The following is a 53923-nucleotide window of genomic DNA, read 5'->3' as shown; positions in this document are numbered from 1 at the left end:
CAACGCGTTTGGCCTGATGCACTAAGCGCGCCTGAATACTGCGCTCGGTTAAGCGGTCGCCGCGCTGACTCAAAAACAACCAGCTCTCGGTACCAACGCGAACAAACTTTGGCCGCGTACCTAACCACGTCAAGATAGCTTCGCGTGCCATTTTCCCCACCGGCAACACGCGCACCTTTCGACCTTTGCCGACTACGGTGACTAGGCCGGCACTTAAATCGATGTCACTAAGTTTGAGTTGCGATAGCTCGGCTAAACGCAGACCGGAGGAATAAAAAAGCTCAAGCATGGCCTTGTCTCGATGCCACAAAATTAAGGCCTTTTCCTCACTAGGAGGCGGGGCATCGAGTAGTTGCTGAATGTGGTCAACATCGAGCACTTGCGGTAGGGCAACGCCGCGTTGCTTCATCTGATAGCCACGCGTTGGATGTTCGCCCACCTCTTGCGTGCGCGAGAGATGATCATAGAAGCGCCGCACCGCCGAGAGCTGGCGAGCAATGCTGCGCGTGCTCAGGTCGCGATCGCGGCATTCGCCTATCCACGCTTCTAGCAGCGGCCGTGTGAAGTCGCGCCAGTTGCTGACACCGTGATTGGCAAAAAACTCAACAAGGGCATTCAGGTCGCGCGCGTAGGCTTTGGTAGTGTGCGGCGAGGCGAGGCGCTGGCTGCTTAAGTAGCTCAAAAAGGCAGCGATATCCTCTGCGAAGCTCATGCTAAGTCGGGACTATTTGGGTGGCGTAAAAAGCGCCCGAGCAGCTCGCCAACGACATCGCCCAAGTGCGAGATAAACATCGTATCCATGCTTGAGCGAAAGTGGCTGGCTTCGGTTGAGCCTAAGTTTAAGACGCCAACGACTTGCTCGCCGGCACAGAGCGGAATGATGGCTGCCGAGCTTAAGTTCAGGCCATCGTCACCAAATAGGAAGCGAAACTCATCTCGACGCCATTTGCCCGCTAAGGCGCGGCGGCCAGCTAAAAGACCAGGCAGGCGTTTATCAAATGCGCTCACGGATACCGCACGCCACGGCATTGGTGCCTGCTCTTGTAGCAGCAACATGGTCACTTGCTGGCAGTGGAAGGGCTCGCGTAATTCGTTAAATAAGCGCGTGCCCATTTGCGCGATGCTGGCGCTGCCGACTACGCGCAAGAGCACATTGCTGAGTTGCTCAAACAGTGCGTCGTTATGGCTGGCCGCCTGAATCATTTCTTCCAGGCGCTCGCTGAGTTCATCGTTATGGCGGCGTAGCTGCGTAACTTGACGCTCGATCAAAGACACTGCGCGGCCTTGGTGCTCATGGCGAATATGCAACGTGGCCAGCAGCTCAGGATGGTGCTCGAAAAACTCAGGATGCTCAGCGAGCCATGCCGCGACCTCAGCATCATTTAAGCGAGTGCTCAATGACGAGCTCACGCCGTGCCCTCACCAATGCGCAGTACGCCATCGAACACGCGCGCCGTGGGCCCAGTCATCATCACCGAGGTCTCGCCACCAGCCCATGAAATAGTCAGCTCGCCACCGGGCAGGCTTACGCGCACGGTGGAGTCGAGTAAGCCCCAGCGAATGCCAGCGACCACGGCAGCGCAAGCTCCAGTGCCACACGCTTGCGTCTCGCCAGTGCCACGCTCATACACACGTAGCCGGATATGGCCGCGATGCACAACCTCCATAAAGCCGGCATTGACGCGCTCTGGGAAGCTTTTGTGGGCTTCAATCAATGGCCCAATCTCGGCCACGGGCGCATTCGCTACCGACTCCACACGTAAGACTGAGTGCGGGTTACCCATGCTCACGGCGGCAATGCGCAGCGTGCGATCAGGCAGCACTAAGTCGTAGTCCAGTGCTTCCGTATCGGCTTTAAAGGGAATGGCAGCAGGCGCGAGTATAGGTGCGCCCATATCAACGGTGACCCAGCCATTGGCGGTAATGTCGAGCTGGATAACGCCGCTGGCAGTTTCCACCGAGAGTTGGTCTTTGCGGGTGAGGCGGCGGTCGCGCACGAAGCGGGCAAAGCAGCGTGCGCCATTGCCGCACTGCGACACTTCAGAGCCATCGGCATTGAAAATACGGTAGCGGAAGTCAACATCGGGGCGTGTTGGCGCCTCAACAATGAGCAGCTGATCGAAGCCGACGCCGGTATTGCGGTCGGCTAAGCGGCGGATAAGCTGCGCATCGAGACGGGCGCGTTGCGATACCAAGTCCAGCATCAGAAAGTCGTTGCCGAGACCGTGCATCTTGGTAAATTCCAGACGCATGTGCGGGCTCCTAAGCTTGGGCGAGTCTAGCGGCCTGCATGGCCTAGCGACTCGCGAACGGCTCTATTGTGTTGTTAGGGCAGCAACGATTCAAGGGCTAAGAGATCGGCGGTGGTCTCGCGGCGGCGAACTTGCCAAGCTTGATCACCATCGACAATGATTTCAGCAGCACGGCCACGGGTGTTGTAGTTCGAGCTCATGACAAAACCATAAGCGCCAGCGCCCGTTACGGCCAACAAATCGCCTGCGGTAATGCTTAAATCGCGGTCTTTGCCCAAGAAGTCGCCTGTCTCACAGACAGCACCAACGACATCGTAGCGCTGGCTGGTGACTTCCGTGCGCGGCGTTACCGGCACAATATCCATCCATGCTTGATACAGCGCCGGGCGAATCAAGTCGTTCATGGCGGCATCGACAATAGCAAAGTGCTTATGCTCAGTGGGCTTCACAAACTCCACTCGCGTTAGCAGCACACCGGCATTGGCAGCAATCGCACGGCCGGGCTCCATATACACCTTCAGGCCGCGAGCTTTTAAGCGCGGCAATAGTGCAGCGGCATATTCGGCCGGTGTCGGCGGTGTCTCATCTTTGTAACGCACGCCCAAACCGCCGCCGATATCGATATGCGATAGCGTGATGCCTTCGTCGGCGAGCTGATCAATCATCGCTAACACGCGATCGAGCGCATCGGAAAATGGCGCTGTGCTGGTGAGCTGCGAACCAATATGGCAATCGATGCCAACGGCGTCTAAATGCCCGAGTGCAATCGCGCGGCGATAGACTTCTGGTGCGCGCTCAATGGCCACACCAAATTTGTTTTCTTTCAAGCCGGTAGAGATGTACGGATGCGTTTGCGCATCGACATCGGGGTTCACGCGCAGGCTAATCGGCGCCTTCACTTTCAAGCGCGCAGCAACCGCATTGATGCGATCAAGCTCAGCTTCGGACTCAACATTAAAGCAGGCAATGCCCAGCTCTAAGGCGCGCTGAATTTCCACTTCGGTTTTACCCAAGCCGGAGAACACGATTTTGCTGGGCTCGCCACCGGCAGCAATAACACGCTCAAGCTCGCCGCCAGAAACAATGTCGAAGCCCGCGCCAAGGCGTGCCAGGACATTGAGCACAGCAATATTGGAGTTGGCTTTAACGGCGAAACAGACCTGATGCTCGACTTCGGCAAACGCCTCATCGAAGGCTTGGTAGTTGGCCGTGAGCGCAGCGCGTGAATAGACATACAGCGGCGTGCCGAAACGCTCCGCTAAGCATTCTAGGGCGATGGCTTCGAGGTGGCGTGTGCCATCGATCAGGGAAAGCGAGGTCATGCAAAATCCTACAATAAAGTCAGTTAAGAGGCCGGCTGGTCGTCGCTACTTGGCGCATCAGTTTGCTCGCTGGACGCTGGCTTTTTTTCAAGCTCAGGAAACTCTGGCGGCGCACTACGCTCAGGCGCTTTATAAGGCTCGGCATTGGCCGGTGGAAAATACAGCGGGCCTTTCTGGCCGCAGGCGCTAAGCAGAGCGGCGCCGAGGCTCACGGCGAGCAACATCACGATGCGAATCATGGCAATCATCTCGTAGCCAATTTAGAGTGCGCTATTATGCGGTAGCACACGCATTTACCCAAGCCCACCTATTGCATCGAGATCGCCATGAATGAGTCAGAATTTAACGCCCTTGCCGAAGCCACTTTACTAAGCATAGAGCAGCAAGTTGAAGACGCCGACACCGAACTCGACTTTGAGATGAGCTCGGGCATTCTCACACTGACGGCGGAAAACGGCAGCAAGATCATCATTAATCGTCAGGTGGCAACGCTCGAGATATGGGTGGCGGCGCGGTCAGGTGGTTTTCATTTGGGTCGGCAGGATGATGTGTGGTTTTGCCAATCTACAGGTGAGACCTTGCAGGAGCTGTTGACGCGGGTGGTGGTGGAGCAGGGTGGCGAGAAGATCTCTTTTACTTAAGATGGCTTGCTACCACTGCTCAAGCACCAGTTTGCCATTCACTGTCTAAAGCAACTGGCTAATGCACCTCTTTAGTGCCTTTAGCAAGCTCCAAGGTTAGGTCAGCTGCCGGGACTTCTTTGCAACCGCTTACATTTTGGCCTGCCCATAACGGCGAAAAATCTCCCGTCCCCAAGCGCTCAGCTTCCGCACGCAGTGGGGCCAATGCAGCCGAGGCCAGTGGAAAAGCGGGAGGCACTGAGCTCATAGGCCCAAGCTCTTTCATCAGGCGATTGACAATGCCACGAGCCGGTCGCCCAGAGAACACATTGGTAAGGGCGGTAAATATCGCCGAGTCGCTCTTGATGGCAGCTCGGTGAACTGCACTTGTAGTGGCTTCTGGGCATAGCATATAAGCCGTGCCTACTTGCACTCCTGCAGCACCTAAGGACATAGCAGCCGCAACGCCGTTTGCGTCGGCGATGCCTCCTGCTGCAATCACTGGAATATTCACTGCCTGAACAATTTGCGGGAGCAACGCGAAGGTTCCAAGCTGTGTGTTCAGATCTTCCGATAGGAAAGTCCCACGGTGGCCACCAGCCTCTAAACCTTGCGCGATAATGGCGTCGACTCCTTGCGCCTCCAACCAGCGGGCTTCATCTACCGTTGTCGCGGTAGATAGTATTTTCGCACCCCACTTCCGCACTTGCTCCAACAAACCTTGCTCGGGCAAGCCGTAGTGGAAACTGACAACGGCAGGCTCAAATTCCGCCAGAACGTCGGCGGCTTCAGCGCTAAAAGGCAAACGTCCGGTTCCCCCAGCGATAGCGCTTAGGTCTATCCCATACTCTTCGTAATAAGGTGACAGCGCCGCCCTCCAAGCCGCCTCCTGCTCACTATTTGGCTCGGGCTGTGTATGGCAAAAGAAATTAACGTTGAAGGGGCGGTTGGTCTGCGCTTTTATAGCCGCCAGCTCCTTGCGCATGGCTTCAAGGCTGAGCATGCCGCAAGGGAGCGAGCCCAGCCCACCAGCACCGGATACGGCGATTGCTAACGCACTGCCTTGCACACCCGCCATAGGCGCTTGAATGATTGGAAGCTCTATACCTAGAAGATTTTGAATTCTCATCTGCCGTCTATCTCAGCGAGTCCACTGCACCAGCGCCTTGCTATGTGCTCACTAATAAGTGTCATTTTCATCGTGCACCGAAACAACAACGTTGCCAGCCGAATCTGAAGTTATGTGGAACGTGATTGGCTTGCAACATACTTGGCAATCCTCAACATATTGTTGACCAATTTCTTGGGGATCTATGAGCACATCGAGAGACTCATCACAGTACGGACATCTAATAATCTTCTCGGCTAAGAACTCCATTCTCTACTCCCTACTCTCAATACTATGGCACATAGCGCCTGAGTTAAGCCGACCGACACCATGAGCCTATTATCATCAGCCGTAATGGCCAGCAGGCTGTTGTAATGATGGCCTTGTTAACTGACTTGTATATTGCTGATAAGAATGTACTACAGCGCTATTTCTTCTTATCCATTTGTTCCTTTAAATCTGCAAAGGGATTATGGGTTGCTGGAGCCCTCTCGCTTTCTTTTCTACTGCCATAACGCACGAGATTTTCGAATTTGGAGTGCTCCTCATCGTGGCAGTAGAGGCACAAGAGTTCCCAATTACTACCGTCAGGCGGATTGTTATCATGGTTGTGATCGACATGATGCACGGTTAACTCTGGTAGATTCTTGCCAGAGAACTCTCGTGCACAGCGACCACAAATATGGGGAAAGAGCTTCAGCGCCTGCTCTCGATAGCCAGAAGCTCGCTTGGCGTTGTATTTCAGCTGTTCGGCCCGAACTTGGTCGAAGGTAAGTTTTTTATTCATAGCGAAAATTGAGTCCTTGTTGTTTTCTCATATCTACTATGTCTATAGAGAATAGCTAAAACTCATAACCCTTCATTTCGGTGCATGAATGGTCATGACCACGAGCTTCCATTCGTCGCCTACTCTTCGCATTAGGTAGGAAATGCCGAACTCAGCGATCTGTTCATTAGCCTGATTAAATCGACGTATGTTTCCAGTGAGTGATGCTAGATCTGGCGCAAGGGCCTCACAGGCGAAACCATTTGGCATCTCGGAGCGCGAGTAACCCTGCTCCTTCGCCTGTGCCACTACCTTGCTCACGATAGCGTCGGTCGCTTCTTCATTGATACCAGTGAAAACACCGACTGGTGTCACAAGCATGAATGGAGAATGGTAGTAGGGAGTGAATTTAGAAGGTTCGAGGGTTTCGAACGCCTTTAAGTACTTAGTGAACGTTTCTTCTGGGGTCATGAACTAGCCTCCAATACTTTTGGTTTGACAGGAATGGCCAATGCTTGACTCGTGCGGCCTTTCGGTTACCGACGCACCGGCGCTTTTCGCCAGCTTTGCCAGCACGCTGGCCTGACTTGAGGGCATCGGCCTTGACGCCCAACGCTTAAGTGAATAGTTAGGTCGCTACTTGCCAATAAGGACCAACAAACTGATGAACGCCCAAGTGCTCAGCATGAGGCCAATTGACCACTTAGGGACGAGGTCCATGCGAACAGCATCGAAATCCTTCCATGCCTTCGGATACAGCGACTCGTCCTAGCAACAGCAGCGCCTTGCCGGTCAAATCGAGAGAGGCTCTATCGATACCGAATGTCACGATTGCTACGATGCCCGATGAGATAAGAATGCTTACTTCTAGGCACAGCTTGTGCCAATACATAATGTAGCCGGCCACCGTGGATCTCACGCTTGAAACAACGGCCTGTCTTTTCTCAAAGTCTTGCGTCATTGGTACGTCCTTGATGGCCTAACATATGAGCTCAGGCCGCGGACCGTTAGGGCCGTTGCGCCTGCAGCTAATGGTTTGAGTGCGGTCGCTCACAACACTAAACAATCTTTTGGACTCCAACAATGCAGTCACGCACCAGATGCGGAATGCGAGCCTTCATATAAAAAACCCGACGATCACCGCTCATACGAGAATCATACGGTAGTGACGTAGTCATGCCTTGGCGTGGATACACGAACAAGCGCAACTCCTCTTCTGCGCAAAATTCTGGACTCTTGAAAAGCGCCAAGCAGTTCGCCAACTTTTCCCTAAGACTGAATATTGAAAGCGCATACTCAATGCTATCCTGATTCATTGAGTAAACTTCTTTCATTGCAGACACGGCGCAGTCTGAAATATATGACTGCTCATCTGCTCTGTACACTACATGGCAACACTCAACATTGAGAGTGTCTATAAAGTGTTGCGCACGGAATCCATCTCCCTGCGGAGTCAGGCAATAGCCACCACCGCGGAGTAACATCCAAGTATCTTCACGAAACTCAATGCGAGTTCCTCCATAATTCTTCGCAAGGTGTCGATTCTCGGCATTGCTCGTAAACGACATCAGATAGTGCCGCCGAAGTATTTCACCAAGCGTGTCGATTGTTGAGATGAACGATCTTCTCATTTCACCGTCAGTTGACCTTTCAATCGCAGAGTAAAGCAATCTCGCTCCATAACGAATTTCATTTTCGTCCAAGAAGGAATCCCCTCTGGTGAGCCAAAGGTCACCAGTCGCCGAAATTGATTCCGCTGCCTGCTCGTCGGTGTAGTGAAACAAGTTTCCCTGAAAAATGGGGAATTTTTCTCCCAACACCCTTAAGGATTGGCACGGCTCGTATTTGACGTGGAACTTCATTCGAAGAGCTCTCTAACGCCGAGACTAAGGGACTGCCACGAAGTGGCAGTCCCGCTTGAGTGCCTTTTTAGGCGGCACTGGGACTACTTTAGCTTTAACCAACAACGCATAACCCTGCTACTAAAATTAATGAACCACCTGCGACAAAAGAAGCTATAGATGCCCACATAAAGCCGGTGCTCCAATGACAGATACAGGGTTCGCGTAACTCTTTGCCAAAAAGCGTGCATTTCTTTCTATTTTCGGATTTCTTCGCGTATTGAAGGGAGCAAAGGCGACGAAAGCGATTGTGGACTACTGCAAACGCTAAACCGAGCTGGAAGATGAACACAGACCAAATGGTAGCGCGGGTGAGTATTTCTAATTCTGGCTTTAGAAGAACACCTGACAAAAATGCCAATAGTGCTACTGCGCCGCCACCGTTAATAAGCAATAGCCCACGAACTGTTTCAGAATCAATTGAGGCTCTTATTTCATGACCTTCTGCCATAGTGATTCTCCTGACGCCTAACGCCTCAATAGCCGGCACGCGTTAGCGTGTCCGGTGCCGTAGGCGCGAAGTTAATTGACTTGTTAGGCATTAAAGCTCACCGACCGCCTGACTTGGCGGGACATCATTACCAGCTGAATCTTGAAGCGGAAATATTTTTTTACACGGCTTGCAGTAATAGCCCGTACCCGTTTGATATTCTGCGTAACCAGCGATAGGAATCTTGCAATTAGGGCAATGAGGATTTTTATTTGCGTCCCAGTAAATACCATACTTGAGTTTAAACTCGGCTTTCTTTCGTGTTGTCCAAAATAAAACGACGAAAACTATATTTAAAGCCAGTGACGCTAAAAAAAGCGATAGCAACAACTGTTTAGAGAGATTGGACTCCAACGCGGGCATTATCGCTGGAGCGATCTTCGAAACTACCCAAATCAGTATCACGCTGACAGATACTGCTAGCCCTTCTGCTGCACGGTTTACGATAGATTCTTTTACTTTCTCTCCAAAACTCATATTCTCGCTTTCCATGAAAGATGCCCAACGCCGTGGTAAACGGCAGAATTTAAGTTGTGGTTTTGTGGAATACTTTTTGCGCAGCAAAACCACAAAGCCGCGACTTAAATTCTGTCCAGTGGAGCGAAGCGGAACGGTGTTTGACCACTTTGTTAGGCCTTTTGTTTTGCATACGCTTCAGCTACTAACAACCAGCAACGTTTTATTTCTTTTATTATGGAAGGTTCTCCATGTATGGCTGTTGGTCGAACCGCAGCCGGTAGATTTTGAAGCAGCCAAGCATCCGACCAGCCTTCCCACACACCCGCAACACTTCGCAGATTACTTTCTAGAACGGGATAAACTTCGTACCAAAGAATATTTTCGACTTCAGATAAAGAAAACTCACTTTCAGAAACAGTACGCGCAATATACTTAAATGTTGAACCTTCTATTTCGGTATCCAAAAATAGATCTGACAAGGCTCGCCATATTTTAAGTCGTTCTTCGGTGTTCATTTTTAAGATGCCTAACTTAGTTTATACCGCAAAGTTGCGGTGTAATAATTCTGAGCTGCTGCATAAGACAGGGGAGCGAGGGGGAAGTTCAAAGACATCAAAGTCCTGGAAACTTGAACACGGCACTCCTTGCCATCAAATACCGCACATCTTGTGCTGCAAAGCATGCCATGCCGTTTTTCGGGTGACAATCTCGCGCAAACCGCTAAAGGTTGGTGCAGGCTGAGGCGGTGAAACCGTCAGGCGCCATGGATGGCGCCTGCGAGCCTACAAGGATGTATTCACGGCGTGTTTCATTGCCTCAGCCTGCACCGGCCTCAGCCATTGCAGCTAAAGCCATTGCAGAGAAGCCTCACTCAGCCACCAACTCCGCAAACAAATCATACTCATCCGCCTCAGTAATACGCACCATCACCAACTGGCCCGGCTTCAGATCCACCGCACCATCGCCCTCAATAAAGACATTGCCATCAATCTCCGGCGCATCAGCCTTCGAGCGCGCAACTGCCACGCCTTCTTCAGTATCAATCTCGTCCACCAGCACTTGCTCAATACGGCCAACACGACGCTGCAAACGCTTCGCCGAAATCTCCGCCGCCAACGTCATAAAGCGCTCATGACGCTCCAGCTTCACTTCTTCGGGCACTGGCTCAGCCACATCATTAGCCAGCGCGCCCTCTACCGGCGAATACGGGAAGCAACCAACGCGATCGAGCTGAGCTTCTTGCAACCAGTCCATCAGCTCTTGAAACTCTTCTTCGGTCTCGCCCGGGAAGCCAACAATAAACGTTGAGCGGATGATCAAATCTGGGCAAATTTCACGCCAGCGCTTGATGCGTGCCAATGTATTTTCGGCATGCGCAGGACGTTTCATGCGTTTCAGCACGCTCGGGCTGCCATGCTGAAAGGGAATGTCCAAATACGGCAGGATCTTGCCCTCGGCCATCAGCGGAATCACGTTGTCGACGTGCGGGTAGGGATAGACATAGTGCAAACGCACCCATACGCCCAGCGTGCCAAGCGCTTCGCAGAGCTCGAGCATGCGAGTTTTCACCGGACGGCCGCCCCAGAAATCCAATTTGTATTTTAGATCAACGCCGTAGGCGCTGGTGTCTTGCGACACCACTAGAATCTCTTTTACACCGGCTTTGGCCAAGTTTTCCGCTTCAGTCAGTACCGAACCCACGGGGCGTGACACGAGGTCGCCGCGTAAAGATGGGATGATGCAGAAGGTGCAGCGATGATTGCAGCCTTCGGAAATCTTCAAGTAGGCATAGTGCTTTGGCGTGAGTTTGATGCCTTGAGGCGGCACCAGATCAATGAAGGGGTCATGCTTCGGTGGCAAAAATTGGTGCACCGCGCCCATCACTTCTTCGTAGGCTTGCGGGCCAGTAACGCTGAGCACGCTAGGATGTGCAGCACGAATGACATCGGCCTTTTTGCCCAAGCAGCCGGTGACAATAACTTTGCCATTTTCCGCTAAGGCCTCGCCGATAGCATCGAGCGACTCCTGCACGGCGGAGTCAATAAAGCCGCAAGTGTTGACCACGACCAAGTCGGCGCCGTCATAGCTGGCGGATATTTCATAACCTTCAGTGCGAAGCTGGGTAAGGATGCGCTCAGAGTCGACCAAAGCTTTTGGGCAGCCGAGCGAAACGAAACCAACGCGGGGATTAGCGAGCGACATGTGGGGTGGCCGATTGATCAGAAGACGCGAATTGTAGCGTAATTCCCTTAATTGGCGCGCGTATTTACAGCGAGTTGTGTGGCACTAAATTGGTGCATACTAATGTCGTGAATGGGCATGATGCAGCACCGTGATGGTGCGTTTTGTATTCAGGAATAAGCCGTAAGCCTGCAAAATGGCACTATTGCAGGGTTTTCCCCGACTGGTGCGATTTTTGCAGCTATCGTCTGTATGACCACAATAGAGCAGCGCATGAGTGAAGAGCGAACCCCGAAACGCTTGCTAGAAAGCCTGAGCACGGCAGTTTTGCTATGCGATACCGAGCTGCGTTTGGTCTATGTAAATCCTGCCGCTGAAAGCCTTTTGGCGATCAGTCATAGCCGCGCGCTCGGCCTGCCATTACATCAAGTGCTCATTGAGTTTGAAAATAATGCTGGCGCGGCGCTTGCTGAAACACTGCGCAGCGGGCATCAGTTCACTAAGCGTGAAGCTAAGCTGCGAGTCGGTCTGCATGACATTACTGTGGATTACACGGCATCGCTGCTTACTGCACCGAGCGCCCGCAATGAGCTATTAATCGAGATTCAGCCGCGCGACCGGCTGCTGAAAATTGCCCGTGAAGAGGCCATGCTTGCCAGCCATCAAGCGATGCGGCAATTGGTGCGCGGCGTTGCGCATGAGATTAAAAATCCATTAGGCGGCATTCGTGGTGCGGCGCAATTGCTGGCGCGTGAACTGCCGGATGCCGAGCTCAGGGAATACACCAGCGTGATTATTGAGGAAGCTGATCGTCTGCGAGTTTTGGCCGACCGCATGCTTGGGCCGAGGCGTTTGCCGACTTTGCGCACGGTCAATCCGCACGAGTGCGTGGAGCGCGTGGTAACGCTGCTCGAGGCCGAGGCAGACGGCCGTATTCGTATCGAGCGTGATTATGACCCTTCGTTGCCAGACATCGAAGCCGATCCGGATCAGCTGATTCAGGCGTTGCTCAATATTGCTGGCAATGGTCTGCAAGCACTACTGGAGAACCCCAGTGATCGCGAGCCTACCTTGCACTTTAAAACGCGGCCGATGCGTCAGTTCACCATTGGTGCTAAGCGACATCGACTCGTGTTACGCATTGATATTTCTGATAACGGGCCGGGCATACCGACCGACATTAAGCAGTCTATTTTCTATCCCATGATTAGTGGCCGCGCTGCAGGGAATGGCCTTGGGCTATCGATTGCACAAGACATTATTCATCAATACCACGGCTTGATTGAGTGCGACTCATACCCAGGCCGAACACTTTTTAGTATTTACCTACCTTTGGAAAAACCCCATGACTAAACACACTGTATGGGTCATCGATGACGATCGCGCCATTCGCTGGGTGCTTGAGCGCGCGCTGACACAGGCTGGCTTGTTGGTAAGCAGCTTCGAGGATGCGACTAGCGCATTGACGCGTTTGAAGCATGAACAGCCAATGACATTAGTGAGCGATATTCGTATGCCCGGTATCGATGGCTTAAGCTTTTTGGCTCAAGTGCGCGAGCTGCATCCGCATGTGCCAGTAATCATCATGACGGCGCATTCCGATTTAAGTTCGGCGGTGGCATCGTATCAGGGCGGGGCATTTGAGTACTTGCCGAAGCCGTTCGATGTCGATGAGGCTGTGGCCTTGGTGCAGCGCGCCATAGTGCATCATTTAGAGCAGATTACGCCGGTAATAGAGGCAGTGGCCGAGACTGCGCGCTCGACTAGCATCATTGGCGAGTCACCAGCGATGCAGGAAGTATTTCGTGCTATTGGCCGGCTCAGTAACTCGAATATCACTGTGCTGATTAACGGTGAGTCTGGTACTGGTAAAGAGTTGGTTGCTGGCGCTTTACATCAGCATTCGCCACGAGCCCGCAAGCCATTTATTGCACTCAATATGGCTGCAATTCCAAAAGATCTAATGGAGTCGGAATTATTTGGTCATGAAAAGGGTGCATTCACTGGTGCCAGCACGCAGCGCGCTGGGCGCTTTGAGCAGGCCGATGGCGGCACCTTATTTCTCGATGAAATTGGCGATATGCCCATCGACACACAGACGCGCTTACTGCGTGTTCTAGCCGACGGCGAATTTTATCGTGTCGGTGGCCACACCCCTGTGCGGGTAGATGTGCGCATCATCGCCGCCACGCATCAGAATCTTGAAAAATTAGTCGCTGAAGGTAAGTTTCGCGAAGATTTATTTCACCGCATCAATGTCATTCGCATACATATTCCGCGCTTGCGTGATCGAAGTATTGATATTCCGCGCCTGGCGCAGTTTTTTATGGGGCGTGCAGCTAAAGAGCTACAGGTTGAGCCTAAAACGTTGACGTTAGCTGCATCGGCATATCTGCAAAAGCTGCCTTGGCCGGGCAATGTTCGTCAGCTTGAAAACACCTGTCGCTGGATCACTGTGATGGCCACGGGGCGCGAAGTATTAGTCAGCGATTTGCCGCCTGAGCTGCAGGCAGAAGGTGAGATGGAGCCTGATGTGGCATTGCCGAATTGGGAGCAAGCATTAGCGCAATGGGCGCGGCAAGCGCTGCAAAATAAGTCAGCTGGAGCTTTGCTAGATCAGGCGGTGCCAGCGTTTGAACGCGTGATGATCACCGAGGCCTTGCAGTTTACTGGGGGGAGGCGGCGTGATGCCGCAGTGGTGCTAGGCTGGGGGCGCAATACGCTCACCCGCAAACTCAAGGAACTGGGTTTGAGCACGGGTGGCGACGATGATGACTAGTTGGAAATAGAGGCCGGCATGGTGCCATCGCTTGTGTGCGGTGCACCAAGAGCCTGACGGCGCTCATCCGGCGACATCGAATTCCAACGCTGGCGCAGTGCATCGCGAGCTTCTGGCGACAATGACTTGATCTCATTCCAGCGCGTCAAGATGGCTTGGCGACGCTCATCTGGCAAGTTGCTCCAGCGCTGCGCGCGTTCAACTAACTGGCTGCGACGAGCATCGCTAATCTCATCCCAGCGAGGCTGGAAGTCGGCTAGCGTTGCTTGTTGCTCTTGGCTCAATGATGCCCAAGGCAGAGTCTCGGCCCATGCCAATGTTGGTACCGAGAGCACGCCAATCAGCATTAGCCGAGTGGCCGCTCGTCGCATTCGTGGCGCGCTCAGTTTAGCGTTGACCACGAGATGTGTCCTCCATCGACATCAGCCAGTCGATCTCTTCCAGCATTTGACCATCTACCGAGCTGCTTGCTGGGCGTGCTTGCGTGGTTTCGGTGCCGCTGGTTTTGAGCAGCCAGTCGCCAGGCAGCACGACCATAAAGGCCACGCTAGCGGCTAAAGCTAAACCGCCTGACCATTGCCAGCGATGCGTGCGCTTTTGCTGGCGCTGTGCTTGCGCCACAATTTGCGCCACGCGTGCATCCCACAAAGGGTCTGGCTCGCTAATGGAGCGATCGAGTGTGTCGGCCAAGCGTTTGGCGAAGCGGGCATCCTCAAAGGAAAGCTCTGGTGTCTTGTTCATGTCATGTCCTCCGCTGTCGTGCCAATGCCGTCTAGCTTGGCGCGAATTTTGTTTAAAGCCCTGAAGTAATGCGTTTTCACGCTACCCTCAGCACAGCCCATTGCCTCGGCTGTCTGAGCGGTGTCATAGCCTTCCCAGGCTCGCAGCAAGAAGGCTTGCTGCTGTCTAAGGGGCAATTCGCCCACTGCCGCTAAAACGGCATCCATATTATCGGCCTGCTGCAATAGCGTGACCGGATTATTATCGACGCGGTCAGGAATGTTCTGCCACGGATCTTCTTCGCCAGCGTCGTCTAATGGCTCAAGCCAAGTGAACCATTTGCGCTTACGAGTTTCGCGGCGAAAGTGATCCATCATGCGGCTGTGCAAAATGCGGTGAAACAATGGTCCCCAGCTACTGGGGTCATGGTTGCCGTATTTCGCCACGAGAGTGAGCATGGCTTCTTGTACAATATCTTGTGCAGCGTCGGGATCGCGGGTGGCGAGCTCGGCGGTTAATCTTGCCCGTCGGCTGATGCTATGCAAAAACGCATCGATCGATTGTGGGACTGGACGTGCTGGCATGACTAATTTTACCGGTGGCGCTTTGGGCACACGATAGGCGAGACCGGCGTCGGCGACAAGATGCATAATCGGCTCTTCACTCCTGCGTGGTGGCATTTTCGCCATCTGAGATACAGAAACGCCGTTAGCTCGTTGCGGTTGACGACTTAGTGCTCAATCTAGCAATAGACTTTTTGGATATGTTCATGATCGACATCGTGCTCTATGAGCCTGAAATCCCCGGCAACACCGGCAATATCATTCGTTTGTGTGCCAATACTGGCGCCCGACTGCACCTTATTGAGCCTTTAGGCTTTGAGCTCAATGACAGCAAGCTGAAGCGAGCTGGTTTGGATTATCACGAATGGGCGAAGCTTAAAGTGCACGCGAACTGGCAGGCGGCCCGAGATTATTTGGCTGATAAACGCTGGCGCGCGGTAACCACAAAGGGTTCGCAGTCAGCCTTTTCTGCCGTGCTCAGTGAGGGTGATGTTTTAGTGTTCGGCCCAGAAACTCGCGGCTTGCCCGCTGAGCTGTTAGCTACTTTTGCGCCGGAAAACAAACTGCGGCTGCCCATGTTGGCAGACAGTCGCAGTTTGAATCTATCCAATAGCGTGGCGGTAATGGTCTATGAGGCCTGGCGCCAGCAAGGATTTACTGCGGGCGAGTAGTGTCTGCGGCTTCAGCGCCGGCTTCGTTTTTGCGGCGCAGGCTATCGGCGTAGAGAGCGTCGAAGTTAACTGGCTGCAAGAGTAGTTGTGGGAAGCTGCCTTTGCCGACTAGGTCAGAAATGGCTTCACGAGCAAATGGGAACAATAGGTTCGGGCAGTAAGCGCCAAGCAATGGGCCTAGTTCCGCTTCATCCACACCTTCGATTTGGAAGATGCCAGCCTGCTTCACTTCCACTAAAAATGCCGTGCTGCCTTCGTTTTTTGCCGTCACGGTGATGGCCAATTGCACTTCGTAGTGCTTGCCGTCTTCGAGAGGCTGATGCGCCGTGGCCAAGTCGATATTGACTTCAGGGTTCCAGGTTTGCAGGAAAACTTTTGGTGCGCCGGGAACTTCAAACGAAGTATCTTTCAGGTAGATGCGTTGCAGGGCAAATTGCGGTTGGGTGTCGGCCATTTTGACTCTCTTATTATGGTGTGGGCTGATTAAAGCGGAATGGGTTAAGCCTGTAAAAGGCGATCAAGCTCGCCGCTACGTTCTAGCGCAAACAGCTCATCGCAGCCGCCAATAAAGGCGTCGTTGATGAATATTTGTGGCACGGTGCGGCTGCCGGTGCGAGCTGTCAGCTCTGCGCGCTGTTCAGGTGCATTGCCGACATCGATATCTTCAAAAGCTACGGATTTATTGCCCAGCAGCTGTTTGGCGCGCACGCAGAAAGGGCAGGTGCGGGTGGTGTAAAGGATTACTTTGGCCATGAGGCTCTCCTGCTATTCGTGGAAATAAGTGGCGACTCAGCGTACCAGCGGTAGGCCTTGTTGGCGCCAAGTGGAAATGCCACCGCTTAAAATATGCACTTCTTTCATGCCGGCTTGTTTCACGCTGCGAGCGGCGTTGCCAGCAGTTTGGCCCATGGCGCAAACAAAAATAATCGGTTTGCCAGCGGCTGCCAGTGCGGCTGCTTTTTCAGCAACTTGGCTAAACGGCATATTTTCGCTGCCGGTAATATGGCCTTCGCGAAACTCTGGTGTATTACGCAAATCAATGACGCGCGCTTCCTGAGTGTTGACCAAGCGAGTTAGGTCGGCGGGCGAAATGCGGCGGCCACCGCGCTGGATTTCCGTGAAAACAAACGCCGCTAGCAGGGCGATAAACGTAGCCACCAGCATGTGGTGGTTGGTTACAAATTCAATAGCGCGATCCATGATGTGACTCAGTGTGGCGAGAAAGTCAGGCAGTATACGCATGCAGCCGCTTAGGCTCTAGCGCAAGCTGATTATCTCGCGGCCATATCGCGCTTAGTACGTCGTTATCGTGTGCCGATGTCGTTGACCAGCTTCTGAAAGCTAGCGAAGCGGCGGGGTTGAATATGGCCATCTAGAACCGCTTGATGGAACGAGCAGCCAGGCTCGCTGGCGTGAGCGCAATTGCGGAATCGGCATTGGCCAGCAAAAGGTTGAAACTCGATAAAGCCGGCGAGCAGCTCTTCTTTATTCATATGCCAAACGCCAAATTCACGAATGCCCGGCGAGTCGATGAGTGCGCCACCGGTGGGAATATCAAACCAACAAGCTGTTGTCGTGGTGTGCTGGCCGAGCTTGGAGCCGGTAGACACCTCTTTCACTTTTTGCGCGACATCGGGCAGTAAGGTGTTAATGAGCGATGACTTGCCGACGCCGGATTGGCCGACAAACACCACAGTGTGTTGCGCCACCAAAGCTTCTAGGTCGCCGGTGTCACCATGTGCTGAAAGCGTGCGGGTTTCATAGCCGAGTGCGGCAAAGCTGGCGAGCAACTCAGTTAACTCATCATGATTTTTTTCAGTCAGTAAGTCGGCCTTATTGAGCACGAGTATTGGCCGAATGTCGGTGGCTTCGCAGGCGATTAAATAGCGGTCGATGAGTTCAGCTGATGGCGTTGGCTCGGGCGCAATGATCAGTAAAATCAGATCGATATTTGCCGCAACAGGCTTGAGCTTATTGTATGGGTCAGGGCGTACCAGCACAGATCGGCGCGGCAGTATCGCCGTAATAACGCCAGTAGCGACCTCAGTAGCGGGCTGCCAAATGACTTCATCGCCGGTAACTAAGGCTTCTAGATTGGCGCGCCGATGGCAGCGAAAGCGCTGTCCAATGAGCTCGCCATCGAGCGCTTCAACGGCAAGCTGCACACCATAATGCGCGATGATGCGGCCGCGTTGCTCGACGCCGAGGGCGCCACCATCGAGCAATGCTTCGGCTTTGGCTTCACGTTTGGCGGCGCGCGCAATGCGTTCAGCCTGAATGCGATCGATACGAAAACTTTGTTGGCGACTAATGCGGCGTTGGCTCATGGCCTATCTCGTTGTTGGGTGACTGCAATGGTGTTGCGCTCTGCTATGCTGCGGGCATTGTGCCACTGACGGCAACTAGGAGTGTTCATGAATCATAATAAGGTCGGAAATTTAGTTTGGATCGATCTCGAAATGACGGGCCTAAACCCCGATACCGATCGCATTATCGAAATGGCCACGATCGTGACCGATGCACATTTGAACGTGTTGGCGGAAGGCCCTGTGTTGGCCATCCACCAAAAAGACATCGTGCTTAACGCCATGGATGAGTGGAATACACGTCAGCATGGCCAATCTGGTTTAATCGAGCGCGTGCGCCGCAGCACATTGACCGAGGCCGATGCCGAAGCGCAAACGCTGGAGTTTTTGAGTCGCTTCGTTGATCCGAAAAAATCGCCAATTTGCGGCAACTCAATTTGCCAAGATCGCCGCTTCTTATACCGCACTATGCCCAAACTCGAAGCCTTTTTTCATTACCGCAACCTCGATGTGAGCACGGTAAAGGAGCTAGCACGTCGTTGGTATCCCGATTTATTGCAGCGCTTCACTAAGCAAAGTTCGCATTTGGCCTTGGATGACGTGAAGGACTCAATCGAAGAGTTGCGCTATTACCGCCAGTACTTCTTTAAGTTGCCAGGCTTTAGCGATAACTAAGTTGCTACTGCGCTGCGTGAAGCTTTAGCGTCTGCTCGTTAATGGCCCAGTCGATATGTTCAGTGAGCACATCATTGAGCATGCCGCTGGCGCTCAGCTCATCGCGGCGCATCGCCAGTGCCTGCACGATGTCGGCGCTGGCGGGCGCATTGCCTAATGCCATCGATAGATTGCGCAGCCAGCTCGCGTAGCTCATGCGGCGTAATGGCATTCCTTCAGTTTTGCTCAGCCAAGTAATTTCATCCCAAGCCCATAGGTCCAGCAGCGGCGGGCCATCGAAGTCATGGCGCGGCGTAAAAGCTGGCTCTTGGCTGGCCTGCGCGTAGCGATTCCATGGGCACACGAGCTGGCAGTCATCACAGCCGAAAATACGATTGCCGATGGCTCGGCGCAGTGGCTCAGCAATCACGCCGCGATACTCAATGGTCAAATAGCTAATGCATTTGCCGGCATCGAGCACATAAGGCGCAATAATCGCCTGCGTCGGGCAAATATCAATGCAGGCCGAGCAGGTGCCGCAATGGCTGCTTACTGGTTCGTCAACGGGCAGCGGTAAGTCGGTAAAGAGTTCGGCCAAGAAAAAATATGAGCCCGCTTGGCGATTGATGATCACCGTGTGCTTGCCGGCCCAGCCGAGGCCAGCTTGCGCGGCAATGGCTTTTTCTAGCACGGGTGCGGAGTCGACAAAGGCGCGATAGCCAAATGGCCCAATCGCCTCAGCCATGCGGTCGGCTAGCTTTTGCACGCGTTTGCGGATGAGCTTGTGATAGTCGCGGCCCAGCGCATAGCGTGCAATATAGGCACGGTCGGCATCGCCCAAAATTTCGTGAATGCGTGGTTCGGCAGGCAGGTAGTCCATGCGCAGGCTGATGATGCGCTGCGTGTTCGGCACCAAATCTGCTGGCGCCACACGTTTTGGCTCGTGCATCCATGCCATCCCGGCCTCGTAGCCTTGCTCTAGCCAATCCGCCAAATGCTGCGGATGCTCACCTAAATCAATGTCGCTGACGCCCATTTGCTGAAAGCCAAGCTCGCGCGCCCAGAGCGCAATATCGGCTTTTAGGGTCAGCAGCTCATTGCGCGATAAACTCGCGTTTTCATGTAAAGGGATTCGCGTCATGGCGCACATTCTGACATCCTTAGCAGTTAGTCACCATCTGTAAGCCATTGCTATGACCAGCCGTTTAGCCCCTACAGTAGCTACATTAACTCGCTATCAGCGGGCGCTGCCCGATGCATCAGCTACCGAGCAGCTGGGCGGAGACATTGCGCGCGCGTGTTTTGCGACCGATGTCTGCGGCGCGACGGTGTATTTGCAAGGCGACTTAGGTGCTGGCAAAACCACATTGGTGCGAGGCTTATTGCAGACATTGGGGCATCAGGGCGCAGTTAAAAGTCCAACCTACACCTTGGTTGAGCCCTACGTTTTAAACGGCAATACGGTGAATCATTTCGATTTATATCGGTTGATCGATCCGGAAGAGTTAGAGCTGATTGGCTTTCGTGACTATTTTTCATCTGATCAGCTGAGCTTGGTGGAGTGGCCGTCGCAAGGCGAGCCCTTGCTGCCAACGCCAGATTGGGACATTTCTTTAGCGCCGGTGAGCCACGAGTTGGCTGACGGGCGCGTAGCCACCATCACGGCGCATACGCTGCGTGGCGAGCAACTATTAGCGAGACTGGTATGAATAAATGGATACAGCAACTGTTGTTGCTGATGTGTTGTGTCATGGCGCTAGGAGCGCAGGCGGCAGAGCTAGTCGGTGCACGCACTGGCAACTATGAGGGCAAAACGCGTTTGGTGGTTGAGTTTTCCAGCAATACCGAATTTCGCGTTAGCGAAGAAACTTCGCCTGGGCGTTTAGTCGTTACTGTGCCAAATACGACAACGCGACTTTCGGCACGGGACTTTCCTTCGCAGGTTGGCCCGGTGCAACGCATGTCGCTCGATGGTAGTGGCAGTCGTAGTAAGCTCATTGTTGAGTTGAACGAAGAGGCTGAGGCCGCCATTTTCATGCTGCCAGTGAATGCCCAAGGTATGTATCGCCTAGTCATAGATTTAGGCGTGGTGGCTTCGGGGAAAATAGCCACAGCAGCGGCATCGCCAGCGCCTATCGTCAAGCCTGAGCCAACCTCCGTGTTTGGTGGTTTGTTTGCGGGCAAGAAAAATGGCCGAGACATTATTGTCAGCATCGACGCTGGACATGGGGGTCAGGATCCCGGCGCTATTGGTCGTCGTGGCACCTATGAAAAGCACGTAACTTTAGCCATTGCCCGGTCATTGGCCGATTATTTGGGCAAGCAAAAAGGCATTACGGCTCGACTAACTCGCGACAGCGACTTCTTTATTCCGCTACAGCAGCGGCGGAAAATTGCGCGATATGAACATAAGGCCGATATTTTTATTTCGGTGCATGCCGACTCCGCAGCTAACCGCTCTGCAAATGGCGCCTCGGTTTTTGCCCTGTCATTGCAGGGTGCCAAAGGTGCGACCTCGCGCTTTGCGCAACAGCTCGCTGAACAAGAAAACAAGTCTGATTTGATCGGTGGTGTGGTTGCTGAGAATGATGATTTAACCGATATGCTCGCCGGCATGATGGTGGAAGGAACGCTTAAGCACAGCCTAGAAATGGGTAAGCTGATTTTGCAGTCGCTGCCTAATGTTGTGAATCGACTGCATAGCAAGCGTGTCGAGCAAGCTGGCTTTGCGGTATTAAAAGAGCCCGGCATGGTCTCGCTTTTGGTTGAGACTGGGTTTATTTCTAATGCTGATGAAGAAGATCGCCTAATTAGTGCGAGCTATCAGCGTGATGTGGCGCAGGCGATTGGTGCGGCTGTTGTGCGTTTTTGCCAACAATTCCCAGTGCCCGGCACTTGGTTTGACCGAGATTAATTCGTGGCCCGCATAGCGCTTTTAGATGCTCGCCTAGCTAACCAAATTGCCGCCGGTGAAGTGGTTGAGCGGCCGGCATCGGTGGTTAAAGAGCTGATTGAAAATGCGCTTGATGCCGGTGCCCGCGCTATCGATGTGCATATTGAGCAGGGTGGTTTGGCCTGCCTGCGTGTGCGTGATGATGGCGACGGTATCGCCCAAGATGATCTGCCTTTGGCGTTAGCGCGCCACGCCACCAGTAAAATCCATCATGTCGATGATCTCGAGGCCGTGGCCACACTAGGCTTTCGCGGCGAAGCGCTGGCATCCATTGCGTCGGTGTCTCGCTTAACGCTGACCTCAAGCACCGACACGACAGGCTTGGGCTGGTCGGTGCGAACTGAGGGCCGTGATATGTCGGCGGTGATTGAGCCGGCGCGACATCCACGCGGCACCTCGGTCGAGGTGCGCGATTTATTCTTTAATACACCGGCTCGGCGCAAATTTATGCGTACCGAGGCCACCGAGTTTCGGCATTTAGAAGAGGTGGTGCGGCGCTTGGCGCTGGTCTCGCCGCAAGTATCATTCAGTCTTACGCACAATGCGCGCGTGTTATGGCAGCTGAAGCCTGCGACTAGCGAGGCAGAGATGCTGCGGCGTTTAAGCCATATTTGTGGGCCGCAGTTTGTTGCCGCAGCGCATCCACTAGATCAAGAGGCTGCCGGCGCGCGCCTGCATGGTTGGTTGGGCCTGCCGACGTTTTCGCGGGCTCAAGCCGATCTGCAATACTTCTTCGTTAATGGCCGCATGGTGCGCGATAAAGTGGTTTCGCACGCAGTGCGTCAAGCCTATGCCGATGTGCTGTATCACGGCCGTCATCCGGCGTTTGTGCTGTTTTTGGACATCGACCCCGGCACTGTCGATGTCAACGTGCATCCAACCAAGCATGAAGTGCGTTTTCGCGAGCATCGCTTGGTGCATGACCTGATTTATCGTGGCTTGCATCGCGCTTTAGCAGAAGTGCGTCCCGATGATGCGCAGCCTACGGGATCTTTGGCTCCAGCTGCTGAGCAGGCTTTTGCTTCGATGGGTGCTGCAAACTTTGCGAACGTTGCATCACAGTCTGAGCCACAAGCCTGGCAGCCCAACTACTCCCCTCAACAAGGCGGGCTAGATTGGCGCTCCAGTGCTCCTGCGCGCGATGGTTTTGCCAGCTATTTAGCGGGCGGAACTGAAGCGCCTAGCATGCCTGCTGAGCAAGCCACCAATACGCCAGTTTTGGGCTACGCCATCGCCCAGCTTCATGGCGTTTATGTCTTGGCGCAAAACACTGAAGGCTTAGTCTTGGTCGATATGCACGCCGCCCATGAGCGCATTGTTTATGAGCGCCTAAAGCAGCAGCAAGCTGATGCTGGCGTGGTTTGTCAGCCGCTACTAGTCCCGTTGAGTGTGGCGCTGAGTCAGCGCGAAGCCGATATTGCTGAATCTGAAATGCAGGCATTGCTAGCTATGGGCATTGAAACGCAGCGCTTAGGCCCAGAGACGGTGCTGATTCGTTCATTGCCGGCAGTGTTGGCTCAAGCCGATGCTGCGGCTTTATTGCGCGATGTGCTGGCGGACTTACTCGTGCATGGCCAAACTCGTCGCGTTGAGGAGCAACAAAATACATTGCTCGGCACCATGGCCTGTCATGGCGCGGTGCGGGCGAATCGCCAATTGAGCATCCCGGAAATGAATGCTTTGCTGCGCGATATGGAGGCCACCGAGCGTAGCGGCCAATGTAATCACGGCCGCCCAACGTGGACGCGCCTGAGCCTAGCTGAGCTAGATCGTTTATTTATGCGAGGTCGCTGATGGCGGCCTCGTCGGAGTCGCAAGCATTGCCGCCCGCGCTCTGCATTATGGGGCCAACCGCTGCCGGTAAAACCGCACTGGCTATCGCCCTAGTCGAAAAAGGCATCGGCGAGATTATTTCGGTCGACTCCAGCATGATTTATCGCGGCATGGACATCGGCACGGCTAAACCCACTGCCGATGAACTAGCACGAGCGCCGCATCGCCTCATCGACATTATTGAGCCAAATCAAAGCTACTCCGCCGCTGAGTTTCGTAGTGATGCTCTCAAAGCCATGGCCGAAATATCTGCCGCTGGCAAAGTGCCAATCTTAGTCGGCGGCACCATGCTTTATTTTAAAGTCTTGCGTGATGGCCTCGCGAATTTGCCCGAGGCTGATGCCGAGCTACGCGCCGAATTATTACGCGATGCCGAGACTCACGGTTGGCCAGCACTGCATCAGCGCTTGCAAGCCGTTGATCCAGTTGCCGCCGCGCGCATCACGCCGCACGACAGTCAGCGCCTGCAGCGTGCCTTAGAGGTTTGGATGCTCACCGGCAAGACCCTCACGCAGTGGCATGCCGAACAACCCGAGCCCGAACCGCTGCCGTATCGTATGCACTGGCTGGCGCTATCGCCGCCAGATCGCGCCTTGCTGCATGAGCGCATCGCCCAGCGCTTCGATCTCATGTTGGCGCAGGGCTTCATTGCGGAAGTCGAAACTTTACGCGCGCGTGGTGACCTGTTGCCGACCATGCCATCGATGCGCTCGGTTGGTTATCGCCAAGCTTGGGAGCATTTAGATGGCGAATACGATCGCGACGAACTGCGCAATCGCGGCATTTTCGCCACTCGTCAGCTTGCCAAGCGTCAGCTGACATGGCTGCGTAGCTTCACTGCGGCGACCTGGCTAGACCCACTGTCGAGCGCTACATTGCCTTTCGTCGAAGACCTTTTATCGTCGTAGACTTGAAAAAGCGCAGCACTCCCCCCACAGTAATCGTAGGCGCACTGCTTTGAGTGCCGTTATTCCTGCTTTGTAGGGAGCCGCCAATAAGCGGTTATACGCTGTTATATGTATGTGGCCTCGTTCGCCACCGGAGATTATCCATGTCAAAAGGTCAAACCCTGCAAGACCCGTTTCTAAATGCCCTGCGCAAAGAGCGCATTCCCGTATCAATTTTTCTGGTGAATGGCATTAAATTGCAGGGCCAAATCGAATCATTTGACCAATACGTGGTGCTGTTGAAAAACACCGTCAGCCAAATGGTTTATAAGCACGCAATCTCCACTGTGGTGCCAGCGCGTAACCCACGCACGGTATTGCCAGGCAGCACAGTTCCTGTCGGCAGCTCTGGTGTTGGCTCTCTCGAGTCATCATTAGAAGACTTGGATGATGACGATACTCAACCTGCATTTCTTTAAGTTGTTTTTGCCTTTTTGCGCCGCCACATCGGCGGCGCAGTCATATCTGAGCTTAAGGGCCTGAATGGAATATTTTGAGCGTCCGAGTGGTGGCGAAGGTGCTGTTTTAGTGCACTTGTCTCTGCGCCAGCATGGCCAAGACGAAGACCTAGATGAGTTTCAGCTACTGGCTAAGTCGGCCGATGTCGCGGTGTTGGCGGTCATCACTGGTTCGCGTCAGCGCCCCGACCCTAAGCTGTATGCTGGTTCTGGCAAAGTCGAAGAAATTGCCGAGGCCGTTAAACAGCTCAATGCCGAGGTCGTGCTGTTTAACCACGCCTTAACTCCGGCGCAAGAGCGCAATCTTGAGCGTATTTTGCAATGCCGTGTGCTCGATCGCACCGGCCTCATTTTGGATATTTTCGCCCAGCGCGCCCGAACTCATGAAGGCAAATTGCAGGTTGAGCTAGCTCAGCTTGACCATCTGTCCTCGCGTTTAGTGCGAGGCTGGACTCACCTTGAGCGACAGAAAGGCGGTATCGGTCTGCGCGGTCCGGGTGAAACTCAGTTAGAGACCGATCGGCGTTTGCTGCGCTTGCGCATCAGCTCATTGAAAGAGCGCTTAGAGAAAGTTCGTCAAACGCGAGCGCAAGGTCGCGCGGCACGACAAAAAGCCGGCGTACCAACCATCTCGCTAGTCGGCTACACCAACGCAGGTAAGTCGACGCTGTTTAATCGCTTGGCCGGTGCCGATGCATACGCCGCCGATCTTCTGTTTGCCACGCTAGATCCAACGCTGCGGCGTATTCAGCTCGATGGCATTGGTCCTACCGTGTTGGCCGACACAGTAGGCTTTGTGCGGCATTTGCCACATCAATTAGTCGATGCCTTTCGCGCGACATTAGAAGAGACAGCGCAGGCCGACTTGCTCTTACATATTGTCGATGCTGCCAGCGTTGATCGTGACCTGCATTTGCGAGCCGTCAACGAAGTGCTTGAAGAGGTTGGCGCAACTGCACCTATTTTGTTGGTTTACAACAAGTTAGACTCGTTGCCAGATCAAGAGCCGCGTATTGATTACGATGAAGAGGGTAGGCCGCAGGCGGTATGGGTTTCTGCGCGCGATGGCGAGGGCTTAGATTTACTCTTGCAGGCCATGCAGTTATGCGTGTCGGCACCATGGGAAACGCTTACCTTGGAAATGACACCAGATTTGGCGCGATTACGGGCGCGATTCTATGGCTTAGGAGTGGTAGAGTCTGAGCTTCCCGATGATAGTGGTGGTAGCCGTTTGTGCGTGCGCATACAGGCTCCGGATTTAGCCCAATGCCTCGCTCGTGAGGGGTTGGTGCGCGCTGACGTGGTCTTAGAGGCCGGCGTTGGTTAAGACAGTTATAGCAAGCTAGGAGTGCCAGATGGCGTGGAATCAACCCGGTTCGGGGCAAGACCCGAGCGGTAATCGCGATCCGTGGGGCGGGCGTAAGCCTTCCGGCGGTGGCAATAAAAGCAATCCTCTATTCGATAAGCTGCAAAGCGTATTCGGTGGCGGCGATCCCAATGGCGAAAAGCAGCTAACACGCTTGCTGCTCGTTGGTGCGGTTGCGCTCTGGGTGATCTTTGGTTTTTATCGTGTCGAGCAAGCCGAGCGCGCTGTAGTATTTCGCTTTGGTGAATACTCCAAGGTAGAAACGGCTGGCTTGCATTGGCGCCCCACGCTGATGGATAGCGTGCGTAAGGTTAACGTTGAGCGCACCGAGCAGATGCCGCTCAACGCCAGCATGATCACTGAAGATGAAAATATTGTTGATATCTCGCTGACCGTGCAGTACCGCATTTCAGATCCGAAAAACTATGTGCTCGCGATTGCTAGCCCAGAATCGACACTGGCGCATGCCACTGAGTCGGCGCTGCGCCACGAAGTTGGTAGCGCAAAAATGACGCAAGTATTGGGCGAGGGCCGCGCCAAGCTCGCGCAAGATATGCTGCCGCGTTTGCAGTCGTATTTGGATCGCTATAGCTCAGGCATTAGCGTGCGTAACGTCAACATTTTGGAAGCATTGCCGCCGAAAGATGTGAAGGCCGCCTTTGACGACGTGATTCGCGCTAAAGAAGACAAAGAACGTCTGAAAAACCAGGCTGAAACCTACGCTAACGGTATTGTGCCAGAGGCTCGAGGTCAGGGCGCTCGACTCATTGCTGATGCTAATGGTTATAAGCAAGAGGTTATCGATCGCGCCACAGGTAATGCCTCGCGCTTTCAAGGCCTATTGGCCGAGTATCGCTTGAACCCACAAGTCATGCGTAGCCGTATGTATTTAGATGCCATGGAAGTGATCATGGCGAGCAATCGTAAGGTTGTGGTTGAGCCCGGTGGCGCTGCGCCACTGCTGTATTTGCCGATGGCTGCCGCGGCAGCTGCTGCCACCGCTGCGCCTGCCGCAGGCGGTACATCACCATACATTCCGCCGGCTAGCACCGGCAATCTGCGAGACGCTGAGCGTTCTGGCCGTACGTTGGAGGGAGCCCGCTAATGCCATCGCGTAGTATGTCGGCGTTATACGCCACCCTCGTTGTGCTGTTTTTGGCCAATGCCATGTTCTATACCGTGCAAGCCACTGAGCGGGCAGTTTTGCTGCGCTTTGGTGAGGTCGTTGAGGCAGATTTGAAGCCTGGCCTGCACTTCAAGATCCCATTGGTGCACGAAGTTCGTCGTTTCGATGGCCGTCTACAGGTTAGCGATTCTGAGCGCACCGAGTTTTTGACCAAAGAAAGCAAGTTCCTGATTATCGATGCCTACGTTATGTGGCGCGTTAATGATGTGAAGCGCTACTTCACTGCTACTGGCGGCTTAGCCTTGGAGGCGGAATCTCGCCTCATGCCACTGGTGCGTGACGGCCTGAAAAACCGTGTTTCCGAGCGTGATGTGCACGAAGTTGTTGCCGGTCAGCGTGAGCAGCTCATGCTGAACTTAACTAAGGCCGTTAACACCGTTGCCATGCGCGAGTTTGGTATTGAGGTGGTGGATGTGCGTGTTAAGCGCGTCGACTTCCCGCAATCCACGGTTGAGTCCATCTATAACCGTATGCGCACAGAGCGTGAGCGTGAAGCTCGCGAGCATCGTGCTCAAGGTACTGAGATGTCTGATCGCATCAAATCAGAGGCCGATCGCCAGCAGCGCGTGATTTTGGCTGATGCCTATCGCCAAGCGGAAACATTGCGCGGTGAAGGTGATGCTCAAGTTGCCCTGATTGCTCGTAAAGCTTTCGGTCAAGACGCCGAGTTCTACAGTTTCTATCGCTCATTGCAGGCCTATCGCAACAGCTTCAATCGTAGCGATGATGTGCTCGTGCTGAAATCAGATAGCGAGTTCCTCAAGTACATGCGCAAGCCCGGCAAATAAACAATTTCGGTGGCTCAGCAAGATACTGAGCCACCGAGTTTGGGCAAGCTGCAATAGCCTGTGATAAACTCCCCCGAACCGAGTGCCGCTCGGTTTTTTTGTGTCTAATTAGTGGCGAAAAGCATGGTCAAACCCGTGGATGCGTGGCTGCTGCCCGATGGCGTTGCCGATGTGCTGCCTGTCGAGGCTGCACGCTTAGAGTCGTTGCGACGACAACTGCTCGATCATTTCGCGCGCTGGGGCTATGCCTTAGTGCTGCCGCCGCTCATGGAGTATCTCGAATCGTTACTTTCGGGATCTGGCCGTGATCTTGCCGATCTCACCTTTAAAATCACCGATCAGCTTAGCGGTCGCATGATGGGCGTGCGCGCTGACACCACGCCGCAAGTTGCTCGTCTCGATGCGCATTGCCTTCGTAGCGAAGGTCCGGCGCGTTATTGCTACGCCGGCACGGTGCTGCACACGCGACCAATGGGTATTGCCGCTTCGCGTTGCCCGGTACAAATAGGCGCTGAGCTTTACGGCCATGCCGGCGTAGAAAGCGATATTGAAATCATTCGCTTAACGCTAGATGCCCTACACATTGCTGGTGCTCGCGAGCTACACCTAGACCTCGGTCATGTCGGCGTTTTCCGCGCCTTAGCCGCCGCTGCCGAACTTGATTGCGTCACTGAGGCTAGTCTGCGCGACATGCTCAGCCGCAAATCATTGCCCGAATGGCATGAGGCGATTCCTGCACGCGTTGGCGCTGCGCATCAGGCGGCTTTATTGCCGCTGCCGAGCTTGGCGGGCGATGTCTCGGTGCTCGCTGAAGCGAAAGTGCTTTGGCCAGATGCCCCAGCCGCCGTGTCGCAAGCCTTGGCCGATGTGCAAGCCGTCGTTACTGCCATCCAGCAGTCACACCCAAATGTCGTGCTCACCCTAGACCTAGGCGATGTCCGCGGCTATCACTACCACACTGGTTTGGTCTTTAGCGTGTATGCGCCTGGCCATGCCCGTGAAGTGGCAAAGGGTGGTCGCTATGATCATGTCGGCGAGGCCTTTGGTCGCGCGCGTGCGGCGACTGGCTTCAGTGCTGACTTGAAGCAATGGCTAGATTTTTCCAATGCTACGGCTGCGACACAAGGCATACTTGCGCCCGCTGGTGATGATGCTGATCTGCGCGCCGCAATGATCCAAGCGCGAGCTCATGGCCAACGTGTTGTGCAGCAGCTTCCTGGCGCTTTATTAAGCGCGGTAGAGGCAGGCTGTGATCGTGAATTTTTTTATGCTGATGCGTGCTGGCAAGTACGTGCAGTTGCGTCCTAACTGATTAAGAGAGTCTAGAACATGGGCAATCATGTGGTGGTGTTGGGTACCCAATGGGGTGATGAAGGCAAAGGCAAAATCGTTGATTTGCTGACCGATAATGCACGTGCTGTGGTGCGTTTTCAGGGCGGCCATAATGCCGGTCACACCTTGGTCGTCGACGGCGAAAAAACCGTACTTCACCTGATTCCCTCGGGCATTTTGCGCGCTGGCGTGCAGTGCCTAATTGGCAATGGCGTGGTGTTGGCTCCCGATGCCCTGCTGAAAGAAATGGCCTACCTAGAAGCTAAGGGCGTACCTGTACGTGAGCGCCTGAAAATCTCGGCAGCTTGTCCATTGATTTTGCCTTACCACGTGGCGCTAGATCAGGCGCGTGAGGCCGCTCGCGGCTCATCGGCTATCGGCACTACAGGTCGTGGCATTGGTCCAGCATATGAAGATAAAGTGGCTCGTCGCGGTCTCCGCCTCGGCGATCTATATCGCAGTGATACGCTGGCGGGCAAGCTTGGTGAAATCATTGATTACCATAACTTCCAACTCACGAATTACTACAAAGTGCCACCGGTTGATTTCCAGAAAACGCTGGATATGGCGCTGGAGTGGGGCGAGCAGCTGCGCGATTTAATCGCTGACGTGCCAGGCATTTTGCATGACCTGCGTCGCGAAGGCGCCCAGATCATGTTTGAAGGCGCGCAAGGTTCATTGCTCGATATCGATCACGGCACTTATCCATTTGTGACCTCGTCAAATACCACCGCTGGCGGCGTTTCCACTGGCTCGGGCTTTGGTCCTTTGTATTTAGATTATATCTTGGGCATCACCAAGGCTTACACCACGCGTGTTGGCGGCGGTCCATTCCCGACTGAGCTTTTTGACGAAACTGGTGCGCGCTTGGCGCAAGTTGGTCATGAGTTCGGTTCAACAACTGGTCGCGCACGTCGTTGCGGTTGGTTCGATGCCGTTGTATTGCGCCGCGCCGTTGAGCTCAACTCCATCTCTGGCCTGTGTCTGACCAAACTAGATGTACTCGATGGCTTGCCCGTCGTTAAAGTTTGCACCGGCTATGAGACTCGCGAATCTGGCTCGATTGAGGCACTGATGACAGATGCTGTTGCGCTGTCTGATGTGGTGCCTATTTATGAGGAGCTGCCAGGCTGGACTGAGTCCACTGTCGGCGTGCAAAAGCTAGAAGACTTACCTGAAAATGCGCGTGCTTATATTCGTCGCATCGAAGAGTTGGTGGGCTGTCCGATCGATATTATTTCGACAGGTCCGGATCGCGATGAAACTATTGTGCTGCGCCATCCGTTCCAATAATAAGAACTTGCGTAAGTGAGTGAGGGCCTGCGATGAAATTTGAAACAACTATGTCATGGCCAGCTCCGCTGGCCCGTGTGCTCGCCATGATCACTAGCGCGGATTATGCAAATGCGCGTTTATCGCGCATGGGCTATGAGCGCTTTGAAGTGCTGTCGAGTGAAGACGACGGACGCCATTTTGCGCTTACCGCGCACGTGGTTGGCAAGCCCAGCGTAAAGTTGCCGGCATTGGCGCAAAAGTTTATCAAAAGTGATCAGCCCATCGAAATTGAACAAACCGACCGCTGGGATCGCGAGTGCGCTAGTGGCACTTTGCAGCTGATTAACAAGTCAGTGTCGGCCGTGAATATCTCGGCGAGTATGCAGCTCAGCGAGAAAGATGGCGTAACGACGAACACTTTAACTTGGGATGTCAGCTGTAGCATTCCCTTAGTTGGCGGAAAGCTGGCGAGTGTTATCGCCGAAGATATTCGTACAAAAGCATCGCAAAATGAAGCAGTGAGCCGAGAGATATTGGCTGAGCGGTACTGATTAGCATATTTACTGCATTGTTATTGTCTTTAAATTTGGCATCATAAAGCCAAGCGCGAGAGCAAATCTCGTCATAATAAAAACCAAGGAAAGACACAATGATTGAGCAGATGATTGCTGACTTTAAAGCCGATATGTGGCTTTACATTTCTATTCCATTCATCAGCGGCTTTATTGGCTACATCACCAAAGTAGTCGCCATTAAAATGATGTTTGCTCCAATGGAGTTCATTGGCATCAAGCCGTTCTTTGGCTGGCAGGGCATTGTTCCGCGTAAAGCTGAAAAGATGGCGATGATTTCAGTCGATTTGATGACAAACCAGCTTATCAAGCCTGCCGAGATTTTTGCTCGACTCGATCCGCACCGTATTGCTAAAGAAATCGAAGTGCCGATGATGGCTGCATCGGAAGATATTGTGCGCGAAGTTGCGCAGCAGTATCAGCCCGGCTTGTGGGAAGGTATGCCTGAGTTTGCGCGTCAAAAAATTATTACCCGCGTGAAGGCAGAAGCTCCTACTATCGTTGCGAATATCATGTCTGAGGTGCAGGGAAATATCGATAAATACTTTGATATTAAGCACATGGTTATTACTAACCTGTTGCGCGATAAGAAGCTTTTAAACGAGATTTTCCAAAAGGTCGGCCGCCAAGAGTTTAAGTTTTTCAGTAATGCCGGCTTTTATTTCGGCTTTGCTATCGGTTGGATCCAGATGCTTTGCTGGTTGGCATTTAAACAACCTTGGATGTTGCCAGCATTTGGTGGTTTCGTCGGCTTCTTCAGCGACTGGATCGCTTTGCAAATGATGTTCCGCCCGCAGATGCCAAAGAAAATCCTCGGCTTCACGGTGCAAGGCTTGTTCCTGAAGCGTCAAAAGGAAGTGGCGGCAGATTACGCAGACCTCATCTCTAAGCAGGTTTTAACGCCGGCAAACATGATGGAAGAGCTGTTTCGTGGCGCCTTTGCTGATCGCATCATGGATCTAATTCATAAAAACGTGAAGGCCATGGTAGACGAGCAAACTGGCGTGGTTCGCCCGCTAGTGGTCTATGCCGTGGGCAGCAAGACTTACATGGAAATGAAGAGTGTAATCGCTGAGCGCATCATGGACCGTATGCCGGAAACCATGAAGTATGTGGAGACCTATGCTGAAGACGCAATGGACGTGCGCAATACCTTGGTTGAGCGTATGCAAGGCCTCACGCCAGATCAGTTTGAAGGCATGCTGCGTCCCGCCTTTAAAGAAGATGAATGGGCATTGATCACCGTTGGTGCAGTGCTCGGCTTCTTAGTGGGTGAGATGCAAATTCACTTCATGCTTTAAGCGGCTTAAGTGAAATGGTTGTGTTGCGCATATGGAAAAAATTTAGGCAATAAAAAAGCCGATCAATGATCGGCTTTTAAATATGGTGCCCAGAAGAGGACTTGAACCTCCACCCCCTTGCGAGGACCAGCACCTGAAGCTGGCGTGTCTACCAATTTCACCATCTGGGCAGATGAAGGCGCGAAATATAGTGAGGCGAGTCGGAGCTGTCAACTGTCTTGGTGTAGAATAGCCAAAATTATTGAGATTGCTTATGCCTGTTCAGCCCCCAAATACCACACCAGCCGATGATCCACACGCCGACCGTGAGGCCGAGCGTTACGATAATCCGGTTGCTAGCCGTGAGCTAATTTTAGCCACGCTCGAGGAATTGGGTAAGCCGCTGACGCATCCGCAACTCGCCAAGCACTTCGGCTTTTTCGACGATGAGCGTGTAGAGGCTTTGCGCCGCCGCCTCATCGCTATGAGTCGCGATGGCCAGCTCCAGTCCGATCGCCGTGGCTCGTACCAGCCGCTGCGCGACGAAGAGCTCATTCGTGGTCGTGTGCAAGGCCATAAGGATGGCTTCGGCTTTCTTATCCCTGACGATGGTGGGGCTGATCTTGTGCTGTCATCGCGTCAAATGCGCTTACTTTTCGATGGTGATATTGCCATGGTACGCATTGCAGGCTATGACCATAAAGGTCGCCGCGAAGCCAATGTTGCGCGCGTGGAAACTCGTCGCTACAAGCATGTTATCGGCCGCTACCGTGAAGAAGACGGCGTCGCCTATGTGCAGCCAGATAATCCACGATTAACTCAGGATATTTTGGTCCAGCCGGGCCCAGTTGGTGCTACGCAAGATCAGTTTGTGAACGTCGAAATCACCGAGTATCCCACTGGCCGTAGCCTCGCCTGCGGCAAAATCGTTGAAGTGTTGGGCGACTTTATGGCGCCGGGCATGGAAATCGATATTGCTTTGCGCAACTACGACATCCCACACGTTTGGCCTGCCAAGGTTGAGACAGAGGTCGCTACATTATCGCCCGAAGTTGATGAAGCCGCTAAGTCCGAGCCCGGCCGCGTCGATATTCGCAACTTGCCGCTAATGACCATTGATGGTGAAGACGCCAAAGATTTCGATGACGCCGTTTACGCCGAAAAGCGTCGCGGCGGCGGCTTCCGTTTGGTCGTAGCAATTGCCGACGTGTCGCATTATGTGCGCCCAGGCACCGAGCTTGATACCGAAGCGAAAGCGCGCGGTAACTCGGTGTATTTTCCTGGTCATGTGGTGCCTATGCTGCCGGAAATTCTCTCCAACGGCCTGTGCTCGCTCAACCCGCACGTCGATCGTCTGTGCATGGTTTGCGACATCACTTTCTCGGCGGCTGGCAAAATGACCAGCAATAAATTTTATCCCGGCGTTATGCATTCGCAGGCCCGCACCACCTACGATCAAGTTAGCGACTTTTTAGTCCATTCCGATGGTAAGGCTGCGAAAGTCTTGGCTGAGCGCTGGCCAGAGGCGGTGAAGGAGTCGTTGCACACGCTTTTTGCATTATTTAATGTGCTGCGAAGCGTGCGCGAAACGCGTGGCGCGCTTGATTTCGATAGCGGTGAAACTCGCATCCTCTTTGGCGGCGATCGCAAAATTGATCGCATCGTGCCGGTCACTCGCAACAAAGCTCACATGCTGATTGAAGAGATGATGCTGGCCGCAAACGTGGCCGCCGCTAACTTTGTCTTGAAAGCGAAAGTGCCGGCCTTGTTCCGTAATCACGACGGCCCTAAAAACGAAAAGCTCAACAAGCTTCGAGTAACGTTACAGGCCTTGGGCCTGCGTTTCACCGCATCAGTAAAGCCGACACCATCAGACTTTTTGGATCTGATTAAGCAAATTGCCGATCGTCCAGACAAAAGCATTATTGAAACCATGTTGCTGCGCTCGTTGTCGCAAGCGGTGTATTCGCCCAACAATATTGGCCACTTCGGCTTGGCTTATGAGGCGTACGCGCACTTCACGTCGCCAATTCGCCGCTACCCCGACCTATTGCTGCACCGCGCTATTCGTTCGGTCATAGCCGGCGAGTCAGAAACCACACTGCGCCAGCGTATGGGACGAGCAGTCAAGGGTGCTTTTGGCGGCAAAGTCGAGCCATTACCAGGCGAAGTTCAAATGGTCTCACTCGGCGAGCATTGCTCAATGACTGAGCGCCGCGCCGACGAAGCCACGCGCGACGTCATGGCGTGGCTGAAGTGCGAATACATGCAAGATCGCGTTGGTGAAGATTTCGACGGCGTGATTGCTGCTGTCACCGCTTTTGGCTTCTTTGTTGAGCTTGAAGATGTCTTCGTTGAAGGCTTGGTGCACATCAGCCAGTTGCGCGATGACTACTATCAGTTCGATAGCACATTCCACCGCTTAGTTGGCGAGCGTACCGGCAAGCGTTTTGCCATTGGCGAGCCTGTACGGATTAAAGTCGCCGCGGTCAATCTCGACGAACGTAAGATGGACTTCCAGCTCATCACCGGTGGTGGCACAGGCAAGCGCTCGATGCGTGAGCGCATGAGCGACGAGTCGGGCTTTGAAGTAAAACGAAGCGCGCCGAAGAAGAAAAGTGGTGGCAGAGCTAAGCCTTTATCAGATGCTCCGGCTCATGACGGTTCGACAAAGCCCGCAAAGCGCGAAGGCACGAAACCGGATGCTGCCAAGTCTGGCGCATCGAAGCCGCGCACTCGCAAGCGTTAATATCCCCGCAAGTTATCTACGTCGCGCGGCAGGCAGCTCATTTGCTTGCCGCGCGAGCTGAATAAGTAAGAGTTCATTATGTCGAAAATGTCTTGGATCTATGGCCTGCACACCGTGCAAGCGCTGTTGGAAAACGAACCCGAGCGTGTGCTTGAGCTGCAAGCGCTAAGCACGCGTGAAGATGCGCGTTTAAACCCTATCGTACAGATGGCCCGCCAACTCGGCCTAACAGTGGCCTTTCGTGATCGCTCGGCTCTAGATCAATTGGCAGAAGGCGGCCGACATCAGGGCGTGGTGGCACGTGTGCGCGAGCGCCAGCCTGGCGATGACAATGACCTTGCCGAATTGCTCGATGGCCTGACTGAGCCTGCGTTGTTGCTGATACTTGACGCCGTGACCGACCCGCATAATCTCGGCGCTTGCTTACGTACCGCCGAAGCTGCTGGCGTGCATGCTGTTGTTGCTCCGCGCGATAAAGCTGCTGGTCTAACGCCGGTGGTGCGCAAAGTGGCCTGCGGCGCAGCTGAGCTGGTGCCATTTATGCAGGTGACCAACTTGGCACGTACGCTGAAGCAGTTAAAAGAGCGGGGCGTATGGGTTGTGGGTACTAGCTTGGAAGACGGCGCTAAGCCATTTTTCGATACTGATTTGAAAGCACCTGTGGCGATTGTGATGGGCGCTGAGGGCAGTGGTTTGCGCCGTTTGACGGCTGAGCTTTGCGATCATTTGGCGTATATCCCGATGGCGGGGCAGATTGAAAGCTTGAATGTGAGTGTGGCTACAGGGGTGGCTTTGTTTGAGGCTGTTCGTCAAAGACGCGGCAAGTAGTTACTGGTGGGCAGGTGGTTTGCTCAGGGGATGAAACACGCCGTGAACCCATCCCTGGGGGCTCAGCTCGGCATCCAAGGACGGATTCACGGCGAGTTTTGCTCCCAGACCGAGACATAAGCCGGCACAGCCCAAGACATAAGTCTTCCCACGACCATCTTCAGCTTGAATTTTAGCCAAATCCCCTATACTCTCCGCCTCCTTCAACTGGGCTAACTCCCAGCTGAAGTCGCAAGACATTCGCCAACGCCTTCGAGCGCATGCGAAATACTCGCACTCCTTGCCTTGCCGGCTGTCGGCGGGGCTGACTAATCCGTAAGGAGCACAATACGATGCGTCATTATGAAATCGTGTTCTTGGTGCACCCCGATCAAAGCGAGCAAGTGCCCGCCATGGTCGAGCGTTACACCGGGATCGTGAAAGATGCAGGCGGTAGCATTCACCGCTTAGAAGATTGGGGTCGCCGTCAATTGGCATACCCAATCAACAAAATCCATAAAGCCCACTACATCATGATCAACATTGAGTGTTCAGATGCCGTGCGTGTGGAATTGGAAGAAGCCTTCCGTTACAACGACGCCGTGATCCGCAGCTTGATCATCCGTCGTGAAGAAGCCATCACTGAAGAATCAATCCTTGCCAAAGGTGCAGAAGAGAAGCGTGCTCGTAAAGCTGCTCGTGCCGATGAAGGTTCAGATTCGTCAGCGTCGGCTGACTGATTCGCGGAGCGATCTGCGTGGAGCATAACCTGCTCCGGTTTAGCGGGGTGATTGAGAAAATCTTCCCGCGTCGTATGAGCCCTGCGGGCGTTGCGCATCAAGATTTTTTAATGCGACACCGTTCGAAACAAACAGAGGCAGGTGCGGCACGCGAGGTTCAGCTAGTGCTCAAGGTCCATGTGGCCGCCGACACTGCGAACAGCCTGATGGCCTTTGGCCTTGGCGACCGCGTTATAGCGATGGGCTTTTTGGCATCAGCCAGCCACCGCGATCCGGAACAATTGGTATTGCATGCGCAATCACTGCATAGACAGGATTAAGGAGAGGAAACCATGGCGCGTTTCTATCGTCGTCGTAAGTTCTGCCGTTTCACGGCCGACAAAGTCACCTACATCGATTACAAAGATGTAGAGACACTGAAGCAATTCATCACGGAAAACGGCAAGATTGTTCCAAGCCGTATCACCGGTACTAAGGCTCGTTACCAGCGTCAGCTAACTCTTGCTATCAAGCAAGCGCGCTTCCTGGCCCTGATGCCTTACACCGATAACCACATCTAAGGCTGGGGTGCGTGATGCAAGTAATTCTTTTAGAAAAAATTAAAGGCCTTGGTGCTCTAGGCACTAAAGTTGATGTTAAGCCTGGTTTTGGCCGCAACTTCCTGATCCCTCAGGGTAAAGCGCTGCCAGCTACGGCAAAAAATTTGGCTAACTTCGAAGTTCGTCGTGCTGAATTAGAGCGTCAAGAAGCTGAAGTGCTGGCAGCTGCCAATGCACGTGCAGCTGCTTTGGCAGAACTGGTTGTCACTATTGCCTCGAAAGCTGGCGATGAAGGCAAACTGTTCGGCTCGATCGGTAACCGCGACATCGCTGAAGCAGCTACTGCTGCTGGCGTTGCTGTCGACAAAACTGAAGTTCGTCTGCCAGACGGCCCGCTGCGTAACACCGGCGAGTTCGAAGTTGCTGTGTATGTGCACAGCGATGTGGCTGCGACATTGAAGTTGGTGATTACGGCCGAATAAGCCGCAAACACTGCTTCATGCTGGCTTAACGCTAGCTTCAACAAAGGGCGCTGGGGGTAACTCCAGCGCCCTTTTGTTTTTCTGCAATTTGAATCGGCAATATTCATGTCAAGGTCTTGGTCACGGCGGTCTTTGCGCCTAAGCTAACGGCACTATTTGATGTGATGTGCCCGATGAATATTCCGCAAAAACCCGCTGAAGATGCCGTGCTGTCGGCGTTAAAACTACCTCCGCATTCGCTAGAAGCTGAGCAGGCTGTGCTCGGCGGCTTGCTGCTCGATGACCAGGCCTGGGATAGAGTCTCTGATCGCGTGGGCGAGGAAGACTTTTATCGCCGCGATCATCGCCTGATTTTCCGCGCCATTAACCTGTTGGCAACCGAAGGCAGCCCGCGCGATGCGCTGACTATTGCCGAAACGCTGACACGCTTGGGCGAGTTAGAAAATGCTGGCGGCATGGCCTATTTGGGTGAGCTGGTGCGCAATACGCCATCAGCAACTAACATCGCGGCCTATGGCGACATCGTGCGTGAGCGCTCGGTATTACGACAGCTGATTCGCATTAGCAATGAAGTGTCGGACTCGGCTTTTTTGCCGCAGGGCGCCAGTGCACAGGCCATTCTCGACGAGGCCGAGCGCAAGATTTTCGCGATTGCCGAGCAAAGTCAGAAGAGCGGTGGACCGCAAGCGCTAAAGCCTTTGCTAACCAAGGCGCTAGATCGTATCGATAGCCTATTTCAGTCTGGCGACGCCATCACTGGCATCAGCACTGGTTTTGAAAAGCTCGATGAGCAGACTTCTGGCCTGCAAAAAAGTGACTTAGTGATTGTCGCGGCGCGGCCATCGATGGGTAAAACCACGTTTGCGATGAACTTGGTGGAAAACGCCATGATGCGCTCGGATAAACCGGTGCTGGTGTTTTCCATGGAGATGCCTGCTGAGCAGCTGGTCATGCGTATGTTGTCATCGCTCGGCCGCATTGATCAGGGCCGCGTGCGTTCGGGCAAGCTCGAAGAGGATGATTGGCCACGCCTGACCTCAACCATCACTATGTTGGCCGAGCAGAAACTGATGATCGACGACTCGGCATCATTGAGCCCGAACGATGTGCGTACGCGAGCACGGCGTGTGGCGCGTGAGCATGGCGGCATCGGCTTGATCATGGTCGATTATTTGCAGCTGATGCGAGTGCCGGGCTTAGAGAGCAACCGTGTCAACGAGATCTCGGAAATTTCGCGCTCGCTAAAAGCCTTGGCGAAAGAGATGGAATGCCCCGTGGTGGCATTGTCGCAGCTCAACCGTTCGCTAGAGCAGCGCCCAAACAAACGCCCAGTGATGTCGGATTTGCGTGAATCTGGTGCTATTGAGCAAGACGCCGACGTCATCATGTTTATTTATCGCGACGAAGTTTATAACCCCGAATCGGCGGATAAAGGCACGGCGGAAATCATCATTGGTAAGCAACGTAACGGCCCCATTGGCAGCCTGCGCTTGGCCTTCTTGGGCAAATACACGCGCTTTGAAGATTTGTCGCCGGAGTATTATCGCGAAACGGAGCAGTACTAGTGATGCGTGAATGCTGGCTAACACTGGATGCACAGGCGCTGCTGCATAACCTAGCGGTCATGCGCGAGCATATGCCCGAAGCTAGGTTGTTAGCGATGGTCAAGGCCGATGCCTATGGCCATGGCATCGCGCAGGTCGCGCCGCTATTAGCCGATCATGCCGATGGTCTTGGCGTGGCTTGCATGAGTGAGGCTCTAGCGCTGCGAGCACAGGGCGTTAAAGGCAATATCACGGTCATGCAGGGCGTGTTTAATGCTGAGGAGCTAGCCACCGCACGCGCGCAATATTTAACGCTAGTAGTGCATAGCCCCGAGCAACTAGATTTATTTGAAGCCACTGAGTCGAGTCGACCTTTAGCGGTTTGGCTAAAGATAAACACCGGTATGAATCGCCTCGGCTTTCGCCCAGCACAAGCGTTGATGGCTTGGCGGCGATTGGGCAATTGCGTTGGCGTACATCGTCTTGGCATCGCAGCACACTTTGCCTGCGCTGATGAGCCGGTGCTAGCCATGACCGATCAGCAGTTGGGTCGCTTTCGTGCACTACAGCAGGCCTTATCTGCAGAAAAAGGCACATCTGTGGCTGGAAGCTTGGCTAACTCCGCTGGCGTTTTGGCGTGGCCTGAGGCCGCAGATGAATGGATGCGGCCGGGCATTGCGCTTTATGGCAGCTCGCCGTTTGCTGATCGTTCAGCCGCCGACTTTGATCTACGCCCGGTGATGACGCTGCATGCACGCGTGGTCAGCGTTTTCACCGTGCCGGCCGGCGAGCGCGTGGGCTATGGCGCGAGTTGGCTGGCAGAGCGCAGCACCCGTATTGCCGTGGTGTCGATAGGTTATGGCGATGGTTATCCGCGCCACGCCCCAACAGGCACGCCGGTACTCATTGCTGGCCGACGTTATGAGCTCGTTGGCCGGGTCTCGATGGACATGATTACCGTGAAGGTGGACGGCAGCGTTAACGTTGGCGATGAGGTCGTGTTGTGGGGCCAAGGCTTGCCTGTGGATGAGATTGCCAGTGCCGCCGGCACCATTAGCTATGAATTGTTTTGCCGCTTAACTGCGCGTGTGCGTCGACCATCTCAGCCGCTTGAGCTTGCCGAGACACCAATAGCGGATGCGGAGGCTGAGCATGGCTAAGGTTCGCAGCGTTTATGTTTGCAGTGCCTGTGGCACGGAGTCGAGTAAATGGGGCGGGCAGTGCGCTGATTGCGGCGAATGGAACACCATAGCCGAGCAACAGCGCGCAATAGTCAGCAAGGCGGTCGGACGTGCTGTGGGCTATGCCGGCACAGCCGCGCAAGTTAGCGTGCTCGATGCCATTGCCACCGAAGATGCGCCACGGATTGCTACTGGCTTATCTGAACTCGATCGCGTCTTGGGCGGTGGCCTAGTGACTGGTTCGGTAGTGCTGATTGGCGGCGACCCTGGCATCGGCAAATCAACGATTTTGCTGCAAACGCTAACGCATCTGGCGCAGACTTTGCCGGCGCTATACATCACTGGCGAAGAGTCGTTATCGCAAGTCGCCATGCGCGGCCGCCGCCTCGACTTACCACTCAATAAATTACGCGTGATGGCCGAGACGCAAGTCGAAACCATCATCGCCACCGCCGAGCAAGAGCGCCCACGCATCTTGGTGGTGGACTCAATTCAAACGCTATACACCGATAGTCTGACCTCGGCGCCCGGCGGCGTTTCGCAAATTCGCGAATCGGCGGCCTTGCTTACGCGCTATGCCAAGCGCTCAGGCTGTGCGCTGTTTTTGGTCGGCCATGTGACTAAAGAAGGCGCACTCGCTGGTCCTCGCGTGCTCGAACATATGGTCGATTGCGTGCTGTATTTTGAGGGCGAGGCCGACTCGCGCTTTCGCTTAATTCGTGCCGTAAAAAACCGTTTTGGCGCGGTCAACGAGCTAGGTGTTTTCGCCATGACCGATCGTGGCCTGCGCGAAGTCTCCAACCCCTCGGCGATTTTTCTCTCGCGCTATGACCAACCTATTCCCGGCTCGGTAGTGATGATCACGCGCGAAGGCACGCGGCCACTGTTGGTGGAAGTACAGGCCTTGGTCGATGATGCCTTTAGCAATCCGCGCCGTGTCGCTGTCGGCTTAGATCAAAACCGGTTAGCGATGTTGCTGGCGGTATTGCACCGCCATGGTGGCATTTCCAGCCAAGGTCAGGATGTCTTCGTCAACGTCGTGGGCGGTGTGAAAGTGCTGGAGACCGGCTCAGATTTGGCGGTGGTGTTGGCGGTAACATCGAGCCTGCGTGGCCAAGCCCTCGACAGCGATTTGGTGGTGTTTGGCGAGATTGGTTTAAGCGGTGAGATACGCCCAGTGCCGAATGGCCAAGAGCGCCTGAAAGAAGCCGCCAAGCATGGCTTCACCCGCGCCATTGTGCCGCGTGGCAATGTGCCTAAGCAGGCTATTGAAGGCATTAAGGTGGTTGGCGTTGGGCGCTTAAGTGAGGCGCTGGATGCGTTGTGATGCTGTTTAGTCCAACTGGTGCGGTTTTTAATCAGCGATAAGCCTTAAACCACTCCAAGCTCGCCTCGGTGCCCAGCTCGCCGGGGCGATACTCAGCTCCTGTCCATCCTGCATATGGCAGCATCTCAATCACTTCAAAAATGCCCTGTAGCGGTAGCTTGCCTGTGTCCGGTGCGCCACGCCCTGGTGCATCGGCAAATTGAATATGGCCAATTTGCGCGACATTTTCGAGCAAACTGCTCACGATATCTTCACCCATACGCGCGAGGTGATAGCAGTCAAACTGCATCTTTAAGGTGGGGTGGTCGGCAGCTTCAAGGATCTCCTGCATCTGCGCGATATTGCTGATGAGAAAGCCAGGCATATCGAACGTGTTAATGGCTTCTAATGTGGTGATGACACCAATGCTGTGGAAGGCTTCAGCGGCATAGCGCGCATTGGCGACTAGCGTGTGCAAACACTGCACGAGATCGGCGTCGGCAGTTTGGCGGCCGGCGAGCACATTGACGCAGCTCACGCCCAGTTGTTGCGCATAGGGCAGAGCCTGTAAAACCGCGCGCCTAAAAGATTGCTCCTGCCCCGGCACGCCAGCTAAGCCATTGCCACCTTGCATCAGGTCGCCGGCGGGCACGTTGATTAGCACTAGCTCTAGTTCGTGACGATCAAGCTCAGCGGAAATGGCTTCAATGCTTAACTCATAAGGAAATTGAATTTCGACAGCTTGGAAGCCGGCGCGACGCGCTGCCGCAAAACGCTCAAGCAGCGGGAGCTCGGTGAATAGCAGCGAGAGATTGGCAGAGAATTTCAGCATGAGCCGGCATCCAAGTCAGGTAAGTAATGTGTAATAACGCTGCTTAAGTCGGCGTCAGCAAAACCATTGCCGGCGTGTGCTTGTAAGCGTTGCAAGGCGTGGGCAGCGAGTGGTGTGTCTAGATTAACTTGAGCTGATAATGCTTGGGCATTGCCTAAATCTTTCGCCAGCGTGGATACTCTCCATTGCACCGGTGTGAAGCGGCGCTCGGCCATACGCGGCGATAACACTTGGAATGGCAGCGAGTCGGCAAAGCCGCCTGCCAATGCTGGTGCGAGCAAACTGGCATCGACACCGGCGCGCTCTGCTAGGGCCACAGCCTCGGCAATGAGCACGCTATTAGCGGCGACGATGAGTTGATTACAGATTTTCGTGACCTGACCAGCACCAACATCACCCATGCGTGTGATGCGTTGGCTGTAATGGGCGAGCACAGGCCGCACGGCATCGATCGTCGTTGCTTTGCCGCCGGCCATAATCACGAGGCGGCCATTTTCAGCGCCGGCAACGCCGCCAGAGACGGGTGCATCTACCCATTCGGTATTAGCGATTTTTCTGAGCTCAGCGGCAAGTTGGCGCGTGACATCGGCCGCGATGGATGAGTGATCGACAACGATTAAGTCCGAATGAGCGCCAGCGAAAACCCCATCGGCACCATGACATATTGCCTCTACAGCGGCGCTGTCCGAGACGCAGAGCATCAGCACATCAACGTTGGCGGCAAGCTCGCGCGCAGAGGCAAAGACATGAGCTCCGGCAGCATGTAAGGGCTCACAGGCGGCAGCGGTACGATTCCACACGCTAAGCTCAATACCGGCCTGCAATAGGCGCTTGGCCATGGGTACACCCATCAGGCCCATTCCTATAAATCCGACGCGCATGGACACCCCTAAAAGCAAAAGGCAGAAGCCGACTGATGGCTCGTGCGCAAATGAGTAAGTACTGGTAGTGTTGGCGAGCAGGCGGGCTGTATGCAACCCGATTATTTTCACCAACTCTTTTTATTTTCACGGAGACTGGCCATGAGCGCCTTTGAACAAGCCCAAAAAGATGTAAAAACGCTGACCCAACGCCCTGGCAATGACGATATGCTCGCGCTCTATGCGCACTTCAAACAAGCCAGTCAAGGCGATGCCAGCGGCAGCCGCCCCGGCATGTTTGACATGATCAATCGTGCCAAGTTCGACGCTTGGGCTGCGCTAAAAGGCATGAGCCAAGCCGCTGCAGAGCAAGCGTATATCGATAAAGTAAATGCGTTGTTGAAAACACACGCTTAATACACTGCTTTTAGACCGTTTTTTGCGACAAATGCGGCGTTTGGCTTGCATGCCTGCGCCGCCTCGTTTCCAATACACCCATCGCTTTTATTGATTCAACGCTATGGCTTCCTCCGCTGTTTCTGACGCATCCGCTGCATTTCAACTCAAAGGCAGTTCATTTACCGCGACCGTGCTGGAATTGCAGTCGGCGAGTCTTACTGAAATAAAAACCCAGCTAGCCGCACGCACGCTCGATGCCGCTGCTTGGCTGCAGCAGTCTCCGGTTATTTTAAGCGTTGAGAAAGTGGCTGAAAGCGCTGCTGATTGGGCGGCCATTGTTGCTCTCTGCCAATCTTTCGGCGTCAGCTTGGTTGGTTTGCGCGCGCCCAAAGCCATGCATGAAGCCCTAGCCTCGGTCGGCCTGCCTGTGCTGGCCTCATTGCGCACGAAAAGTGCTGAAAAAACTTACGACGCCGATGGCCATCGTGTCGCCGTAGAGCCTGAGCAAAAACCAGTTGCTGCGGCGACTACGCAAGTTATTACCCAGCCTGTACGCGGTGGTCAGCAAATTTACTCATCCGGTGATTTAGTCATTTTGGCGCCGGTGAGCGCGGGCGCTGAAGTCATCGCCGATGGCCATATTCATATCTACGGTCCATTGCGTGGTCGCGCTCTGGCGGGCGTGCAGGGCGACACCAGCGCGCAAGTATTTTGTCAGTCGCTTGAGGCTGAGCTGGTGTCTATCGCAGGGCGCTACCGCGTTGCCGATGACCTGCGCTCCGACTCACATTGGCGCAAGGCTACACGCCTGAGTTTGAGTGAAGATATGTTGAACCTGTACGACCTTTGAACAATACTGGCGGGTAACGCTCGCTCATGCTTTTGAGGAATCTTTTGTGGCAAAAATTATCGTCGTAACGTCGGGTAAAGGTGGGGTAGGCAAGACCACCTCGAGTGCTGCTATTGGCACTGGTTTAGCGATGCGTGGGCATCGTACTGTGCTAGTAGATTTCGATGTTGGTCTGCGTAACCTAGATCTCATCATGGGCTGCGAACGCCGTGTGGTGTATGACTTCATCAACGTTGTGCAAGGTGATGCCACGCTAAACCAAGCGCTGATCAAAGATAAGCGTTTAGATAACTTATTCGTTTTGGCTGCCAGTCAAACCCGTGATAAAGATGCCCTGACTGTCGAAGGTGTAGGTCGCGTCATGAGTGAGCTTAGTGCGCAGTTCGATTTTGTCATCTGCGACTCACCTGCGGGCATCGAGAAGGGCGCGCATATGGCGATGTACTTTGCCGATGAAGCTGTCGTGGTGACCAACCCCGAAGTGTCATCGGTGCGTGACTCCGATCGTATGCTGGGGTTGCTGTCGAGCAAATCTAAGCGTGCTGAAGAAAATCGCGAGCCAATTAAAGAGTTCTTGCTGCTGACTCGCTACGATCCGGCGCGTGTTGAAACCGGCGAAATGCTTTCGGTGACCGACGTAGAAGATATTTTGTCGATCAAGCTGCTTGGCGTCATTCCTGAGTCACAGGCTGTGTTGAAAGCCTCAAACCAGGGTGTTCCAGTAATTTTTGATGCCGAAAGCGATGCTGGCCAAGCCTATGGTGATGCCGTGGATCGTTTGCTCGGCGCTGACATGCCTCACCGCTTTTTAGAGGTGCAGAAAAAAGGCATCTTGAAGCGACTTTTTGGAGGCTAACATGAGCTTTATGGATTTTTTCCGGGCGCAAAAAAAGCCCACGACTGCATCGATGGCGAAAGAGCGTTTGCAGATTATTGTTGCTCATGAGCGCGGCCAGCGCTCACAGCCCGACTATTTGCCGCAGCTGCACCGCGACATTTTAGAAGTGATTCGTAAATATGTGCCGATCACTGAAGATCAGGTGCAAGTTGAGCTCGATAGCCAGGGCACTTGCTCGGTGCTGGAGCTAAACATCACGTTGCCAGACCGCTAAGCGGTTATAGCGTTTGTAGCGGGAAATAAAAAAAGGCCTTTAGTGTGAACTAAAGGCCTTTTTGCTATCTGTATACTGCTGCGTTAAGAAGCTCGTAGCGCTAGCAGCATTTTAGCGGCGGACTACGCTGCCACCACTCATGCGTATTGCGTCACCCACTGAGAAGCCGGGGTTGTTGTCGTAATAAATACTGCGCACTTCGCCGCTATCTAGGCGCACCGACATCTCGTAGCCGCGAACACGGCTGCCTTCATAGCGATTGCCCGCATAAGCACCACCTAATGCGCCTGCAACGGTGGCCACTTTTTTGCCACTACCACCACCAATCTGATGGCCAATGACGCCGCCAGCAACTGCGCCTAAGACCGCACCAATGCCGGTTGGGCCATTACTCGCCGCTGCAATCGGTGTGATGCCAGTAACTACACCGCAATCTACGCAGCTGGAATAACGCTCAGTTGTTGCTTTCGACTGATGGCCATACTCAGCATATGGCTTTTTCTGAACAGGCTGCTGCTTAACTTCAGCCACGCGCACGCTGGTGCTGGCTTCTTTTGCAGGCTCTTTCGGCTCAATAGCATGCCATTGCTCTTTGGCATCAGGTGCGGCAGGAATTTCAGCTACACGTTCAACCGTGGTGGTGCCATCGGTTTCGGCAGCGGTAGCTGAGCCAATGGGCAGCCAGCCTAGGGTCTTAGCGCTAGCGACAACGCCGAAAATAAGCACTGACAGCGCAGCCAAAGCAATCAGTGGATGCAACTTACGTGAGGAAATATCCATGGTGATCTCTAGGTTTAGTTACTGGCATTAAAAACGCCCGGCCTAGAGGACTCGTTGACCGAGCCATAGGGCGGGCGCTGATATAGCCTAAAGCGACTTAGGCCATTTTTTTGTATTTCACTCGCTTAGGCCCAGCATTGCTGCCGAGTTTTTTGCGACGATACTCTTCGTACTCGGTGTAGTTGCCGTCGTACCACTCCACATTATCGCCTTCAAAAGCAAGGATATGCGTGGCGATACGGTCTAGGAACCAGCGATCGTGAGACACCACCATGGCCACACCGGGGAAGGTCAATAGCGCTTCTTCAACGGCACGCAGGGTTTCTACGTCGAGGTCGTTTGAGGGTTCGTCGAGCAGCAGCACGTTAGCGCCAACTTGCAAAATTTTCGCTAGTTGCAAACGGTTACGCTCACCACCAGACAAGTCTCCAACACGTTTTTGCTGATCTTGGCCCTTGAAGTTAAAGCGGCCGATATAAGCGCGTGATGGAATCTCGTAATCACCGACTTTCATGATGTCGAGGCCGCCAGAGACTTCTTCCCAAACCGATTTGCTGTCGTCGAGTGAGTCGCGAATCTGGCCGATGTACGCCACCTTCACACTCTGACCGACAACGACTTCACCGGCATCAGGCTTTTGCTCGCCAGTGATCATGCGGAATAGTGTAGTTTTACCGGCGCCGTTGGGGCCGACAATGCCAACAATCGCCGCTTTCGGCACAGTGAAGCTCAAGTTTTCATAAAGTAGGCGGTCGCCAAATGATTTGGCAATACCTTTGGCCTCAATGACTTGGTCGCCTAGACGCTCACCAGGTGGAATATAAATTTCCTGAGTCTCGGCGCGTTTCTGGAACTCTTTGCTCGATAACTCTTCATAAGCCTGCATACGCGACTTAGATTTCGCCTGACGCGCTTTCGGGTTACTACGTACCCATTCCAGCTCGCGTTTCAAAGCCTTGGTGTGGGCTTCCTCTTGGCGATTTTCCATGTCTAGACGCGCACTTTTTTGCTCTAGCCAGCCGGTGTAGTTGCCCTCGTAAGGGATGCCACGACCGCGGTCGAGCTCCAAGATCCATTCGGCTACGTTCTCAAGGAAGTAGCGATCGTGGGTAATGGCGACGATGGTGCCGGGGAAGTCTTTCAAGAATATTTCCAGCCAGCCCACGGATTCGGCATCCAAGTGGTTGGTTGGTTCGTCGAGCAGCAGCATGTCGGGTTTCGACAGCAGCAGGCGGCATAGCGCCACGCGGCGGCGTTCACCACCAGACAGTGTCGCGACTTCAGCATCCCAAGCCGGTAGGCGTAGGGCATCGGCGGCCTGCTCAAGCTGGTTGTTCAGGTTGTGGCCATCCCACGCTTGAATGATGGCTTCGAGTTTTTCTTGCTCAGCGGCAAGTTTGTCGAAGTCAGCATCTTCGCTGGCGTATTCGGAGAAGACTTCGTCGAGACGAGCCATGGCGTCGAGGCATTCGCGCACGCCATCTTCGACGTTGCCGCGCACGTCTTTGCTGGCATCGAGCTCGGGTTCTTGCTCTAGGTAGCCAATTTTAATGCCGGCTTGAGGGCGAGCTTCGCCGCTAAAGTCTTTATCGACACCAGCCATGATGCGTAGCAAAGTGGATTTGCCGGAGCCATTGAGGCCGAGTACGCCAATTTTTGCGCCGGGGAAAAAAGATAGCGAAATATCCTTTAGAATCTCTCGCTTAGGTGGAACTAATTTAGACACCCGGTTCATGGTGTAAATATACTGCGCCATACAATGCTCCTGTATTAGGGCGGATCAAGCGGCGCAGTATACTGCACCCCGATCAACCTGCGGGAACTCGTGACAAAGGAGATGCGTGTGAGGGTTACAACGACACAATGGCCGTGGCAGCGTTGGGCACCAGACGTGCAGGCGGGCATTTTATTAATGCTGGCTACATTTGCGGCGCTAGCGCTGGCTAACACGGCAGGCCGTGAGTTTTACGAATGGCTGCTGTCTATCCCCGTGCAAGTACGCGTGGGTGCGCTGAATATCGACAAGCCTATGCTGTTGTGGATTAACGACGGCTTGATGGCGGTGTTTTTTCTCATCGTTGGCTTAGAAATTAAGCGCGAAATGGTGCATGGCCATCTCAGCTCGATGAAGCAAATCGTGTTGCCTGGCGCTGCAGCCATTGGCGGCATGGCTGTGCCAGCACTGATTTACGTTGCACTCAACTATCAGGATCCAGCATTGCTAGCCGGCTGGGCAATTCCATCGGCAACAGATATTGCCTTTGCTTTAGGCATCATTGCCTTGCTCGGCTCGCGTGTGCCGCCGGCATTGAAAGCCTTTGTTATGGCTTTAGCGGTGATGGATGACTTGGGTGCGGTGATCATTATCGCGCTGTTCTACACCAGCAAATTATCCGTACTCTCGCTAATTATTGCGGCAATTTCGACTGCGGCCTTGTTCATAATGAATCGCACTGGCGTAAGGCGCATCTCGCCCTATGCCGTAGTTGGTCTAATTTTATGGGTCAGTGTGCTGAAGTCTGGTGTGCACGCTACGTTGGCTGGTGTGGTTATTGCGTTAGCAATTCCGGTGACTCGCGATGGTCACGGAAATTCGCCATCTGAGCGCTTGGAGCATGCGCTGCACCCGTGGGTGGCGTTTGCCATTGTGCCTATTTTTGCCTTTGCCAACGCTGGCGTGAGTTTGGCGGGGCTTGGCTTTGAGGTGCTGTCAAATAGCGTGTTTCAGGGCATTGCGCTGGGCTTATTCGTTGGTAAGCAGATTGGTATTGTGGGCTTTTCGTGGTTCTGCGTGCGCATGGGTTGGGCGCAGCTGCCTGATCGTACCAACTGGCGCCAGCTCCATGGTGCCGCCGTGCTTTGCGGCATCGGCTTCACCATGAGTCTGTTTATTAGTTCGTTGGCGTTTGAGCATTCTGGCCAAAGCGTCGCGCTGGTCGATCGTTTGGCCGTGCTCGTGGCATCGTTTGTGTCAGCCGGCTTGGGCTACTGGCTGCTCTCGCGCGAGGGCGGCTCGCGCGGCGGGTGAGCGCGCCAAGTAGTTTAGTGCCTGCTCGGTATTGCCTTCGCTTTCAGGATGGAAGCGAGGCGATATCCAATGCAGTGTGGCCATGCAGAATGCCGAAAAGCGCGGTACGTTTTCTCGGCTAATGCCATTGCTTTCAAGTTCTAGTAATAGTCTAAGCATGCTGCTGCGAGCTAAGCGTAAGCTATGTTCGTCATCTTGATCTTGTGCCGCGAGCTGACGGTAGCCATCCATAAATAGATAGATAAACAAGGGAAATACAGCAGCCATCATGGCTTGCCGGCTGACATAAAAGCCCAGCTCGGTCTTGCACAGATGCTCATATAGATCATAGGCAACGCTGCGGTGCTCAACTTCTTCAGCCAAATGCCAGCGAAACAAGTCGGCCATGGTCGGCTCGGCTTTGTCCCAGCTGGTGTTATCCATGCACCATTGCCCCAAAAAGCCGGTGAAATGCTCAATGGCAGCTACTAGCCCGACACGTGCGATCAGCCAAGGTTTTTGTAGGCGCTTGCGGTTAAGCATATTGATGCCCAATGGCGCATCGCTCAGTAGCGTGCCGAAGATGCGATCGGAGCGCGCTAGCAGTGCGGTGATGTCGACATTGTGTCTTTCTAAATAAGGCCACGCACCTTTGTGTGCACGTGCGTGCATGCCTTCTTGAGCAATAAAGCCTTTCACTTCTAAGCGCAATTTTTCATCTTTGATAAGTGGCAGCGCTTGATTGAAGACACGGCAAAACCAGAGCTCACCCGCCGGTAAAATCAAGTTGATGCTATTGATCAAATGAGTGGCAAATGGATCATTTGGGATCCAATGCAATGGCGTTGTGGATAAATCGAATTGCACTTTACGGGCTTTTAGCGTGTGAACTGTCATGATGGTTTCCTCAGGCAACGGCCAATGCTTTGAGTGCGGCGGGGCGTGTTTCTTGTGTCATTCCAAAGGCAAACTCAGCAATCCATTGCGCAATGAGGTCGGGCTGGCTCAGCACAACCCAATGGCCAGCGTCGATGTCGCGGCGATAAAGCTCGGGCACCCATGTTTTCAGATCATCAAACAGACTGACGTTGACGAACTTGTCGCGAGCGGGAACGATGATTTGCACCGGGCAGCAGGCGAAGGCTTCGGCGGGGCCAGTGAGCTTATTAAGGAAGTTGGCGCGATAAAGTTTTACGCCCTCAACGCCATCGGCGGTTTGCGAAGGGTTGGGATGCTGTTCTTGCACGCGTTCAAAGCGTGATAAGTATTTTGGCCATAAGCGGCCTACACCCAGCTTCCACATGCTCGGCGCTACCACCGGCACTTGAAATAGCATGATGTACCAAGAGCTGGTGAGCTGGCGCAGGCCTTCAATAATGGCTCTCGGTTCGCTGCTGCCCAGGCGCTTGCGCATCCAATGGCCGGCATGATCTAAGCTCGGGCCAGAAATGCTGCTGAAGCTGATGATGCGATCATCGAGCGCTTGGCCGGTAACGGACTCCCAGCTTTGAATCGAGCCCCAGTCGTGTGCGGCGAGATGGAATCGCTGCGCTGGGATGACTGAGTCGACCACGGCTTCGAGGTCGTGAGCTAGCTGCGTCAGGCGATAGGCCGCGACATTGCGGCCAGAGTCCGACTCGCCGGCACCGCGTACATCATACAAAATGACATGAAAATGCTCGGCTAGGCGCTCGGCTACCGGTAGCCAGACGCGATGATTATCGGGATAGCCGTGCACCAGCACTAAGGCCGGTGCATCTGGTGAGCCCATGCTTTTGGCATGCAATGTGATGCCGTCAGTGCTGCGAATTCGATAGGTGTTCACGACAAAGCTCCGCCATGTATTTGCTAATGTCGTAATCTTTACACTGCACACTGTTACATTGCAAACTATTTGCTACTGAGTTGGTGGTTTCTGGCGCTGCCTTTCTGCCTGATTTGCCGTATAATCTGCCATCACTTATGAGCACCCCGAGTCGCCACGGAGCCCCGCATGTTCAGCAATGACCTCACCATTTCGCGTTTTGACCCTGAATTAGCCACTGCTATGGCGCAAGAAGATGCGCGCCAAGAAGCGCATATCGAGCTGATTGCCTCGGAAAACTACTGCTCGCCAGCGGTGATGGAAGCGCAGGGCTCGAAGCTGACCAACAAATATGCCGAAGGTTATCCGGGCAAGCGCTACTACGGTGGCTGCGAATATGTCGATGTGATTGAGCAATTAGCCATCGATCGCGCGAAAGAATTGTTTGGCGCTGACTATGCCAACGTGCAACCACATGCTGGCTCGCAAGCCAACAGCGCCGTATTCCTGGCTTTGTTGAACGCTGGCGATACTGTATTGGGCATGTCTTTAGCTCATGGTGGCCACTTAACGCATGGTGCGAAAGTTAACTTTTCCGGCAAAAACTACAATGCCGTGCAGTACGGTATCGATACCGACACTGGCCTGATCGACTACGACGAAGTTGAGCGCATGGCCGTAGAGCACAAGCCGCGCATGATCATTGCAGGCTTCTCGGCATATTCGCAGGTCTTGGACTTCCCACGTTTCCGCGCTATTGCCGATAAAGTCGGCGCTTATCTGTTTGTCGATATGGCTCACGTTGCTGGCCTAGTCGCTGCCGGTATTTATCCGAACCCAGTGCCTTACGCTGACGTTGTCACTACAACAACGCACAAGACTTTGCGTGGCCCGCGCTCTGGTTTGATCTTGGCTCGCGCCAATGCCGACATCGAGAAAAAGCTTAGCTCGGCGGTATTCCCCGGCAACCAAGGCGGCCCGCTGATGCACGCTATTGCGGCGAAAGCTATTTGCTTTAAAGAAGCGATGGCGCCTGAATTCAAGGCATATCAGCAAGCGGTTGTGAAGAATGCGCAAACCATGGCTCGTGTATTCATGGATCGTGGCTTTGATGTAGTGTCTGGCGGTACCGAGAACCATCTGTTCCTGCTCTCGCTGATCAAGCAAGACATCACTGGTAAAGATGCCGATGCAGCCTTGGGCCGTGTTGGCATTACCGTGAATAAAAACGCAGTGCCGAATGATCCACGTTCACCATTCGTGACGTCGGGCATCCGTATCGGCACGCCAGCAGTGACCACGCGTGGTTTTAGCGAGGCTGATTGCGCTGAGCTGGCGGGTTGGATTGCTGATGTCATCGAAGGTTTGAAAGCTAACCCTGAAGGCGATGCGGCAGTGGAAGCACGCGTGGCTGCTGCGGTCAAAGCGATCTGCGCTAAATATCCGGTGTACGGCGCTTAATTAAGCCCGACATCAAAACACTGTTGTTGACGAAACACAGGGTGGTTCTTTTCTCATGTATTGTCCGTTCTGTAAGGCAGAAGAAACCAAGGTCATCGACTCACGTCTGGTGACCGATGGTGATCAAATTCGCCGCCGCCGGGAGTGCATCTCCTGCGGCGAGCGCTTCACTACGTTTGAAACCGCCGAATTAGTTATTCCTCGCGTCATCAAATCTGATGGTACGCGCCAGCCTTTCGACGTCGAGAAGCTGCGTGAAGGCATGCTGCACTCCCTGCAAAAGCGCCCAGTTAGCATCGATCGTATTGATGCTGCGGTGCATCAAATCATGCATAAATTGCGCGCCACCGGTGAGCGTGAAATCAAAACGCGGCATATTGGCGAGTTAGTGATGACTGAGCTCAAGCGGCTCGATCCTGTGGCTTATGTGCGTTTTGCTTCGGTCTATCGCGACTTTCAAGATGTCGATGCTTTCCGCGCTGAAATCGATAGCTTGCGCCCGGCTGAGACTGGCGAGTGAGCGAATTTACCGCTGCCAATTACGCGCATATGGCCGAAGCCTTGCGCCTTGCCGCGCATGGGCAATATTCGGTGCATCCCAACCCGCAGGTCGGCTGCGTTATCGTTCGCGATGGCGTGGTGGTCGGTCGCGGCGGACATTTGCGTGCAGGCGAAGCGCATGCGGAAG

At 53.9% G+C, this 53923-nt stretch carries 61 protein-coding genes, 1 tRNA gene and 1 pseudogene (2 of these 63 cut by a window edge); 34 read left to right on the top strand and 29 right to left on the bottom strand.

Annotation, left to right across the window (positions count from 1 at the left end):
- The 5 genes from ACFQ0F_RS08960 to lptM form a co-directional block, all read right to left on the bottom strand.
- On the bottom strand, nt 1-712 hold the 5' portion of the coding sequence (locus tag ACFQ0F_RS08960; RefSeq protein WP_379071280.1) for a tyrosine recombinase XerC. The gene continues 203 nt to the left of window position 1, outside the view; 712 of the gene's 915 nt are visible here — the first part of the coding sequence; its start codon is at nt 710-712; its stop codon lies off the left edge, out of view.
- Entirely contained in the window at nt 709-1410 is a 702-nt protein-coding gene (locus tag ACFQ0F_RS08955; protein ID WP_340676031.1) for a DUF484 family protein, read from the bottom strand. The genes ACFQ0F_RS08960 and ACFQ0F_RS08955 overlap by 4 nt, the downstream gene beginning before the upstream one ends.
- Nucleotides 1407-2252, bottom strand: a complete 846-nt coding sequence (dapF, locus tag ACFQ0F_RS08950) for a diaminopimelate epimerase (RefSeq protein ID WP_379071277.1) — start codon at nt 2250-2252, stop codon at nt 1407-1409. Before dapF ends, ACFQ0F_RS08955 begins: the two co-directional genes overlap by 4 nt.
- 74 nt (nt 2253-2326) lie before the next feature.
- Nucleotides 2327-3574 carry a diaminopimelate decarboxylase gene (gene lysA, locus ACFQ0F_RS08945; RefSeq protein WP_340676033.1) on the bottom strand — a complete coding sequence of 416 codons (1248 nt, stop codon included), beginning with the start codon at nt 3572-3574 and terminating at the stop codon, nt 2327-2329.
- Between the two features lie 23 nt (nt 3575-3597).
- The gene (gene lptM, locus ACFQ0F_RS08940) at nt 3598-3813 is read right to left on the bottom strand and encodes an LPS translocon maturation chaperone LptM (protein WP_340676034.1); all 216 of its coding nucleotides are present in this window, start codon (nt 3811-3813) and stop codon (nt 3598-3600) included.
- Between the two features lie 87 nt (nt 3814-3900).
- Between lptM and cyaY the strand changes: the two genes are divergently transcribed.
- Nucleotides 3901-4215, top strand: coding sequence for an iron donor protein CyaY (gene cyaY / locus ACFQ0F_RS08935; protein WP_340676035.1), 315 nt, complete (start codon nt 3901-3903; stop codon nt 4213-4215).
- A 58-nt stretch (nt 4216-4273) separates the two neighbouring features.
- On the opposite strand, the gene ACFQ0F_RS08930 is transcribed toward cyaY, so the two are convergent.
- From ACFQ0F_RS08930 to rimO, 9 genes are all read right to left on the bottom strand, one after another.
- The gene (locus ACFQ0F_RS08930; protein WP_379071272.1) at nt 4274-5323 is read right to left on the bottom strand and encodes an NAD(P)H-dependent flavin oxidoreductase; all 1050 of its coding nucleotides are present in this window, start codon (nt 5321-5323) and stop codon (nt 4274-4276) included.
- 51 nt (nt 5324-5374) lie between these two features.
- Complete coding sequence (locus tag ACFQ0F_RS08925; RefSeq protein WP_340676037.1) at nt 5375-5572, bottom strand: CPXCG motif-containing cysteine-rich protein; 198 nt, start codon at nt 5570-5572, stop codon at nt 5375-5377.
- A 157-nt stretch (nt 5573-5729) separates the two neighbouring features.
- Entirely contained in the window at nt 5730-6089 is a 360-nt protein-coding gene (locus ACFQ0F_RS08920; RefSeq protein ID WP_379071268.1) for a YajD family HNH nuclease, read from the bottom strand.
- 72 nt (nt 6090-6161) lie between these two features.
- On the bottom strand, nt 6162-6539 hold the full coding sequence (locus ACFQ0F_RS08915; protein ID WP_379071265.1) for a hypothetical protein: 378 nt from the start codon (nt 6537-6539) through the stop codon (nt 6162-6164).
- Nucleotides 6540-7126: 587 nt separating this feature from the next.
- On the bottom strand, nt 7127-7930 hold the full coding sequence (locus tag ACFQ0F_RS08910) for a hypothetical protein (protein ID WP_379071262.1): 804 nt from the start codon (nt 7928-7930) through the stop codon (nt 7127-7129).
- A gap of 94 nt (nt 7931-8024) precedes the next feature.
- Complete coding sequence (locus ACFQ0F_RS08905; protein ID WP_379071260.1) at nt 8025-8420, bottom strand: hypothetical protein; 396 nt, start codon at nt 8418-8420, stop codon at nt 8025-8027.
- A 90-nt stretch (nt 8421-8510) separates the two neighbouring features.
- Entirely contained in the window at nt 8511-8951 is a 441-nt protein-coding gene (locus tag ACFQ0F_RS08900; RefSeq protein WP_379071257.1) for a hypothetical protein, read from the bottom strand.
- Between the two features lie 137 nt (nt 8952-9088).
- Nucleotides 9089-9433: a DUF7079 family protein gene (locus tag ACFQ0F_RS08895; protein WP_379071254.1), complete on the bottom strand. Its 345-nt coding sequence runs from the start codon at nt 9431-9433 to the stop codon at nt 9089-9091.
- 352 nt (nt 9434-9785) lie between these two features.
- Nucleotides 9786-11120 (bottom strand): 30S ribosomal protein S12 methylthiotransferase RimO, encoded by a 1335-nt coding sequence (rimO, locus tag ACFQ0F_RS08890; RefSeq protein ID WP_379071251.1) that lies wholly within the window; start codon nt 11118-11120, stop codon nt 9786-9788.
- A gap of 252 nt (nt 11121-11372) precedes the next feature.
- On the opposite strand from rimO, the gene glnL reads away from it, so the two are divergent.
- Entirely contained in the window at nt 11373-12452 is a 1080-nt protein-coding gene (gene glnL, locus ACFQ0F_RS08885; protein WP_340676043.1) for a nitrogen regulation protein NR(II), read from the top strand.
- Nucleotides 12445-13878 (top strand): nitrogen regulation protein NR(I), encoded by a 1434-nt coding sequence (glnG, locus tag ACFQ0F_RS08880; protein ID WP_379071248.1) that lies wholly within the window; start codon nt 12445-12447, stop codon nt 13876-13878. The genes glnL and glnG overlap by 8 nt, the downstream gene beginning before the upstream one ends.
- On the opposite strand, the gene ACFQ0F_RS08875 is transcribed toward glnG, so the two are convergent.
- The 3 genes from ACFQ0F_RS08875 to ACFQ0F_RS08865 are packed head-to-tail and all read right to left on the bottom strand — an operon-like array spanning nt 13875 to nt 15248.
- A complete protein-coding gene (locus ACFQ0F_RS08875) occupies nt 13875-14249 on the bottom strand; it encodes a DUF3106 domain-containing protein (protein WP_379071245.1) in 375 nt (124 codons plus the stop codon). The two genes, glnG and ACFQ0F_RS08875, sit on opposite strands and share 4 nt — an antisense overlap.
- Before the next feature lie 16 nt (nt 14250-14265).
- Complete coding sequence (locus ACFQ0F_RS08870; protein WP_340676046.1) at nt 14266-14619, bottom strand: hypothetical protein; 354 nt, start codon at nt 14617-14619, stop codon at nt 14266-14268.
- The gene (locus ACFQ0F_RS08865; protein WP_340676047.1) at nt 14616-15248 is read right to left on the bottom strand and encodes an RNA polymerase sigma factor; all 633 of its coding nucleotides are present in this window, start codon (nt 15246-15248) and stop codon (nt 14616-14618) included. Before ACFQ0F_RS08865 ends, ACFQ0F_RS08870 begins: the two co-directional genes overlap by 4 nt.
- Nucleotides 15249-15367: 119 nt before the next feature.
- Between ACFQ0F_RS08865 and trmL the strand changes: the two genes are divergently transcribed.
- The gene (trmL, locus tag ACFQ0F_RS08860; RefSeq protein WP_379071241.1) at nt 15368-15832 is read left to right on the top strand and encodes a tRNA (uridine(34)/cytosine(34)/5-carboxymethylaminomethyluridine(34)-2'-O)-methyltransferase TrmL; all 465 of its coding nucleotides are present in this window, start codon (nt 15368-15370) and stop codon (nt 15830-15832) included.
- On the opposite strand, the gene secB is transcribed toward trmL, so the two are convergent.
- From secB to rsgA, 4 genes are all read right to left on the bottom strand, one after another.
- The gene (gene secB, locus ACFQ0F_RS08855) at nt 15816-16286 is read right to left on the bottom strand and encodes a protein-export chaperone SecB (RefSeq protein WP_340676049.1); all 471 of its coding nucleotides are present in this window, start codon (nt 16284-16286) and stop codon (nt 15816-15818) included. The genes trmL and secB overlap by 17 nt on opposite strands.
- 44 nt (nt 16287-16330) lie before the next feature.
- A complete protein-coding gene (gene grxC, locus ACFQ0F_RS08850; RefSeq protein WP_340676050.1) occupies nt 16331-16585 on the bottom strand; it encodes a glutaredoxin 3 in 255 nt (84 codons plus the stop codon).
- Between the two features lie 36 nt (nt 16586-16621).
- Nucleotides 16622-17074 (bottom strand): rhodanese-like domain-containing protein, encoded by a 453-nt coding sequence (locus tag ACFQ0F_RS08845; RefSeq protein ID WP_340676051.1) that lies wholly within the window; start codon nt 17072-17074, stop codon nt 16622-16624.
- 62 nt (nt 17075-17136) lie between these two features.
- Nucleotides 17137-18159 carry a small ribosomal subunit biogenesis GTPase RsgA gene (gene rsgA / locus ACFQ0F_RS08840; RefSeq protein ID WP_340676052.1) on the bottom strand — a complete coding sequence of 341 codons (1023 nt, stop codon included), beginning with the start codon at nt 18157-18159 and terminating at the stop codon, nt 17137-17139.
- 87 nt (nt 18160-18246) lie between these two features.
- On the opposite strand from rsgA, the gene orn reads away from it, so the two are divergent.
- Nucleotides 18247-18813, top strand: a complete 567-nt coding sequence (orn, locus tag ACFQ0F_RS08835; protein ID WP_340676053.1) for an oligoribonuclease — start codon at nt 18247-18249, stop codon at nt 18811-18813.
- A 4-nt stretch (nt 18814-18817) separates the two neighbouring features.
- Here orn and queG read toward each other — a convergent pair whose 3' ends face one another.
- The gene (gene queG / locus ACFQ0F_RS08830; protein WP_379071235.1) at nt 18818-19933 is read right to left on the bottom strand and encodes a tRNA epoxyqueuosine(34) reductase QueG; all 1116 of its coding nucleotides are present in this window, start codon (nt 19931-19933) and stop codon (nt 18818-18820) included.
- 52 nt (nt 19934-19985) lie between these two features.
- Between queG and tsaE the strand changes: the two genes are divergently transcribed.
- The 12 genes and pseudogenes from tsaE (at nt 19986) to ACFQ0F_RS08770 (ending at nt 32803) form a co-directional block, all read left to right on the top strand.
- Nucleotides 19986-20501: a tRNA (adenosine(37)-N6)-threonylcarbamoyltransferase complex ATPase subunit type 1 TsaE gene (gene tsaE / locus ACFQ0F_RS08825; protein ID WP_340676055.1), complete on the top strand. Its 516-nt coding sequence runs from the start codon at nt 19986-19988 to the stop codon at nt 20499-20501.
- The gene (locus ACFQ0F_RS08820) at nt 20498-21706 is read left to right on the top strand and encodes an N-acetylmuramoyl-L-alanine amidase (protein WP_340676056.1); all 1209 of its coding nucleotides are present in this window, start codon (nt 20498-20500) and stop codon (nt 21704-21706) included. The genes tsaE and ACFQ0F_RS08820 overlap by 4 nt, the downstream gene beginning before the upstream one ends.
- 3 nt (nt 21707-21709) lie before the next feature.
- A complete protein-coding gene (gene mutL / locus ACFQ0F_RS08815) occupies nt 21710-23539 on the top strand; it encodes a DNA mismatch repair endonuclease MutL (protein ID WP_379071230.1) in 1830 nt (609 codons plus the stop codon).
- A complete protein-coding gene (gene miaA, locus ACFQ0F_RS08810; RefSeq protein WP_379071227.1) occupies nt 23539-24486 on the top strand; it encodes a tRNA (adenosine(37)-N6)-dimethylallyltransferase MiaA in 948 nt (315 codons plus the stop codon). Before mutL ends, miaA begins: the two co-directional genes overlap by 1 nt.
- A gap of 143 nt (nt 24487-24629) precedes the next feature.
- A pseudogene (hfq, locus tag ACFQ0F_RS08805) lies at nt 24630-24878 on the top strand (RNA chaperone Hfq); the annotation flags it as partial.
- A gap of 130 nt (nt 24879-25008) precedes the next feature.
- Nucleotides 25009-26310 carry a ribosome rescue GTPase HflX gene (gene hflX / locus ACFQ0F_RS08800; protein WP_340676059.1) on the top strand — a complete coding sequence of 434 codons (1302 nt, stop codon included), beginning with the start codon at nt 25009-25011 and terminating at the stop codon, nt 26308-26310.
- A gap of 28 nt (nt 26311-26338) precedes the next feature.
- Nucleotides 26339-27454: an FtsH protease activity modulator HflK gene (gene hflK / locus ACFQ0F_RS08795; RefSeq protein WP_379071224.1), complete on the top strand. Its 1116-nt coding sequence runs from the start codon at nt 26339-26341 to the stop codon at nt 27452-27454.
- Nucleotides 27454-28323, top strand: coding sequence for a protease modulator HflC (gene hflC / locus ACFQ0F_RS08790; protein ID WP_379071221.1), 870 nt, complete (start codon nt 27454-27456; stop codon nt 28321-28323). Before hflK ends, hflC begins: the two co-directional genes overlap by 1 nt.
- A gap of 123 nt (nt 28324-28446) precedes the next feature.
- Nucleotides 28447-29631 carry an ATP phosphoribosyltransferase regulatory subunit gene (locus ACFQ0F_RS08785; protein ID WP_379071219.1) on the top strand — a complete coding sequence of 395 codons (1185 nt, stop codon included), beginning with the start codon at nt 28447-28449 and terminating at the stop codon, nt 29629-29631.
- A 21-nt stretch (nt 29632-29652) separates the two neighbouring features.
- Nucleotides 29653-30948 carry an adenylosuccinate synthase gene (locus ACFQ0F_RS08780; protein ID WP_340676063.1) on the top strand — a complete coding sequence of 432 codons (1296 nt, stop codon included), beginning with the start codon at nt 29653-29655 and terminating at the stop codon, nt 30946-30948.
- A gap of 32 nt (nt 30949-30980) precedes the next feature.
- Entirely contained in the window at nt 30981-31481 is a 501-nt protein-coding gene (locus ACFQ0F_RS08775) for a DUF2505 domain-containing protein (protein WP_340676064.1), read from the top strand.
- Nucleotides 31482-31579: 98 nt separating this feature from the next.
- Nucleotides 31580-32803, top strand: a complete 1224-nt coding sequence (locus ACFQ0F_RS08770; RefSeq protein WP_340676065.1) for a DUF445 domain-containing protein — start codon at nt 31580-31582, stop codon at nt 32801-32803.
- An 83-nt stretch (nt 32804-32886) separates the two neighbouring features.
- Here the strand turns inward: ACFQ0F_RS08770 and ACFQ0F_RS08765 are convergent.
- Nucleotides 32887-32973 (bottom strand) — tRNA-Leu (locus ACFQ0F_RS08765).
- A gap of 83 nt (nt 32974-33056) precedes the next feature.
- Here ACFQ0F_RS08765 and rnr point away from each other — a divergent pair.
- The 9 genes from rnr to radA all read left to right on the top strand — a co-directional run bounded on the left by rnr (nt 33057) and on the right by radA (nt 42151).
- Entirely contained in the window at nt 33057-35531 is a 2475-nt protein-coding gene (gene rnr, locus ACFQ0F_RS08760) for a ribonuclease R (RefSeq protein ID WP_340676066.1), read from the top strand.
- A gap of 78 nt (nt 35532-35609) precedes the next feature.
- A complete protein-coding gene (gene rlmB / locus ACFQ0F_RS08755; RefSeq protein WP_340676067.1) occupies nt 35610-36359 on the top strand; it encodes a 23S rRNA (guanosine(2251)-2'-O)-methyltransferase RlmB in 750 nt (249 codons plus the stop codon).
- A 332-nt stretch (nt 36360-36691) separates the two neighbouring features.
- Nucleotides 36692-37078, top strand: coding sequence for a 30S ribosomal protein S6 (gene rpsF, locus ACFQ0F_RS08750; protein ID WP_340676068.1), 387 nt, complete (start codon nt 36692-36694; stop codon nt 37076-37078).
- Nucleotides 37079-37095: 17 nt separating this feature from the next.
- The gene (gene priB, locus ACFQ0F_RS08745) at nt 37096-37398 is read left to right on the top strand and encodes a primosomal replication protein N (protein ID WP_340676069.1); all 303 of its coding nucleotides are present in this window, start codon (nt 37096-37098) and stop codon (nt 37396-37398) included.
- A 12-nt stretch (nt 37399-37410) separates the two neighbouring features.
- Nucleotides 37411-37638, top strand: coding sequence for a 30S ribosomal protein S18 (gene rpsR / locus ACFQ0F_RS08740; RefSeq protein WP_340676070.1), 228 nt, complete (start codon nt 37411-37413; stop codon nt 37636-37638).
- A 14-nt stretch (nt 37639-37652) separates the two neighbouring features.
- The gene (gene rplI / locus ACFQ0F_RS08735; RefSeq protein ID WP_340676071.1) at nt 37653-38099 is read left to right on the top strand and encodes a 50S ribosomal protein L9; all 447 of its coding nucleotides are present in this window, start codon (nt 37653-37655) and stop codon (nt 38097-38099) included.
- A gap of 173 nt (nt 38100-38272) precedes the next feature.
- On the top strand, nt 38273-39664 hold the full coding sequence (gene dnaB / locus ACFQ0F_RS08730) for a replicative DNA helicase (protein WP_340676072.1): 1392 nt from the start codon (nt 38273-38275) through the stop codon (nt 39662-39664).
- Between the two features lie 2 nt (nt 39665-39666).
- Nucleotides 39667-40803 (top strand): alanine racemase, encoded by a 1137-nt coding sequence (gene alr, locus ACFQ0F_RS08725; RefSeq protein WP_340676146.1) that lies wholly within the window; start codon nt 39667-39669, stop codon nt 40801-40803.
- Nucleotides 40796-42151, top strand: a complete 1356-nt coding sequence (gene radA, locus ACFQ0F_RS08720; protein ID WP_340676073.1) for a DNA repair protein RadA — start codon at nt 40796-40798, stop codon at nt 42149-42151. Before alr ends, radA begins: the two co-directional genes overlap by 8 nt.
- 31 nt (nt 42152-42182) lie before the next feature.
- On the opposite strand, the gene ACFQ0F_RS08715 is transcribed toward radA, so the two are convergent.
- Complete coding sequence (locus ACFQ0F_RS08715) at nt 42183-42962, bottom strand: hydroxypyruvate isomerase family protein (RefSeq protein WP_340676074.1); 780 nt, start codon at nt 42960-42962, stop codon at nt 42183-42185.
- Entirely contained in the window at nt 42956-43843 is an 888-nt protein-coding gene (locus ACFQ0F_RS08710) for an NAD(P)-dependent oxidoreductase (protein WP_379071209.1), read from the bottom strand. Before ACFQ0F_RS08710 ends, ACFQ0F_RS08715 begins: the two co-directional genes overlap by 7 nt.
- Before the next feature lie 141 nt (nt 43844-43984).
- Between ACFQ0F_RS08710 and ACFQ0F_RS08705 the strand changes: the two genes are divergently transcribed.
- The 4 genes from ACFQ0F_RS08705 to minE all read left to right on the top strand — a co-directional run bounded on the left by ACFQ0F_RS08705 (nt 43985) and on the right by minE (nt 46183).
- Nucleotides 43985-44239, top strand: coding sequence for an acyl-CoA-binding protein (locus tag ACFQ0F_RS08705; RefSeq protein WP_340676076.1), 255 nt, complete (start codon nt 43985-43987; stop codon nt 44237-44239).
- A 103-nt stretch (nt 44240-44342) separates the two neighbouring features.
- Complete coding sequence (gene minC, locus ACFQ0F_RS08700; RefSeq protein WP_340676077.1) at nt 44343-45071, top strand: septum site-determining protein MinC; 729 nt, start codon at nt 44343-44345, stop codon at nt 45069-45071.
- Nucleotides 45072-45117: 46 nt separating this feature from the next.
- A complete protein-coding gene (gene minD, locus ACFQ0F_RS08695; RefSeq protein WP_340676078.1) occupies nt 45118-45927 on the top strand; it encodes a septum site-determining protein MinD in 810 nt (269 codons plus the stop codon).
- Nucleotide 45928: 1 nt separating this feature from the next.
- Nucleotides 45929-46183 (top strand): cell division topological specificity factor MinE, encoded by a 255-nt coding sequence (gene minE / locus ACFQ0F_RS08690; RefSeq protein ID WP_340676079.1) that lies wholly within the window; start codon nt 45929-45931, stop codon nt 46181-46183.
- A 111-nt stretch (nt 46184-46294) separates the two neighbouring features.
- Here the strand turns inward: minE and ACFQ0F_RS11725 are convergent, their stop codons facing one another.
- Complete coding sequence (locus ACFQ0F_RS11725) at nt 46295-46963, bottom strand: glycine zipper 2TM domain-containing protein (protein ID WP_449304929.1); 669 nt, start codon at nt 46961-46963, stop codon at nt 46295-46297.
- 97 nt (nt 46964-47060) lie between these two features.
- On the bottom strand, nt 47061-48719 hold the full coding sequence (gene ettA / locus ACFQ0F_RS08680) for an energy-dependent translational throttle protein EttA (protein ID WP_340676081.1): 1659 nt from the start codon (nt 48717-48719) through the stop codon (nt 47061-47063).
- 156 nt (nt 48720-48875) lie between these two features.
- Here ettA and nhaA point away from each other — a divergent pair, with 156 nt between their 5' ends.
- Nucleotides 48876-49991, top strand: a complete 1116-nt coding sequence (gene nhaA, locus ACFQ0F_RS08675; RefSeq protein WP_379072163.1) for a Na+/H+ antiporter NhaA — start codon at nt 48876-48878, stop codon at nt 49989-49991.
- On the opposite strand, the gene ACFQ0F_RS08670 is transcribed toward nhaA, so the two are convergent.
- Together ACFQ0F_RS08670 and ACFQ0F_RS08665 are read right to left on the bottom strand one after the other, a co-directional pair.
- The gene (locus ACFQ0F_RS08670; protein WP_379071204.1) at nt 49935-50867 is read right to left on the bottom strand and encodes a metal-dependent hydrolase; all 933 of its coding nucleotides are present in this window, start codon (nt 50865-50867) and stop codon (nt 49935-49937) included. The two genes, nhaA and ACFQ0F_RS08670, sit on opposite strands and share 57 nt — an antisense overlap.
- 10 nt (nt 50868-50877) lie before the next feature.
- Nucleotides 50878-51795: an alpha/beta fold hydrolase gene (locus ACFQ0F_RS08665; protein ID WP_379071201.1), complete on the bottom strand. Its 918-nt coding sequence runs from the start codon at nt 51793-51795 to the stop codon at nt 50878-50880.
- Nucleotides 51796-51963: 168 nt separating this feature from the next.
- Here ACFQ0F_RS08665 and glyA point away from each other — a divergent pair, with 168 nt between their 5' ends.
- The 3 genes in view from glyA to ribD are tightly spaced (at most 55 nt apart) and all read left to right on the top strand, a layout consistent with a single transcriptional unit that may run on beyond the window.
- Complete coding sequence (gene glyA, locus ACFQ0F_RS08660; protein ID WP_340676085.1) at nt 51964-53235, top strand: serine hydroxymethyltransferase; 1272 nt, start codon at nt 51964-51966, stop codon at nt 53233-53235.
- Between the two features lie 55 nt (nt 53236-53290).
- Entirely contained in the window at nt 53291-53755 is a 465-nt protein-coding gene (gene nrdR, locus ACFQ0F_RS08655) for a transcriptional regulator NrdR (protein WP_340676086.1), read from the top strand.
- Nucleotides 53752-53923: the 5' portion of a bifunctional diaminohydroxyphosphoribosylaminopyrimidine deaminase/5-amino-6-(5-phosphoribosylamino)uracil reductase RibD gene (gene ribD / locus ACFQ0F_RS08650; RefSeq protein ID WP_379071197.1), read on the top strand. Its footprint extends 1031 nt past the window's final position; the window shows 172 of its 1203 coding nt (coding positions 1-172); it begins with the start codon at nt 53752-53754; its stop codon lies beyond the right edge, outside the window. Before nrdR ends, ribD begins: the two co-directional genes overlap by 4 nt.

Origin of the sequence: Paraperlucidibaca wandonensis (genome assembly GCF_042677145.1) — a bacterium.
Taxonomy (GTDB): domain Bacteria; phylum Pseudomonadota; class Gammaproteobacteria; order Pseudomonadales; family Moraxellaceae; genus Perlucidibaca; species Perlucidibaca wandonensis.
This window is presented reverse-complemented; position numbering and strand designations above follow the sequence as displayed.

What these genes read in the sequence shown, in the direction of transcription:
- ACFQ0F_RS08905 (WP_379071260.1), bottom strand. Translation starts at nt 8,420, where the DNA reads ATGGCAGAAGGTCATGAAATAAGAGCCTCAATTGATTCTGAAACAGTT.
- radA (WP_340676073.1), top strand. Translation starts at nt 40,796, where the DNA reads ATGGCTAAGGTTCGCAGCGTTTATGTTTGCAGTGCCTGTGGCACGGAG.
- secB (WP_340676049.1), bottom strand. Translation starts at nt 16,286, where the DNA reads ATGGCCGACACCCAACCGCAATTTGCCCTGCAACGCATCTACCTGAAA.
- rplI (WP_340676071.1), top strand. Translation starts at nt 37,653, where the DNA reads ATGCAAGTAATTCTTTTAGAAAAAATTAAAGGCCTTGGTGCTCTAGGC.
- dnaB (WP_340676072.1), top strand. Translation starts at nt 38,273, where the DNA reads ATGAATATTCCGCAAAAACCCGCTGAAGATGCCGTGCTGTCGGCGTTA.
- ACFQ0F_RS08915 (WP_379071265.1), bottom strand. Translation starts at nt 6,539, where the DNA reads ATGACCCCAGAAGAAACGTTCACTAAGTACTTAAAGGCGTTCGAAACC.
- ACFQ0F_RS08775 (WP_340676064.1), top strand. Translation starts at nt 30,981, where the DNA reads ATGAAATTTGAAACAACTATGTCATGGCCAGCTCCGCTGGCCCGTGTG.
- dapF (WP_379071277.1), bottom strand. Translation starts at nt 2,252, where the DNA reads ATGCGTCTGGAATTTACCAAGATGCACGGTCTCGGCAACGACTTTCTG.
- tsaE (WP_340676055.1), top strand. Translation starts at nt 19,986, where the DNA reads ATGACCAGCCGTTTAGCCCCTACAGTAGCTACATTAACTCGCTATCAG.
- rnr (WP_340676066.1), top strand. Translation starts at nt 33,057, where the DNA reads ATGCCTGTTCAGCCCCCAAATACCACACCAGCCGATGATCCACACGCC.
- ettA (WP_340676081.1), bottom strand. Translation starts at nt 48,719, where the DNA reads ATGGCGCAGTATATTTACACCATGAACCGGGTGTCTAAATTAGTTCCA.
- hflC (WP_379071221.1), top strand. Translation starts at nt 27,454, where the DNA reads ATGCCATCGCGTAGTATGTCGGCGTTATACGCCACCCTCGTTGTGCTG.
- hflX (WP_340676059.1), top strand. Translation starts at nt 25,009, where the DNA reads ATGGAATATTTTGAGCGTCCGAGTGGTGGCGAAGGTGCTGTTTTAGTG.
- glyA (WP_340676085.1), top strand. Translation starts at nt 51,964, where the DNA reads ATGTTCAGCAATGACCTCACCATTTCGCGTTTTGACCCTGAATTAGCC.
- ACFQ0F_RS08910 (WP_379071262.1), bottom strand. Translation starts at nt 7,930, where the DNA reads ATGAAGTTCCACGTCAAATACGAGCCGTGCCAATCCTTAAGGGTGTTG.
- rpsF (WP_340676068.1), top strand. Translation starts at nt 36,692, where the DNA reads ATGCGTCATTATGAAATCGTGTTCTTGGTGCACCCCGATCAAAGCGAG.
- ACFQ0F_RS08895 (WP_379071254.1), bottom strand. Translation starts at nt 9,433, where the DNA reads ATGAACACCGAAGAACGACTTAAAATATGGCGAGCCTTGTCAGATCTA.
- ACFQ0F_RS11725 (WP_449304929.1), bottom strand. Translation starts at nt 46,963, where the DNA reads ATGGATATTTCCTCACGTAAGTTGCATCCACTGATTGCTTTGGCTGCG.
- ACFQ0F_RS08845 (WP_340676051.1), bottom strand. Translation starts at nt 17,074, where the DNA reads ATGCGTATACTGCCTGACTTTCTCGCCACACTGAGTCACATCATGGAT.
- minE (WP_340676079.1), top strand. Translation starts at nt 45,929, where the DNA reads ATGAGCTTTATGGATTTTTTCCGGGCGCAAAAAAAGCCCACGACTGCA.
- lysA (WP_340676033.1), bottom strand. Translation starts at nt 3,574, where the DNA reads ATGACCTCGCTTTCCCTGATCGATGGCACACGCCACCTCGAAGCCATC.
- ACFQ0F_RS08710 (WP_379071209.1), bottom strand. Translation starts at nt 43,843, where the DNA reads ATGCGCGTCGGATTTATAGGAATGGGCCTGATGGGTGTACCCATGGCC.
- ACFQ0F_RS08925 (WP_340676037.1), bottom strand. Translation starts at nt 5,572, where the DNA reads ATGGAGTTCTTAGCCGAGAAGATTATTAGATGTCCGTACTGTGATGAG.
- alr (WP_340676146.1), top strand. Translation starts at nt 39,667, where the DNA reads ATGCGTGAATGCTGGCTAACACTGGATGCACAGGCGCTGCTGCATAAC.
- cyaY (WP_340676035.1), top strand. Translation starts at nt 3,901, where the DNA reads ATGAATGAGTCAGAATTTAACGCCCTTGCCGAAGCCACTTTACTAAGC.
- ACFQ0F_RS08670 (WP_379071204.1), bottom strand. Translation starts at nt 50,867, where the DNA reads ATGACAGTTCACACGCTAAAAGCCCGTAAAGTGCAATTCGATTTATCC.
- ACFQ0F_RS08705 (WP_340676076.1), top strand. Translation starts at nt 43,985, where the DNA reads ATGAGCGCCTTTGAACAAGCCCAAAAAGATGTAAAAACGCTGACCCAA.
- ACFQ0F_RS08780 (WP_340676063.1), top strand. Translation starts at nt 29,653, where the DNA reads ATGGGCAATCATGTGGTGGTGTTGGGTACCCAATGGGGTGATGAAGGC.
- ACFQ0F_RS08920 (WP_379071268.1), bottom strand. Translation starts at nt 6,089, where the DNA reads ATGAATAAAAAACTTACCTTCGACCAAGTTCGGGCCGAACAGCTGAAA.
- rlmB (WP_340676067.1), top strand. Translation starts at nt 35,610, where the DNA reads ATGTCGAAAATGTCTTGGATCTATGGCCTGCACACCGTGCAAGCGCTG.
- ACFQ0F_RS08865 (WP_340676047.1), bottom strand. Translation starts at nt 15,248, where the DNA reads ATGCATCTTGTCGCCGACGCCGGTCTCGCCTATCGTGTGCCCAAAGCG.
- ACFQ0F_RS08900 (WP_379071257.1), bottom strand. Translation starts at nt 8,951, where the DNA reads ATGGAAAGCGAGAATATGAGTTTTGGAGAGAAAGTAAAAGAATCTATC.
- glnL (WP_340676043.1), top strand. Translation starts at nt 11,373, where the DNA reads ATGAGTGAAGAGCGAACCCCGAAACGCTTGCTAGAAAGCCTGAGCACG.
- ACFQ0F_RS08820 (WP_340676056.1), top strand. Translation starts at nt 20,498, where the DNA reads ATGAATAAATGGATACAGCAACTGTTGTTGCTGATGTGTTGTGTCATG.
- ACFQ0F_RS08770 (WP_340676065.1), top strand. Translation starts at nt 31,580, where the DNA reads ATGATTGAGCAGATGATTGCTGACTTTAAAGCCGATATGTGGCTTTAC.
- rsgA (WP_340676052.1), bottom strand. Translation starts at nt 18,159, where the DNA reads ATGAGCCAACGCCGCATTAGTCGCCAACAAAGTTTTCGTATCGATCGC.
- queG (WP_379071235.1), bottom strand. Translation starts at nt 19,933, where the DNA reads ATGACGCGAATCCCTTTACATGAAAACGCGAGTTTATCGCGCAATGAG.
- nhaA (WP_379072163.1), top strand. Translation starts at nt 48,876, where the DNA reads ATGCTGGCTACATTTGCGGCGCTAGCGCTGGCTAACACGGCAGGCCGT.
- miaA (WP_379071227.1), top strand. Translation starts at nt 23,539, where the DNA reads ATGGCGGCCTCGTCGGAGTCGCAAGCATTGCCGCCCGCGCTCTGCATT.
- glnG (WP_379071248.1), top strand. Translation starts at nt 12,445, where the DNA reads ATGACTAAACACACTGTATGGGTCATCGATGACGATCGCGCCATTCGC.
- nrdR (WP_340676086.1), top strand. Translation starts at nt 53,291, where the DNA reads ATGTATTGTCCGTTCTGTAAGGCAGAAGAAACCAAGGTCATCGACTCA.
- grxC (WP_340676050.1), bottom strand. Translation starts at nt 16,585, where the DNA reads ATGGCCAAAGTAATCCTTTACACCACCCGCACCTGCCCTTTCTGCGTG.
- trmL (WP_379071241.1), top strand. Translation starts at nt 15,368, where the DNA reads ATGATCGACATCGTGCTCTATGAGCCTGAAATCCCCGGCAACACCGGC.
- orn (WP_340676053.1), top strand. Translation starts at nt 18,247, where the DNA reads ATGAATCATAATAAGGTCGGAAATTTAGTTTGGATCGATCTCGAAATG.
- ACFQ0F_RS08930 (WP_379071272.1), bottom strand. Translation starts at nt 5,323, where the DNA reads ATGAGAATTCAAAATCTTCTAGGTATAGAGCTTCCAATCATTCAAGCG.
- rimO (WP_379071251.1), bottom strand. Translation starts at nt 11,120, where the DNA reads ATGTCGCTCGCTAATCCCCGCGTTGGTTTCGTTTCGCTCGGCTGCCCA.
- rpsR (WP_340676070.1), top strand. Translation starts at nt 37,411, where the DNA reads ATGGCGCGTTTCTATCGTCGTCGTAAGTTCTGCCGTTTCACGGCCGAC.
- minC (WP_340676077.1), top strand. Translation starts at nt 44,343, where the DNA reads ATGGCTTCCTCCGCTGTTTCTGACGCATCCGCTGCATTTCAACTCAAA.
- hflK (WP_379071224.1), top strand. Translation starts at nt 26,339, where the DNA reads ATGGCGTGGAATCAACCCGGTTCGGGGCAAGACCCGAGCGGTAATCGC.
- ACFQ0F_RS08875 (WP_379071245.1), bottom strand. Translation starts at nt 14,249, where the DNA reads ATGCGACGAGCGGCCACTCGGCTAATGCTGATTGGCGTGCTCTCGGTA.
- ACFQ0F_RS08785 (WP_379071219.1), top strand. Translation starts at nt 28,447, where the DNA reads ATGGTCAAACCCGTGGATGCGTGGCTGCTGCCCGATGGCGTTGCCGAT.
- ACFQ0F_RS08715 (WP_340676074.1), bottom strand. Translation starts at nt 42,962, where the DNA reads ATGCTGAAATTCTCTGCCAATCTCTCGCTGCTATTCACCGAGCTCCCG.
- lptM (WP_340676034.1), bottom strand. Translation starts at nt 3,813, where the DNA reads ATGATTCGCATCGTGATGTTGCTCGCCGTGAGCCTCGGCGCCGCTCTG.
- ACFQ0F_RS08870 (WP_340676046.1), bottom strand. Translation starts at nt 14,619, where the DNA reads ATGAACAAGACACCAGAGCTTTCCTTTGAGGATGCCCGCTTCGCCAAA.